34 protein-coding genes and 1 pseudogene are annotated in these 40947 nt (G+C 71.7%); 10 read left to right on the top strand and 25 right to left on the bottom strand.

The window, feature by feature from the left end; all coding sequences use genetic code 11:
* Together ACFTZL_RS04465 and ACFTZL_RS04460 are read right to left on the bottom strand one after the other, a co-directional pair.
* Nucleotides 1-435: hypothetical protein (locus ACFTZL_RS04465; protein WP_382578147.1), on the bottom strand; the 435-nt coding region annotated here is incomplete at its 3' end.
* 25 nt (nucleotides 436-460) lie between these two features.
* On the bottom strand, nucleotides 461-901 hold the full coding sequence (locus ACFTZL_RS04460; RefSeq protein ID WP_382578144.1) for an SHOCT domain-containing protein: 441 nt from the start codon (nucleotides 899-901) through the stop codon (nucleotides 461-463).
* Between the two features lie 330 nt (nucleotides 902-1231).
* On the opposite strand from ACFTZL_RS04460, the gene ACFTZL_RS04455 reads away from it, so the two are divergent.
* Together ACFTZL_RS04455 and ACFTZL_RS04450 are read left to right on the top strand one after the other, a co-directional pair.
* Nucleotides 1232-1849 (top strand): potassium channel family protein, encoded by a 618-nt coding sequence (locus ACFTZL_RS04455; RefSeq protein ID WP_382578141.1) that lies wholly within the window; start codon nucleotides 1232-1234, stop codon nucleotides 1847-1849.
* Between the two features lie 3 nt (nucleotides 1850-1852).
* On the top strand, nucleotides 1853-3259 hold the full coding sequence (locus ACFTZL_RS04450; protein WP_382578138.1) for a DUF2252 domain-containing protein: 1407 nt from the start codon (nucleotides 1853-1855) through the stop codon (nucleotides 3257-3259).
* 21 nt (nucleotides 3260-3280) lie between these two features.
* On the opposite strand, the gene ACFTZL_RS04445 is transcribed toward ACFTZL_RS04450, so the two are convergent.
* The 3 genes from ACFTZL_RS04445 to ACFTZL_RS04435 all read right to left on the bottom strand — a co-directional run bounded on the left by ACFTZL_RS04445 (nucleotide 3281) and on the right by ACFTZL_RS04435 (nucleotide 6767).
* On the bottom strand, nucleotides 3281-3478 hold the full coding sequence (locus ACFTZL_RS04445) for a hypothetical protein (protein ID WP_382578135.1): 198 nt from the start codon (nucleotides 3476-3478) through the stop codon (nucleotides 3281-3283).
* A 113-nt stretch (nucleotides 3479-3591) separates the two neighbouring features.
* Complete coding sequence (locus tag ACFTZL_RS04440) at nucleotides 3592-4098, bottom strand: hypothetical protein (RefSeq protein ID WP_382578132.1); 507 nt, start codon at nucleotides 4096-4098, stop codon at nucleotides 3592-3594.
* Nucleotides 4095-6767, bottom strand: coding sequence for a LuxR C-terminal-related transcriptional regulator (locus tag ACFTZL_RS04435; RefSeq protein ID WP_382578130.1), 2673 nt, complete (start codon nucleotides 6765-6767; stop codon nucleotides 4095-4097). Before ACFTZL_RS04435 ends, ACFTZL_RS04440 begins: the two co-directional genes overlap by 4 nt.
* 239 nt (nucleotides 6768-7006) lie before the next feature.
* On the opposite strand from ACFTZL_RS04435, the gene ACFTZL_RS04430 reads away from it, so the two are divergent.
* Entirely contained in the window at nucleotides 7007-7840 is an 834-nt protein-coding gene (locus tag ACFTZL_RS04430; RefSeq protein ID WP_382578127.1) for a class II glutamine amidotransferase, read from the top strand.
* Between the two features lie 13 nt (nucleotides 7841-7853).
* Here the strand turns inward: ACFTZL_RS04430 and ACFTZL_RS04425 are convergent, their stop codons facing one another.
* The 4 genes from ACFTZL_RS04425 to ACFTZL_RS04410 all read right to left on the bottom strand — a co-directional run bounded on the left by ACFTZL_RS04425 (nucleotide 7854) and on the right by ACFTZL_RS04410 (nucleotide 12739).
* Complete coding sequence (locus ACFTZL_RS04425; RefSeq protein ID WP_382578125.1) at nucleotides 7854-8363, bottom strand: O-acetyl-ADP-ribose deacetylase; 510 nt, start codon at nucleotides 8361-8363, stop codon at nucleotides 7854-7856.
* Nucleotides 8360-9769 carry a phytoene desaturase family protein gene (locus ACFTZL_RS04420; RefSeq protein WP_382578124.1) on the bottom strand — a complete coding sequence of 470 codons (1410 nt, stop codon included), beginning with the start codon at nucleotides 9767-9769 and terminating at the stop codon, nucleotides 8360-8362. The genes ACFTZL_RS04425 and ACFTZL_RS04420 overlap by 4 nt, the downstream gene beginning before the upstream one ends.
* Before the next feature lie 182 nt (nucleotides 9770-9951).
* On the bottom strand, nucleotides 9952-10797 hold the full coding sequence (locus ACFTZL_RS04415; protein WP_382578122.1) for an inositol monophosphatase family protein: 846 nt from the start codon (nucleotides 10795-10797) through the stop codon (nucleotides 9952-9954).
* A gap of 115 nt (nucleotides 10798-10912) precedes the next feature.
* Entirely contained in the window at nucleotides 10913-12739 is a 1827-nt protein-coding gene (locus ACFTZL_RS04410; protein WP_382578120.1) for a gamma-glutamyltransferase family protein, read from the bottom strand.
* Between the two features lie 302 nt (nucleotides 12740-13041).
* On the opposite strand from ACFTZL_RS04410, the gene ACFTZL_RS04405 reads away from it, so the two are divergent.
* Nucleotides 13042-13953: an alpha/beta fold hydrolase gene (locus ACFTZL_RS04405; RefSeq protein WP_382578118.1), complete on the top strand. Its 912-nt coding sequence runs from the start codon at nucleotides 13042-13044 to the stop codon at nucleotides 13951-13953.
* 147 nt (nucleotides 13954-14100) lie between these two features.
* On the opposite strand, the pseudogene ACFTZL_RS04400 reads toward ACFTZL_RS04405, so the two are convergent.
* Nucleotides 14101-14331, bottom strand: a pseudogene (locus tag ACFTZL_RS04400) (VOC family protein); the annotation flags it as partial.
* Between the two features lie 254 nt (nucleotides 14332-14585).
* Between ACFTZL_RS04400 and ACFTZL_RS04395 the strand changes: the two are divergent.
* Entirely contained in the window at nucleotides 14586-15260 is a 675-nt protein-coding gene (locus ACFTZL_RS04395; RefSeq protein ID WP_382578116.1) for a hypothetical protein, read from the top strand.
* A 25-nt stretch (nucleotides 15261-15285) separates the two neighbouring features.
* Here ACFTZL_RS04395 and ACFTZL_RS04390 read toward each other — a convergent pair whose 3' ends face one another.
* The 9 genes from ACFTZL_RS04390 to ACFTZL_RS04350 form a co-directional block, all read right to left on the bottom strand.
* A complete protein-coding gene (locus ACFTZL_RS04390; protein WP_382578113.1) occupies nucleotides 15286-16812 on the bottom strand; it encodes an NCS1 family nucleobase:cation symporter-1 in 1527 nt (508 codons plus the stop codon).
* A 143-nt stretch (nucleotides 16813-16955) separates the two neighbouring features.
* On the bottom strand, nucleotides 16956-17975 hold the full coding sequence (locus ACFTZL_RS04385) for a TIGR03842 family LLM class F420-dependent oxidoreductase (protein ID WP_382578112.1): 1020 nt from the start codon (nucleotides 17973-17975) through the stop codon (nucleotides 16956-16958).
* A gap of 11 nt (nucleotides 17976-17986) precedes the next feature.
* Nucleotides 17987-19387: a dihydropyrimidinase gene (gene hydA / locus ACFTZL_RS04380; RefSeq protein WP_382578109.1), complete on the bottom strand. Its 1401-nt coding sequence runs from the start codon at nucleotides 19385-19387 to the stop codon at nucleotides 17987-17989.
* Between the two features lie 64 nt (nucleotides 19388-19451).
* A complete protein-coding gene (locus ACFTZL_RS04375) occupies nucleotides 19452-20294 on the bottom strand; it encodes a nitrilase-related carbon-nitrogen hydrolase (protein WP_382578106.1) in 843 nt (280 codons plus the stop codon).
* Nucleotides 20295-20449: 155 nt separating this feature from the next.
* Nucleotides 20450-22015 carry a PucR family transcriptional regulator gene (locus ACFTZL_RS04370; protein ID WP_382578103.1) on the bottom strand — a complete coding sequence of 522 codons (1566 nt, stop codon included), beginning with the start codon at nucleotides 22013-22015 and terminating at the stop codon, nucleotides 20450-20452.
* A gap of 27 nt (nucleotides 22016-22042) precedes the next feature.
* Complete coding sequence (locus ACFTZL_RS04365) at nucleotides 22043-23329, bottom strand: aspartate aminotransferase family protein (protein WP_382578101.1); 1287 nt, start codon at nucleotides 23327-23329, stop codon at nucleotides 22043-22045.
* Nucleotides 23326-24168, bottom strand: coding sequence for a nitrilase-related carbon-nitrogen hydrolase (locus ACFTZL_RS04360; RefSeq protein WP_382578098.1), 843 nt, complete (start codon nucleotides 24166-24168; stop codon nucleotides 23326-23328). Before ACFTZL_RS04360 ends, ACFTZL_RS04365 begins: the two co-directional genes overlap by 4 nt.
* A gap of 170 nt (nucleotides 24169-24338) precedes the next feature.
* The gene (locus ACFTZL_RS04355) at nucleotides 24339-26192 is read right to left on the bottom strand and encodes a hypothetical protein (protein WP_382578096.1); all 1854 of its coding nucleotides are present in this window, start codon (nucleotides 26190-26192) and stop codon (nucleotides 24339-24341) included.
* 110 nt (nucleotides 26193-26302) lie between these two features.
* Entirely contained in the window at nucleotides 26303-26554 is a 252-nt protein-coding gene (locus ACFTZL_RS04350; protein WP_382578093.1) for a helix-turn-helix domain-containing protein, read from the bottom strand.
* Between the two features lie 32 nt (nucleotides 26555-26586).
* Between ACFTZL_RS04350 and map the strand changes: the two genes are divergently transcribed.
* Both map and ACFTZL_RS04340 read left to right on the top strand, forming a co-directional pair.
* Nucleotides 26587-27354 carry a type I methionyl aminopeptidase gene (map, locus tag ACFTZL_RS04345; protein WP_382578091.1) on the top strand — a complete coding sequence of 256 codons (768 nt, stop codon included), beginning with the start codon at nucleotides 26587-26589 and terminating at the stop codon, nucleotides 27352-27354.
* Nucleotides 27355-27542: 188 nt separating this feature from the next.
* Nucleotides 27543-30080, top strand: coding sequence for an ATP-dependent Clp protease ATP-binding subunit (locus ACFTZL_RS04340; protein WP_382578089.1), 2538 nt, complete (start codon nucleotides 27543-27545; stop codon nucleotides 30078-30080).
* A 51-nt stretch (nucleotides 30081-30131) separates the two neighbouring features.
* On the opposite strand, the gene ggt is transcribed toward ACFTZL_RS04340, so the two are convergent.
* Nucleotides 30132-31937 carry a gamma-glutamyltransferase gene (ggt, locus tag ACFTZL_RS04335; protein ID WP_382578086.1) on the bottom strand — a complete coding sequence of 602 codons (1806 nt, stop codon included), beginning with the start codon at nucleotides 31935-31937 and terminating at the stop codon, nucleotides 30132-30134.
* 103 nt (nucleotides 31938-32040) lie between these two features.
* Between ggt and ACFTZL_RS04330 the strand changes: the two genes are divergently transcribed.
* A complete protein-coding gene (locus ACFTZL_RS04330; protein ID WP_382578084.1) occupies nucleotides 32041-32796 on the top strand; it encodes a hypothetical protein in 756 nt (251 codons plus the stop codon).
* A 116-nt stretch (nucleotides 32797-32912) separates the two neighbouring features.
* The gene (locus ACFTZL_RS04325) at nucleotides 32913-34481 is read left to right on the top strand and encodes a CocE/NonD family hydrolase (protein WP_382578081.1); all 1569 of its coding nucleotides are present in this window, start codon (nucleotides 32913-32915) and stop codon (nucleotides 34479-34481) included.
* A gap of 223 nt (nucleotides 34482-34704) precedes the next feature.
* Here the strand turns inward: ACFTZL_RS04325 and ACFTZL_RS04320 are convergent, their stop codons facing one another.
* Nucleotides 34705-35448 carry an amino acid ABC transporter ATP-binding protein gene (locus ACFTZL_RS04320; protein ID WP_382578079.1) on the bottom strand — a complete coding sequence of 248 codons (744 nt, stop codon included), beginning with the start codon at nucleotides 35446-35448 and terminating at the stop codon, nucleotides 34705-34707.
* A 140-nt stretch (nucleotides 35449-35588) separates the two neighbouring features.
* Nucleotides 35589-35996, bottom strand: a complete 408-nt coding sequence (locus tag ACFTZL_RS04315) for a DUF6278 family protein (protein ID WP_184588678.1) — start codon at nucleotides 35994-35996, stop codon at nucleotides 35589-35591.
* A gap of 219 nt (nucleotides 35997-36215) precedes the next feature.
* Here ACFTZL_RS04315 and ACFTZL_RS04310 point away from each other — a divergent pair, with 219 nt between their 5' ends.
* Entirely contained in the window at nucleotides 36216-37976 is a 1761-nt protein-coding gene (locus ACFTZL_RS04310) for an SGNH/GDSL hydrolase family protein (protein WP_382578077.1), read from the top strand.
* A gap of 25 nt (nucleotides 37977-38001) precedes the next feature.
* Here ACFTZL_RS04310 and ACFTZL_RS04305 read toward each other — a convergent pair whose 3' ends face one another.
* From ACFTZL_RS04305 to pcaC, 3 genes are read right to left on the bottom strand one after another with little or no spacing between them, the layout of a single operon-like run.
* Nucleotides 38002-38781 (bottom strand): exodeoxyribonuclease III, encoded by a 780-nt coding sequence (locus tag ACFTZL_RS04305; protein WP_382578074.1) that lies wholly within the window; start codon nucleotides 38779-38781, stop codon nucleotides 38002-38004.
* A 52-nt stretch (nucleotides 38782-38833) separates the two neighbouring features.
* On the bottom strand, nucleotides 38834-39469 hold the full coding sequence (locus ACFTZL_RS04300) for an MBL fold metallo-hydrolase (protein WP_382578072.1): 636 nt from the start codon (nucleotides 39467-39469) through the stop codon (nucleotides 38834-38836).
* 34 nt (nucleotides 39470-39503) lie between these two features.
* On the bottom strand, nucleotides 39504-40808 hold the full coding sequence (pcaC, locus tag ACFTZL_RS04295; protein WP_382578070.1) for a 4-carboxymuconolactone decarboxylase: 1305 nt from the start codon (nucleotides 40806-40808) through the stop codon (nucleotides 39504-39506).
* Nucleotides 40809-40947 lie beyond the last annotated feature (139 nt).

Below are 40947 nucleotides of genomic sequence, written 5' to 3'. Positions count from 1 at the left end.
GGTCTGTTCGAACGGCTCCCAGGCGTTGTCCTTCTTCACCGTGCACAGGGCCCAGATGATGAACCCGGAGATCGCGATCATCACGACCGACCAGACCGGGTAGGACGGCAGGGAGAGGAAGTTGGCGATGATGATGAGTGCGGCGATGCCCACGCCGGCGACGCGTGCCCATGTCGACGCCTGGAACAGCCCCATGCTGACGAGCACGGCGACCGCGCCCAGGACCAGGTGGATCCAGCCCCAGCTCGTGAGGTCGAACGCGAAGACGTAGTTGGGGGTCGAGAGGAACACCTCGTCCTCGGCGATCGCCGCGATGCCACGCATGATGCCCAGGATCCCACCGATCATGAGCATGACGGCGGCGAAGACCATCAGACCGACGGCCCATTCGCGTTTCGCCGTCGAGTGCGCGTGCGTAGGGTGTGTGGCGGTCATCCTGCTGCCTCGTTTCTGTCGGGGGCTAGGGTTCCGACGGGCCGGAGCCGCTCAGGACCAGCTCCTTCGCCCTGCGGAACTCGTCGTCCGTGATGTCGCCGCGGGCGCGGATCTCGGACAGCCTGGCGAGTTCGTCGACGCTGCTCCCCCGTCCTTCGCCGCCCTTGGCTGTCTCTCGTATGTAGCTGTCGAGGGCCTCCTGCTGCGCGCGGGCCTGGGACACTTCCCGGCGGCCCATGTTCTTGCCCCGCGCGACGACGTAGACGAACACGCCGAGGAAGGGCAGGACGATGCAGAACACCAGCCAGCCGGTCTTGGCCCAACCGCCCAGATCGTCGTCACGGAAGATGTCCAGGACGACCCGGAAGAGCAGCACGAACCACATGATCCACAGGAAGAACCACAGCATCGTCCAGAAGGCGCTCAACAACGGAAAGTCGTACGCCAGGTAGGTCTGCGCACTCATCTCACTCCTCCGTCCCGGGCGCAAGCCGCCCGGCAAGCCGTTCCGTGCCGTTCTCAGCGTGCCCATGTCCGGCACGGGACTGCCTCACCCGGGACGGGTGAGCGTGCTGGTTCCGCGAAGCGCCCCCCGCCGGGCGAAGGCGAGCCGGGCCTCGGCCGGCCCGAGCAGGACGAGCCACAGGCCGAGCAGCCGGGTCAGCGCAGGGGCCGGCTCCGTCCCGGGCGGCCAGGGCCGTGCAGAGGGTGCCGGGTCACCCGCGACGGGTGATCCGTTCCCGGCGCCGTGGCGATGAGGTGGAGACCGCACCCCCACAGGACCGAGAGAGACGAGATGAACGATCCAGCGGCCGCCCGGACCGAGCCCGCCCGGCCCCGGCAGGAGCGGGAGCGGCACCCGCGACAAGAGGGACCGAGGCGGCGCGCGAGGATCGCCGTCCTGGTGCGCGCGGCGCTCATCGCGATCGGGCTCGTCACCGTCTACTACGTGCTGCCCCTGGACGGTCGCAGTACAAGCAGCGGCACCACGGTGCTGCTCGCCTGCGGCCTGCTGCTGGTCGTCCTGGTCTTCTGGTGGGAGGTGCAGGCCATCGCCCACTCGCCCTTCCCCCGGCTGAAGGCCGTCGAGGCCCTGGCCGCCACGCTCGTCCTGTACCTCCTGCTCTTCGCGGGCACCTACTTCCTGCTGGAGCACTCCACTCCGGGTTCCTTCAGCGAGCCGCTGACCAAGACGGACTCCCTGTACTTCACGCTGACCACGTTCACCACCGTCGGGTACGGCGACATCGTCGCCCGTTCCCAGACGGGGCGGGTACTGACGATGCTTCAGATGGTCGGCGGGCTGCTGCTGGTGGGCGTGGCGGCACGGATCCTCGCCGGCGCGGTGCAGGCCGGGTTGCGCAGGCGGGGCCATGAGCCGTCGGAGGACTTCTCCTCCCGGCGGGAGGGCTGAGCCATGACCGTACCGAGTCCCTTCACGACGTTCCTGTCCCCTGCCGAGCGGGCGGAGTCGGGCCGGGGCGCCCGGCGGCGGGTGCCGCGTTCGTCCCACAGCCGGTTCGAGGCGGGGCCGGAGCGGCCCGACCCGGTCGAGGTGGTGGAGCGCCAGTCGGCCACCCGCGTACAGGAGTTGGTGCCGGTCCGCTACGGCCGCATGCTCGAGTCCCCGTTCCGCTTCTACCGGGGCGCCGCGGCGATCATGGCCGCCGATCTCGGGGCCGCCGCGGACACCGGGCTGTGGGTGCAGCTCTGCGGGGACGCTCATCTGCTGAACTTCCGGCTGCTGGCTTCCCCGGAGCGCCATCTGGTCTTCGACATCAACGACTTCGACGAGACCCTGGCCGGGCCGTTCGAGTGGGACGTCAAGCGGCTGGCGGCCAGTTTCGCCATCGCGGGCCGGGCCAACGGCTTCGGCACCGCGGAGCAGAACGGCGCGGTGGAGACATGCGTACGCGCCTACCGGCAGCGGATACGGGAGTTCGCCGGCATGCGCACGCTGGACGTCTGGTACGCGCAGGACGACGCCGACCACATGCGGGAGCTGATGGCCGCGTCGATGACCAAGGAGGCCAGGCGCCGCACCGCCGAGGCCACGGCGAAGGCCCGCACCCGCACCCACCTCCAGGCCTTCGCGAAGCTCACCGGGACCACGGCCGAGGGGCGGCGGATCACACCGGACCCACCGCTGATCACCCCGCTGCGGGACCTGGTGACCGACTCCTCGCCCGGGCAGGAGAAGGAACTGCTCACCGTCCTGGAGGGGTATGCGGACAGTCTGTCGTCCGAGCGCCGGCACCTGTTGCGCCGCTACCGCCTGGTGGACATCGCCCGCAAGGTGGTGGGGGTCGGCAGTGTCGGCACCCGCTGCTGGATCGTGCTGCTGCTCGGCCGGGACGACGATGATCCCCTGCTGCTCCAGGCCAAGGAGGCACAGCATTCGGTGCTCGCCGCCCACACCGGCGGGGACAGCTACGACAACCAGGGCCGTCGCGTGGTGGCGGGACAGCGGCTGATCCAGACGACCAGTGACATCCTCCTGGGCTGGACGCACGCCATCGGCCTCGACGGACACGAACGGGACTTCTACGTACGCCAGTTGCGGGACTGGAAGGGCATCGCGCGTGCGGACACCATGGACCCGGCCATGCTCCGCCTGTTCGCGCGGCTGTGCGGGGCGAGCCTGGCACGGGCCCACGCCCGCTCGGGAGACGCCGTCGCCATCGCGGCGTACCTGGGCGGCGGCGACCGGTTCGACCGCGCGCTCGCGACCTTCGCCCAGGCCTACGCCGATCAGAACGAGCGCGACTTCGCGGCACTGGGCGCGGCCGCCCGCTCCGGCAGGATCACCACGGCGACCCTGTGACCCCCGCTCGCTCCGGCACGCTCACTCCGGGAGCTGGCGCATCTCCACGACCCTGAGACCCAGCGACTGGAAGCGGGTGAGCAGCCCGTACAGGTGGGCCTCGTCGATGACGGAGCCGAACAGGACCGTCTGACCGGACATCACCACGTGATCCAGCTCCGGGAAGACCTTGGCCAGCGTCTCCGACATGTGTCCGTCGACGCGGATCTCGTAGCGCATGAGCTGCTCTCCCGCGGGCGGCGTGGGGCGGGACGTGCACGCCCTTCCCTTGCGATGGTCCGCCCTGGCGCGCCGTCCGCCCTCACCCGGCGCAGGTGAACCTGCGTCGCGTCTCATTCCTTCAGGACGATCTTGAGGATGATGATCAGCAGACCGAGCAGCAGGTTCACCGCGGCGGAGACGGCCATCTGCCTCCCGGAGGCGCCGGCCCGGGCCGCCGCGGCCATCGACCAGCCGACCTGCCCCGCCACCGCCACGGAGAGCGCCAGCCACAGGGTGCCCGGCATGTCCAGGGGCAGCAGCGGGCTGATCGCCACGGCGGCGGCGGACGGGACGGCGGCCTCCAGGATCGGCCACTCCTCGCGGCACACCTGCAGCACGGCCCGGCGGCCCACGGCCCCCTCCGCCAGGCGCGCCCCGAAGAGCTGGGCGTGCACGTGCGCGAGCCAGAACACCGCACCGGTCAGCAGCAGGAGCGCCACGAGTTCCACCCGGGGCAGCGAACCCAGGGTTCCGACGCCGATCACCACGGAGGCGGCGAGCATGGAGCCGTAGACGCCGCCGGTGTAGTCGGCCCGGGACCGCCGTGAGCCAGGCGTGGTGGCCGTGGTTCCGCTCACAGGAGCCGCCGTTCGCGCGCCCGGCGGACGGCGTCGCCGCGGCGGGTGACGGCGAGCTTGCGGTAGATGCTCTTGAGGTGGGTCTTCACGGTGTTCACGGACACGTGGAGGTCGGCGGCGATCTCCTCCGTCGACATCATCTCGGCCACGCGCCGCAGCACATCACGCTCGCGGGCGCTCAGCTCCTCGACGGCGAGCTCCGGGGGCCTGTCGGGTGCGGCGAGCCCGGGGGCGCGGTACCGGCCGGGGCCCGGGAGGAGCCAGCCGGCGGCCAGTTCCCGTGGCCGGCCGGTGCTCAGCAGCGGCCGGATCCAGGGGCCGGCTTCCAGGAACGGGCGGCGCAGCTGCTCGCGCCTGCCGTCCAGGAGTGCCCGGGCGACCAGGCGACGGGCGGTGGTGGGGTCCCCGGTGTCGAGGGCTGCGCGGGCGCGTACCAGTGTGGCGCGGACGGTCACCGCCGGGCCGGGCCTGTCGTTCTCCGGCAGGCCGTCGAGCAGGTCGAGCGCGCCTTCGGGCCGGCCCGCGGCGAGCCGGGCGCGGGCCGCCTCGACCGCGCACGCCCTCCGGTGGTGCGCCACCTTCTCCACGGCCTGCCGGGCCGGCTCGGGATGCCCCTGGGCCAGATGGGCGGCGGACGCGAGCAGGGCGGCGTGGTCCTCCGCCCAGGGTGAGCTCACGGCCGCCGGGACGGTCGCGTCCGCCGCTGCCAGCGCGGCCCGGGCGTCGCCCCGGGCCAGGAACAGCCGCCCTCGGGTGAGGGTCAGGCCGGCCCGCACCACCGGGTCCTCGGCGAGCGGGTGGGAGACGGCCGCTTCGTCGAGGAGCGCCTGCGCCTCGTCGAGTTCGTCGCGGTCGATGAGGACGGCGGCCAGGACCAGTGGGCCGATGCCGGACCGGGAGCGCCGCGGGAGGCTGTACCGCTCGGCCTGGGCGGCCGCCGCGAGGGCCTTGTGCTCGGCCGGGCCGAGCCAGCCGTTGAGGTAGTCGATCAGCGCCAGGTGGCCGAGGGCCTCCCAGCGGGGCAGTGCCGTGGCCGCTCCGTCCGGGGATCCGGCCACCGCCGACAGAGCGGCCCGGGCGTCGTCGAAGCGCCCGGCCCACAGGCGGGCTGAGCCCAGGTGGGTGAGCAGGAGGGCGGTGAGTTCCGGGTGCTCGTCGAGGAGCTGCCCGGGGACCTCCCGCTGGAGGAGCCTCGCCTGCTCGGCGGCCCGCTCCGCTCGGCCCGGAGAGCCGGTCAGCCGGGCCGCCAGGGCTTCCAGGAGGGCACAGCTCAGCCGCACCGGTGCCGGAGCGGAGCCGTCCCGGCCCAGTTCCTCCTCGGCTTGGCGCAGATGGGCCAGGCCGTGTTCGAGATCGCGCCGGCCCAGCTCGCGGGCGGCACGCACGAGGTCGGGCGCCGGGCCCGTGGCCTCGGGGCTCATCCGTGCGAACAGGGCGGACAGCTCCTCGGAGCGCAGCCCGGTGAAGAGCTGCCCGATCGCGAGATCGTCGACCACGACGCGGGCGGTGAACTCCCAGTCGTCCGCCGCGGCCCCCTGGACGAGCGCGTCGGGCAGGGCTCCGGAACGTCGCAGCCACTGCGCGGCCCGGCTGCGCAGCTCCTGCTCCAGGCCGGGGAAGCGCTCCCTCAGGTGGGCGCGGAGGATCTCCGCGAACAGGGGGTGCAGGCTGTACCAGGAGTGTCCGAGGTAGTGGACGAACGCGTTCTCGCGCTGCAGCGCGGCCAGGATCGGCTCCGCGTCGGTGCGCAGCGTCAGCGCGTTCACCAGGTCGGGGCAGCAGCGGTCCAGGACGCTGATGCGCAGCAGCAGGTCCTGGGTGCCGGGTGTCTGCCGGTCTAGCACCTCTGCCAGCAGGAAGTCGGCCACCGCGCTGTGGTCGGTTTCGAACTGTTTCAGGTAGGCGTGGGGGTCCGTGCTCTGGCCGGCGGCCAGGGCGCACAGCCGCAGTCCCGCGGCCCAGCCCTGGGTCCGCTCCACCAGGGCCCGTACGGCGCCGGCCGGCAGGTGCAGTCCGTGCCGCGACAGCAGTTCATGGGCCTCCTCGGAGGTGAAGGCCAGCTCGGCGTTCCGGATCTCCGTGATCTCGCCCGACGCCCGGTAGCGGTGCAGCGGCAGCAGGGGTTCCGTGCGGGAGACGAGGACCAGGCGCATACCCCGTCCGGCGTGGTGCAGGACGAACTGCAACTGCTCCGCGATCTCGGGGGAGGTCACCCGGTCGAACTCGTCGAGTACGACGACGGTGGTGTGGTCCCGGCGCTCCAGGTCGGCGGCCAGCCGGGTCAGCGTCCGCCGGTCCACATGGGCCGCCTCCGCCGGGCAGCCGACATCGCCCGTCACCGGCACGCCCGCGGCGCGCAGTGCCTCCAGCAGATAGGCCCAGAAGATCCCCGGAGCCTGGTCGGCGGTGTCGTTCGTGAGCCAGGCGACCGGTTCCGTGAGGCCGGCGGCCCAGTCGGCGACCAGGAGGGTCTTGCCGGCGCCGGCCGCCCCGTTGACCATCGTCAGCGGCGTGCCGAGAGCCTGGTCGAGGTGCCGGACCAGGCGGGCCCGGCGCAGGAACGTGGCGGGCCGCTTCGGCAGGGCGAACCGGCTGCGCAGCAGCGGGTCGCCCGTGGGGTCGACGCTCGCGGACGCCGGTTCGGCACCGGTCTCCTCGGTCACGGCCATGGGGCCCACCCCTGTTTGCCGTCCGACGGATCACGAGCAACGCTCGTTCCACCCAGGATCTCAAGCTTCACTCCCCTGCGCACGCCCACGGCCGGGCCCCCACGGCCTCGAAGGCCGCCGCGCAACCACCCGCGACGGGGGATGCGCCCGTGGGACGAGCGGGGTTCGCTGAGGTCCACGCGCACCACCTACGCAGCCGTGCGGTACGGCCCGGGCGGCTCGGAACGGGGGTACCGACCATGTGCCGCTGGCTCGCCTACTCGGGCACCCCCGTGCTGCTCGACGACGTCCTCTACCGGCCGCAGCACTCGCTGATCGACCAGAGCCTGCACGCGCGGATGGGCGTCGAGACCACCAACGGCGACGGCTTCGGGGTCGGCTGGTACGCGTGGCATCTGCGGACCCCCGCCGTCATCCGCGACACGGGTCCGGCCTGGAGCAACCGCAATCTGCGGGAGATCGCCGACCACGTCCGCTCGTCGCTGTTCTTCGCCCATGTGCGCGCCTCCACCGGGACGACCGTGCAGCAGACCAACTGCCATCCCTTCCGCCACGGACGCTGGCTGTGGATGCACAACGGGGCGATCTCCGGGTTCCACGACCTGCGCCGGGACCTCATGCTGACCGTGGACCCGGCGCTGTTCCCGGCGCTGGAGGGCACCACGGACTCCGAGGTGATGTTCCACGTGGCCCTCACGTTCGGGCTCGACGACGATCCGCCGGGCGCGGTGGCCCGGATGGCGGGGCTCGTCGAGCGGCTGGGGCACGAGCACGGGGTGCCGCAGCCGCTGCAGATGACGGTGGCGGTGACCGACGGCGAACGGGTGTGGTTCTTCCGGTACTCCAGCGGCGGGGACTCGCGGTCGCTGTACTACAGCAGCCGGGTGGACGACGTACGAGCCCTCCACCCCGACCTCGCGTTCCTGAGGCACGTCTCCGAGGAGACCCGGCTGGTCGTGTCGGAGCCGCTGGGTGACCTGCCCGGTGTCTGGAACGCCGTACCGGAGAGCAGCTACGGCGTCGTCCAGCCGGGCCGGGACCTGCTGCGGCACTTCGAACCCGAGCCGGTCTGAGTGCGCAGGTGCCTCAGCGGAGCTGGGAGGCGAACACCTCGTACGTCGGGGCGTCGAAGAGGACGAACCGGACCTCCTCGACGTCGGTCCGCGCCGTGCGCACCGTGTCCACCGCGATACGGGCGGCGTCCTCCACCGGATAGCGGTAGACGCCGGTGGAGATCGCCGGGAAGGCGACGGTGCGGGCGCCGAGTTCGTCGGCGACGCGGAGGGACTCGCGGTAGCAGGAGGCGAGCAGCCCCGAACGGTCCTCGGTCGCGCTGAACACGGGGCCGACCGTGTGGATCACCCAGCGGGCGTCCAGGTCGCCCGCGGTGGTGGCGACGGCCTGCCCGGTCCGCAGGCCCTTGCCGTAGTGGGAGGCGCGGAGCTTGCGGCAGTCCTCGAGGATCGCGGGGCCGCCGCGCCGGTGGATCGCCCCGTCGACCCCTCCCCCGCCCAGCAGGGAGGAGTTGGCCGCGTTGACGATGGCGTCGACGCTCTCGCGGGTGATGTCGCCCTGGACCAGTTCGATGGTGGTCATGACTGCCTCAGCCGCCTCCATACGGCCTTCGCCGCGTTGTGTCCCGACATGCCGTGCACCCCAGGGCCGGGCGGGGTGGCCGACGAGCAGAGGAAGACGGCCGGGTGGGGCGTGTGGTACGGGAACGGGGTCACTTTGGGGCGCAGCAGGAGCTGGAGTCCGGAGACCGCGCCGGAGGCGATGTCGCCGCCGACGTAGTTGGCGTTGCGGGCGGCGAGCTCGGGCGGGCCGGCGGTGGCCCGGGCCAGGACACGGTCGCGGAACCCCGGGGCGAAGCGCTCCAGTTGGCGCTCGATGGCGTCGGTGAGGTCGCCGGTCCAGCCGTGCGGGACGTGGCCGTAGGCCCAGAAGACGTGCTTGCCCGCCGGGGCCCGGGTGGGGTCGACGACGCTCGGCTGGACCGTGATCAGAAACGGTTTGTCGGGGGCCCGGCCCTCCCGGGACGCCGCGCGCAGTGCTGTGCCGATCTCCGCGCTGTTCGCGCCGATCTGGACCGTGCCGGCGACGCGGGCCTCCTTGGCGGTCCATGGCACGGGCCCGTCCAGCGCGTAGTCGATCTTGAAGACGCCTGGGCCGTAACGGTAGTTGGCGTAGTGGTCGCCGAAGCCGGCGATGCGGGCCAGGGCGGTGGGTGAGGTGTCGAAGACGTACGCCCGGGCCGGCGGCAGGTCGTCGAGGCGCTTGACCTCGTAGTCGGTGTGGACGCTGCCGCCGAGGTCCCGCAAGTAGGCGGCGAGGGCGTCGGAGAGGCTCTGGGAGCCGCCGCGGGCGACGGGCCAGCCGCGGGCGTGCGCCGCGAGGGCGAAGACCAGGCCGATGGCGCCGGTGGCGAAGCCGCCGAGGGGCGCCATGACATGCGCGACGAGACCGGCGAACAGCGTCCTGGCCGGTTCGTCGCGGAAGCGGCGCGTCAGCAGGGTCGAGGGGGGCAGGCCGACGAGGCCGAAGCGGGCGAGGGTGACCGGGTCGCGGGGCAGCGCGGTGAGCGGCAGGGACATGAAGTCCCGGGCCAGGGTGTCCCACTTGGACAGGAAGGGCTCGACGAGCCTGCGGTACGCCCCGGCGTCGCGCGGCCCGAAGGAGGCGGCCGTCTCGCCCACCGACCGGGACAGCACGGCCGCCGTGCCGTCCGGGAAGGGGTGCGCCATGGGCAGCTCGGCGTGCAGCCACTCCAAGCCGTACCTCTCGAGCGGCAGGGCCCGGAACGCCGGTGAGTTGATGCCCAGCGGGTGCGCCGCGGAGCACGGGTCGTGCCGGAAGCCGGGCAGGGTGAGCTCCTCGGTGCGGGCTCCGCCGCCCACGGTGCCCCGGGCCTCGAAGACGGCGACGGAGAAGCCGCGGCGGGCCAGCTCCACGGCCGCGGTCAGCCCGTTCGGCCCCGCACCCACTACGACGGCATCGAGCATCGACGGCACCTCTGACCCCTTCGTCAGCCGACGGCCACTGAGGATCAGGATATGCCCGGGGACTGACAGTCACCGGCCGCGGGTGATTTCTGGCCCGGACGACGCCTGGACCAGGCCTGGTCCAGGCCTGGACTACGCCTGGAGCGCCGTTCGAGCGACGAGGCGTGTACGGTCGGTGACCGTCATGCTCCGCCCGACAGCAGTCCCACCACGTGGCGGGCCGTGGCCGCGTCGCGGGCCGCGGTGAAGGGGAGGTCGTTGCCGCCCGTGATGCGGAACGGCTCGCCCGTGCGGGTCAGGTGGGTGCCGCCCGCCTCCTCGACCAGGAGCAGCCCGGCGGCGTGGTCCCATGCGGCTTCCCAGGAGAAAGCAGTGGCGTCCGACTCGCCCCGGGCGATGGCCAGATACTCCAGTCCGGCCGAGCCGCACGGGCGCGGCGCCACACCGTCGGTGCGCAGGCCGATCAGGGCGTGCTTCTGTTCGTCCGTCGTGTAGTCCGGGTGGGAGGTGGCCACGCGGAGGTCACGGCCGGGCTCCGGCACGCCGGCGAACAGCCGCTCACCGTCGAGGTAGGCGCCCTTGCCGCGCCGGGCGGTGGCGAACTGCTCGCGGGCGGGGGCGTAGGTCCAGGAGGCGAGCAGGGCCCCGCCGTGCGCCAGCGCGACCAGGGTGCAGAACCCGGTGTCGCCGTGCACGAACTGCCGTGTCCCGTCGACCGGGTCGACGATCCAGACCGGGGCGTCGCCGCATATCGCCTCGTACGACGCCGGGTTGGCGTGGACCGCCTCCTCGCCGACCACGACCGAGCCGGGCAGCAGGTCGATCAGAACGTCGGTCAGATACAGCTCTGCCTTGCGGTCGGCGTCCGTCACCAGGTCGTGCGGGCCGTTCTTCTCGTCGACCTCGTGCGCGGCGAGGCGGCGCCAGCGCGGCATGATCTCGGTGGCGGCGGCCTTGCGGATCGCCTCCTCGACGTCGGAGGCGTGCTGTGCGAGAAACTCTTCGATGGTTTCGTTACTGTCGATCACCCCTCCATGACAACACGCGCCACTGACAATCCCCACCCTCCGGGTGCACTGCGGATGGCATCACGATGAACAGCGACGTGTCCGGGCGGGCCGGACAGGGGCGGGCCCCGCGGGATCACCGGCCGACGGCGTACCCCTGCATGCCGCGCGGATTCGCCGCCGCCGACAGGACGCCCGTCTCCGGGTCCCGCGCGACCGCGCACAGCCGGCCCTCCGACCAGGGGCCACCGACGGTCACCTCGTGGCCGCGCCGCCGCAGCTCCGCGACGACCTCCGGGTCGGTGCGGGACTCCACGGTGACGCTCCCCGGGCGCATGCCGCGCGGGTAGAAGGAGCCGGGGAAGCTGTCGTTGTGCCAGTTCGGGGCGTCGATCGCGCCCTGCAGGTCGGGGCCGCCGCGGACCTGGGCGCGCAGCGCGACCGCGAGGAAGAAGTGGAGCTGCCACTGGTCCTGCTGATCCCCGCCCGGGGTGCCGAACGCCATGACGGGCACGCCCTCGCGCAGGGCGATCGAGGGCGTCAGCGTGGTACGGGGGCGGCGGCCGGGGGTGAGGGAGTTGGGCAGGCCCTCCTCGAGCCAGGCCATCTGGAGCCGGGTGCCGAGCGGGAAGCCCAGTTCGGGCACGACCGGGTTGGACTGGAGCCAGCCGCCGCTGGGCGTGGCCGAGACCATGTTGCCCCAGCGGTCGACGATGTCGAGGTGGCAGGTGTCGCCCCGGGTGGTCCCGTCGGCGAGGACCTCCGGTTCGCCCGGCACGGGGGACGCCGGGCTCTTGGCGACGGTCGGTTCGCCGACGCCCAGGGCGTCGAAGCCCTCCTGTGCGGCGGCCGCCACGCGCGCGTGCGCGCACAGCCGCGGGGTGCGTCCGCCGGGGCTGCCGGGCCGCAGGTCGTGGTCGGACCGCTCGCCGACGAGGGCACGCCGGGCCGTGTTGTACCCGTCGGACAGCAGGTCGTCGAGCGGCACGTCGGCGGCGTCCCCGTACCAGGCCTCCCGGTCGGCCATGGCGAGTTTGCAGCCCTCGACCAGGAGGTGTACGTAGTCGGCCGAGCCGTATCGGGGCAGCTCGGGCGGGAGCAGGGCGAGCTGCTGGAGGAGGACCGGGCCCTGGCTCCAGGGGCCGGGCTTGCACACGGTCCAGCCGTTCCAGTCGTACGACGCTGGCGTCTCGTAGGTCGCGGACCAGGAGGCGAGGTCGGCGGCCGTGAGGGTGCCGGTGTGGTGGGTTCCGCTGGTGTCCAGGGTGGGGCGCGCGGCCTGGCGTACGAGGGCCTCGGCGATGAATCCGGTGCGCCACACCTGCCGCGCGGCCTCGATCCGGGCCTCCCGGTCGCCGGCCCCGACGGTCTCGGCGAGCAGGCGCTTCCAGGTGGCGGCGAGCACGGGGTTGCCGAAGAGCTCGCCGGGGCGCGGCGCCTTCCCACCGGGCAGGTACACGTCGGCCGAGGAGGTCCACTCCGTCTCGAACAGCTCGCGCACGGTCTCGACGGTCTCCCCGACGCGCTCCACGGGCGCGTGCCCGTGCTCGGCGTACCCGATGGCGTACTTCAGGACGTCGGCGAGGGACTTGGTGCCGTGGTCGCGCAGCAGCAGCATCCAGGCGTCGAACGCGCCCGGCACGGCGGCGGCGAGCGGCCCGGTGCCGGGGACGAGGTCCAGGCCGAGGCCCTGGTAGTGCGCGACCGTCGCCCCGGCAGGTGCGACGCCCTGCCCGCACAGCACCCGCACCTCGCCGCCGGCCGGGGCCAGCAGGATCGGCACCTCGCCGGCCGGACCGTTGAGGTGCGGCTCCACGACATGCAGCACGAACGCGCCCGCCACGGCCGCGTCGTAGGCGTTGCCGCCGTCCTCCAGAACGGCCATCGCCGACTGCGAGGCGAGCCAGTGGGTGGAGGACACCATGCCGAAGGTGCCCTGGAGGGTCGGGCGGGTTGTGAACATGTGGGCTCTCACCTCGCTGTTTGTGTGCGCCGGCCGTTCGGATCCGCGCTCAGGAGCGGCCGGCAGGCTATCGATCACCCTGCGCCCCTTCCTTCCCTGCCTCAGCACAGGGAACCCGTTCTTCGGTGCCGCTCGCTCATGCCAAGGCTTTGCCCCGCGACACGCTTGCGGGGGTTAGCCCCCGCGCGCACTCGCCTCAGCCGCACCACCGGCACACGGGCCAGCCGGATTCTGTGATGAACCAGTTCACCGAAGGATGGATATCGCAGTCTCAACGGCACCCGGAATCCAAGGGATCAGCCATGTCGCGCACCATGCCCAACCGCCGGTCCGCGAACCGGGCCTTATCGGTACTCGCCCTGCTGGGCGTGACGGCTGGCGCCGTCACGGCCTGCAGCGGCCAGGGCTCCGCTTCCCAGCACTCGGCCTCGCCGGAGACCGGCCAGGCGGGCGAAGCGAAGCTGCACATGATCGACAATGGCGGTCACCGTCTGGCCTTCCACGTCACGCAGGGCCACGGCTCCACCGTCGTCCTGGACTCGGGCGGCGGCGAGGACTCCTCCTACTGGAAGGACCTCGTCCCCAGGCTTCACGCGGCCACCGGCGCCACCGTCATCACCTACGACCGGGCCGGACTCGGCAAGAGCGATGTGGTGCCCGGTCCGTGGAAGGTCGAGAGCGCCGTCAGTGACCTCAAGTCGGGGCTCCGGCAGCTGGGCGTCACCAAGAACGTGACCCTGGTGTCCCACTCCCAGGCCGGCGCGATCGCGACCTACTTCGCCAGGGGCAACCCGACGATGCTCTCCGGTGCGGTCCTGGTCGACGCCAACCTGCCCCCGTTCTTCACGGACGAGGAGATCGCCCGCCTCGTAGCCCTGAGCCGGCCCCAGGTCGACGCGGCGAAGAAGGACCCGGACAGGCCGCGGAACCGCCAGCTCATCTCCACCGCGCAGAGCTTCGTCTCGACGAACAAGGCCTACCACAAGCTCACATGGCCGGACGCGGTACCGGCAACGGTCGTCGTCTCGGAGAAAACCCCGTTCGACGGATCCCCCGAGGACGCGCAGCGCTGGCGGGACGCCGCCGCCTCATTCGTTCAGGACGGGCCCCACCGAAAGCTCGTCACCGCCAAGGGCACCTCCCACGACGTCCCGAAGGACCGCCCCGACCTCATACTCAAGGAGATCGAAAACATGGTCGCCACACAGCACTGACCCCACCCCTCCCCGCGACCCTGCGGTCCCGGAGAAGAAGTCGGCACCCTGGACGTACGCCATCGCCTCGGCCCACTTCGGGTCGCCGAGACGGCGTTCCATCTCCTCCGGGCTGACGTCCTCCACGCGGGTCTGGAGCCACCACACATTGCCCAGCGGGTCGCGTACCCGTCCGACCCGGTCGCCGAAGAAGAGGTGTGTCACCTCGGTCACGGACGTCCCGCCGGCCGCGACGGCCCTGCGGTGAGAGGCGTCGGCGTCGTCCACGTAGAGGCGCAGGAAGGCAGGCGTCGGCGGCCAGTCCGGCGGCGCGTCGAACGGCATGACGATCGAGTCGCCGATCCGTACCTCCGCGTGCCCGATCCGGCCGTCCAGCACGCTGCACCGAAGCCGAGGAGGCCACTCCGCCAGATGGTGGAGACACGTCCCTCCCCCTACGTGCTCGCACAGCCAGGGCAAATCACCCACCCGACGTCGAACCAACCGAAACTCCGACGGCAAACAGTGAGGCACCGTCACCACGCAAGCACGGAGCGAGTTCGCACTTCCGCCCCACAGGGAGTCGTGTGACACTGTCGTCCGTCCGCCGTGCGGGCCCGCTCCGCACCGTCTGTCCCCCACAGAAGGGCGCCGTGCGTTCTCTACCTCTGCCCCTGGCCCTGACCGCACGCCTGTCCCCGGTGGTCGTGCTCGCGACCATGGGCTGGGCGCTGTCGTCCGGTCCGCTCGCCGCGCCGCAGGCCGCCGACCACACATCGGCCGAAGAGAAGACCGAGACCCAGTCCGCGTCCGGCCCGTCGACGGAGACGGTGTCGAAGGCGTACTCGGCGGCGCCGGCGCCGTGCGAGAGCGTCGCCAAGAAGACGCTCGAGTCGCTGGTGCCGGGCGCCAAGACGGCCGGCAAGGAGATCCCGTCCACGGACTCGGACCTGCGCCGCACCTGCTCCTGGAACGCGCTCGAGGGGTACGACTACCGCTGGCTCGACGTGTCCTACGAGGTCATGGAGTCGGACGAGGCGGCGCAGAAGGCCTACAAGAAACACACGGCGGAGAAGAGCGGCGGAGGGCCCGTCCCCGGCCTGGGCGACACCGCGTACTCCATCGTCAACCTCACCACCGAGGACAAGCAGGAGACCCGCGAGGGCCAGGTGTTCGTCAGCGCGTCCAACGCCCTGGTGACCATCACGTACAACGGCAGTGACTTCGAGTCGAAGAAGGCGCCCAGTACGGACACGATCAACAAGGGCGCCATCAAGGCCGCCAAGGAGGCGGTGGCCGCGCTGGAGGCCGAAGGCGGCAAGGGCTGATCGCCCTCCAGCGCACCCACCCGTGTCAGACCGTGGTGCGGTGCCGGCCCCGCAGCGCCATCAGCACCAGGTACAGCACCATCGACGTGCCCAGGCCCACCGCCCAGCCGTAGTCGGCCAGGTCGGCCAGCGCCGGGATCGGGCGGCCGTCGATCAGCGGCTTGAAGCTCGCGCCGCCGACGGCGAGGATGCCGCCGACAGCGAAGGCGACGACGGCCCGCCAGTTCCAGCCGCCCTCGTACCAGTAGCGGCCGCCCGTGCGGTACAGGTCGGCCAGGTCCAGCCGGGCGCGGCGCAGGATCCAGTAGTCGGCGATGAGGATGCCCGCGACGGTGCCGAGCAGTCCGCCGACCAGGCCGAGCCAGGTGAAGATGTAGCCCTGCGGGTCGGAGTACAGCTTCCACGGGAAGATCAGCACACCGAGGACACAGGTGGCGAGGGCCCCGGCCCGGAAACTGATCCTGCGGGGCGCGATGTTGGAGAAGTCGAAGGCCGGTGAGACCAGGTTGGCCGCGACGTTGACCGACAGTGTCGCCACCAGGACCGTGACCAGCGCGAAGAGCAGGCCCACCGTGCTGTCCGTCTTGGCCGCGAGCTGTACCGGGTCCCAGATCGCCTCGCCGTAGACGGCCTGCGAGCCCGAGGTGACCATCACGGACAGGAAGGCGAAGAGCGTCATGGTCGTCGGCAGACCGAGCGCCTGGCCCCGGGTCTGCGCCTTCTGGCTCTTGCCGTAGCGGGTGAAGTCGGGGATGTTCAGCGACAGCGTGGACCAGAAGCCGATCATGCCCATCAGGGCGGGTGCGAACAGCTTCCAGAAGTCGGCGCCCCAGCCGAGCTTCGACGGCTGGTCGAACAGCGGGCCGAAACCGCCCGCCTTGTCGCTCATCCACCACAGCATCACGAACGCGCCGACGAGCACGAAGGGCGCCGCCCAGTTCTCGAAGCGGCGGATCGTCTCCATGCCCCGGTAGATGATGACGACCTGCAGCGCCCAGAAGATCGCGAACGACAGCCACATGGTCCAGGCGTAGCCGCCGACCTTCGCGGCGTCCGTCCAGCCGCTCCCGATGAGCTTGCCGGCCAGGAAGTAGATGGCCTCGCCGCCGATCCAGGTCTGGATGCCGAACCAGCCGCACGCGACCAACGCCCGTACGACAGCGGGCAGGTTGGCCCCGCGGATGCCGAAGGAGGCACGGGCGAAGACCGGGAAGGGTATGCCGTACTTCGGTCCGGCGTGCCCGGTGAGCAGCATCGGTATCAGCACGATGACGTTGGCCAGGGCGATGGTGAGCACCGCCTGCTTCCAGTCCATGCCGACGGCTATGAGCCCGGAGGCCAGGGTCCAGGAGGCCGTGTTGTGGGCCATGCCGACCCACAGCGCGGAGAAGTTGTACGTGGTCCAGGTGCGCTTCTCGACGGGGACCGGCAGCAGGTCCTCGTTGGCGTAGGGACCGGTCGGTGCGGGGGCGCCCGGGGCGATCTCCACCCGGCCGTCGGCGAGGGTGACTTGGGAGGTCGGCGGTGTGGCCGTGGGAGCGGTATCGGTCATGTGCCAGGCCAATCAGGGGAGGTGGGACGGGAAAGGCCATGCGGGTGACGGCGATGGGGGGTGCGCTCGGGAGCGTCCTCGGCCCCCTTCCCGGGCCGCCGGGAAGGGGGAGTTCGAAGGGGTGGTGTTGCCGGGCGGGTACGTCAGCCGACGACAGCCGGGATGACCCGCGTCCCGTACGCGTCGATCACGGCCTCCTGCGCGTCGTGCATGTCGTAGACGGCGAACTGGTCCACGCCGAGCGCGCGCAGCGCGTCGAGCTTCTCGATGTGCCGCTCGACCGGGCCGATCAGGCAGAACCGGTCGACGATCTCGTCGGGCACGAACTGGGCGTCGGGGTTCCCGCTGCGCCCGTGGTGGGAGTAGTCGTAGCCCTCTCGGGCCTTGATGTAGTCGGTGAGTTCGTCGGGAACCTGGGCGGAGTGCTCGCCGTACTTGGAGACCAGGTCGGCGACGTGGTTGCCGACCATGCCGCCGAACCACCGGCACTGCTCACGCGCGTGGGCGAGCGCCTCGGGCGAGTCGTCCTCGGTGACATAGGCCGGGGCGGCCACGCAGATGGTCACCTCGGCGGGGTCCCGGCCGGCGGCGACGGCCGCGTCCTTCACGGCCTTGACCATGTACTCGGTCAGATAGAGGTCGGCCAGCTGGAGGATGAACCCGTCCGCCTCCTCCCCGGCCATCTTCAGGGCCTTGGGGCCGTACGCGGCCATCCACACGGGCAGTTCGGCGCCCTCACCGATCCACGGGAACCGGACGACGGTGCCGCCGAGGTCGGCCTCCCGGCCGCTGCCGAGCTCCCGGATGACCTTCATGGCCTCGCTGATCCGGGCCAGGGTGTTGGGCTTGCGGCCGGCCACGCGCATCGCGGAGTCGCCGCGGCCGATGCCGCAGACCGTGCGATTGCCGAACATGTCGTTGAGGGTGGCGAAGGTGGAGGCGGTGACCTCCCAGGTACGGGTGCCCGGGTTGGTCACCATCGGCCCGACCTTCAGTTTCGTCGTGTTGGCCAGGATCTGGCTGTAGATCACGAACGGTTCCTGCCACAGCACGGTGGAGTCGAAGGTCCAGCCGTACGAGAAGCCGTTCCGTTCCGCGCGCTTCATCAGGCTGATCACCCGCGAGGCCGGCGGGTCCGCCTGCAGGACGAGTCCGAAGTCCATCCGCACCACTCCTAGTTGAGGTACTGACAGGTGGAACGCGGGGTGAAGACGCCGTGCCCGGCGTGTCCGGTGTACTCCCGCTCGGTGATGACGAGTTCGCCGCGCGAGAGGACCGTCTCGACCCGGCCGGTGGTGCGTTTGCCCTCGTACGCCGAGTAGTCGACGTTCATGTGGTGCGTCTGGGCCGACATGACCTGCTCGGCGTGCGGGTCGTAGATGACGACGTCGGCGTCGGCGCCCGGCGCGATGGTGCCCTTCTTCGGGTACAGGCCGAACATCCGGGCCGGGGAGGCGCAGGCGATCTCGATCCAGCGGCGGCGGGAGATGTGCCCGTCGAGGACCGCCTGGTGGAGCAGGTCCATACGGTTCTCGACGCCCGGGAGGCCGTTGGGGATCTTGGAGAAGTCGCCGCGGCCGAGGTCCTTCTGGCCCGTGAAGCAGAAGGGGCAGTGGTCGGTGGAGACGACCTGGAGGTCGTTCGTGCGCAGGCCCCGCCACAGCGCGGCCTGGTGTTCCCGGGGCCTGAGCGGTGTGCTGCACACGTACTTGGCGCCCTCGAAGTCCGGCTCGGTGAGGTTGTCGGTGGAGAGGAACAGGTACTGCGGGCAGGTCTCGCCGAAGACGTTCAGCCCCTCGTCGCGGGCCCGGGCCAGCTCGGCGACCGCCTCCGTCGCCGAGACGTGCACGACGTACAGGGGCGCACCGGCCACCTGCGCGAGCTTGATGGCACGGTGGGTGGCCTCGGCCTCCAGCAGGGCCTTGCGGACCTCACCGTGGTAGCGCGGGTCGGTCTCGCCGCGGGCCAGCGCCTGTTCCACCAGGACGTCGATCGCGATGCCGTTCTCGGCGTGCATCATGATCAGGCCGCCGTTGTCGGCGGAGCGCTGCATGGCGCGCAGGATCTGGCCGTCGTCGCTGTAGAAGACGCCCGGGTAGGCCATGAACTGCTTGAAGGAGGTGATGCCCTCCTCCACCAGGTGGTCCATCTCCTTGAGCGTGTGCTCGTTGACGTCGGAGACGATCATGTGGAAGCCGTAGTCGATGGCGCAGTTGCCGTCGGCCTTGGCGTGCCAGGCGTCCAGGCCCTCGCGGAGGCTGTGCCCGACGCTCTGCACGGCGAAGTCGACGATCGTCGTCGTGCCGCCCCAGGCGGCGGCGCGGGTGCCGGTCTCGAAGGTGTCGGAGGCGAAGGTGCCGCCGAAGGGCAGTTCCATGTGGGTGTGGGCGTCGACGCCGCCGGGGATGACGTACTTTCCGGTGGCGTCGATCGTGCGGTCCGCTGTGAAGGTCTCAGCCGCGGCGGTGCTGGAGGCCGCGAGGGCGGCGATGCGGCCGTCCTCGATCAGGACGTCGGCGTGGATCTCGTCGGATGCGGTGACTACTAGGCCGCCGCGAATGACTGTACGGCTCATCGGTCGCTCCTCGCGGTGTGCACGTGACGGTTGTTCGTGGCTGGTCGCGCAGTTCCCCGCGCCCCTAGAGGGCCGTCAGCGGACCGTACGTTCCAGGTGCGCGGTCCCGGTAGAACTGCCAGCGGTCGCGGACCTCTCGGAGTTTGGCCATGTCCAGGTCGCGGACGACCAGTTCGGGCTCCTTGTCGCTCGCCACCTCGCCGACGAACTGGGCCTCCGGGTCCACGAAGTACGACGTTCCGTAGAAGTCGTTGTCGCCGTACTCCTCGACGCCCACCCGGTTGATCGCGCCGATGAAGTACTCGTTGGCGACGGCCGCCGCCGGCTGTTCGAGCTGCCACAGGTAGGCCGACAGGCCGCGCGAGGTGGCCGAGGGGTTGAAGACGAGCTCGGCGCCGGCGAGGCCGAGTGCCCGCCAGCCCTCCGGGAAGTGGCGGTCGTAGCAGATGTAGACGCCGACCTTGCCCACGGCCGTCTCGAAGACCGGCCAGCCGGTGTTGCCGGGGCGGAAGTAGAACTTCTCCCAGAAGCCGCGCACCTGGGGGATGTGGGTCTTGCGGTACTTGCCGAGGTAGGAGCCGTCCGCGTCGATCACGGCCGCGGTGTTGTAGAGGACGCCGGGCTGCTCCTCCTCGTACATCGGCAGCACCAGGACGATGCCCAGTTCCTTCGCGAGTGCCTGGAAGCGCCGGACGATGGGGCCCTCGGGGATCTGCTCGGCGTACTCGTAGAAGGCCGGGTCCTGGACCTGGCAGAAGTACGGTCCGTAGAACAGCTCCTGGAAGCACAGGACTTGAGCACCCTGCGCGGCCGCGTCGCGGGCCGCCTGCTCGTGGACCTGGATCATCGATTCCTTGTCGCCCGTCCAGGCGGTCTGGAAGACGGCGGCACGGATCACTCTGCTCATCGGGACCTCCGGTCGCTCGGTGTGCCGTGAGCCTAGGAAGTCTCGAAAGAGTCTTTGAGTTGCACCGTGTCACGTCTGAGGGCGTGCGGCGTGCCACCGTGTCACCCTGCCGTGGGTCCATGTTTCACCGCCGTTTTCCCAGGTGGTCACGTAGGTCACTGCTGTTGCGCGTCGTGCGCGAGGAGTGCGATGTGCACGGAGGCGGCCTGCTCGAAGTCGTCGAGGTCCACCCCGAGGCGGACCTGTATGGCCTCCAGGCGGCGGTAGAGGGCCGGCCGGGAGACGTGGTGGAGCTGGGCCGTGCGGGACTTGTTGCGGCCGGTGGCGAGGTAGGTGCGCAGGACGGACAGCAGGTCCTCGTCGGTCTCGCACAGCAGCCCGTCCAGCTCCCGCTCCGCGAAGGACTGCACCTGCGGATCGTCCCGCAGGAGACGGATCAGACCGCGCAGGTGGACGTCCTTCAGGCGGACGACCGGTGGGAGATCGAGGGCCGCCGCAGAGTCGGCGACCGCGTCCGCCACGTGCTGGGCCTCGCGCAGTCCCGCGGGTACGTCGTCCCAGTCGGCCCGGGGGTCGGCAGCGGCGACGATCGTGCGGGCCGAACCGGACTCGGTCCGCAGCCGGGTCGCGAAGTGCGCGGCGAGGGCACCGGCGTCCTGGTCGCGGGCGAGGCTGAGGAGTACGGCGGTGGCGCCGTCGGCCAGTTCGGCGACCAGTCCGGGCAGGCCCAGCAGCCGCAGCAGCCGGTCGAGCCGGCCGGTGTCGCCGTCACGGACGACCAGCGGAACGAAGGTCCGCCGGTTGACGGGCAGCCCGGCGGCGCGGGCCCGGGGCAGCAGTTGCCGGGCCGGTACGACACCGCTGACCAGGTCGGTCAGCAGGCTCTGCGCGGACTGCTCCTCCCACGAGCAGGCCGCGGTGCCGCCGAGCATGCGGTGCAGGACGAGGGCCTCGGCGGCGCGGTCGGCCAGCAGCCGCCCGGTGGCGGTGTCGCCGCGGTAGCCGCACAGCACGATGCGGCCCCAGCGCTCCCCTCGTCCGCCCAGTTCGGCCCGGATCCAGCCGTCGCCCTCGGTGCCTCCGGCCTGGCGGGCGATGCGTTCCCAGTCGCGCAGGACGTCGTCCACCGCGGGCCGCTCCCCCGCCGTGCCGAGGACGCGGTGGGCGAGGTTGGTGACGACGACCGGGCAGGCGCTGTGCCGGGCGACCTCGTCGAGCAGGCGTTGCAGCGGGGCGCCCGCGGTGATGAGGGCGGTGAGTTCGGTGCGGACGGCCTCGGAGAGGCTGACGGCGGCGAACTTGCGCCGCACGAGCCGTGACTGGACCTCCTCGGTCAGGTCGGCGAAGGGGAAGGGCCGGTGCAGGACGACCATCGGCAGCCCGCACCGCTCGGCCGCCCGGCGCATCACGTCCGGGGCGGCGGGGAAGGCCCGGCCGAGTCCGAGGACGACGGCGGCGGCCTCGGCGCGGTACAGCGACCGGACGTACTCGGCCTGCTTGTCCTCGTCGCCGGCGAGCAGCACTCCGGTGGTGAGGACCATCTCGCCGCCGCTGAGCATCACGCCGACGTCGGCGGCCTCGGCGACGTGCACCCAGCGCACCGGCCGGTCCAGGTGGCTCGCTCCGGCCACCACCTCGGGCTCCCCGGCGAGCACCCGCTCCAGGGTGAGGATCTGCCGGACCGACAGAGCGGGTTCCCAGGTGTCCGGGGTGGTGGCCATGGCGACTTCCCTTGCCTCAGTGCGCTGCTACCGGATGCTCCTCAGAGCGTTCTCGAGGATCGCGGCGCCCTCCTCGGCCTCCGCGACGTTGAGGGACAGCGGTGGGGCGACGCGCAGACAACTGGTGTTGTGGCCGCCGCCCTTGCCGAGCAGCAGGCCGCCCTCGCGGGCCGCCTCCAGGACGGCCGCGGCGGCCTTCGGGTCGGCCTCGTCGGTGCCGGGCCTGGTCACCTCGATGCCGATCATCAGCCCGCGCCCGCGGACCTCCCGTACGGCCGGCACCTGCGCGGCGGCGGACCGCAGCCGCTCGATGAGCAGGCCGCCGACCCGGCGGGAGTTGCCCTGGAGGTCGTGTTCCACCAGGTAGTTGAGGTTGGCGAGGCCCGCCGCCATGGTGATCTGGGTGCCGCCGAACGTGGAGATGCTGTTGGAGTCCAGGCAGTTCATGATCTCGGAGCGGGCGACGACACCGCCGATGGACATGCCGTTGCCGATGCCCTTGGCGAAGGTCATGATGTCCGGCGGCCCGTTCCGCCCGTGAGCCTGCCAGCCCCAGAAGTGCTCGCCGGTGCGGCCCCAGCCGGTCTGCACCTCGTCGGCGATCCACAGGATGCCGCGCTCGTTCAGCACCTCGCGGAAGGCGGCGTACAGCCCGTCCGGCGGTGAGGTGAAGCCGCCGACGCCCTGGATGGGCTCGGCGATCAGCGCGGCCGGCGGGCGGGTGTGGCCGAGCATGTCCTCCAGGTCCTCGACACAGGCCGCGATGAACTCGCTGTCGCTCAGGGCCGCGTAGGGGCCGCGGGTGCGCACGCCGCCGTGGACGTACAGCGTCTGCAGCGGGGACAGCGAGGTCGGGGACCAGCCGCTGTTGCCGGTGATGCCGACCGAGCTGAAGGAACGGCCGTGGTAGCTGTTGCGCATCGCCAGGACCGTGTTGCTGCTCCGGTACGTCGTGGCCAGCAGCAGGGCGGTGTCGTTGGCCTCGGTGCCGGAGGTGGTGAAGAAGACCCGGGCGTCCGGGATGCCGCTCAACTGGGCGACGCGCTCGGCGAGTTCGACCATCGGCCGGTTCAGGTACAGGGTCGAGGAGTGGATGATCCGCCCGGCCTGCTCGCTCACCGCCTTGGCGATCTCGGGCAGCGCGTGGGCGGTCATCGTGGTGAGGATGCCGCCGAAGAAGTCGAGATACCGGTTGCCGTCGGCGTCCCAGACGTGGCGGCCTTCGCCGTGGGTGATCTCGAGGGGCTCCTCGTAGTAGAGGGCGAGCCAGTCGGGGAGCACGGCCCGGTGGCGGCCCAGCAGGTCGTCGGTCACGGCCGCACCAGCCCTTCGTAGGCGTCGGGGCGGCGGTCGCGATAGAAGGCCCACTGCTGCCGCACGTCCTCGACGAGGTCGAGGTCCAGGTCGCGGACGACGAGCTCCTCCTTGCTGTCGCTGGCGACGTCGCCGACGAACTGTCCGCGCGGGTCGACGAAGTACGACGTCCCGTAGAAGTCGTTGTCCCCGTACTCCTCCTGGCCCACGCGGTTGATCGCGGCGACGAAGTACTCGTTGGCGACGGCCGCGGCGGGCTGCTCCAGCCGCCACAGGTGGGACGACAGGCCCCGGTGGGTCGCGGACGGGTTGTAGACGAGCTGGGCACCCCTCAGGCCGAGCTCACGCCAGCCCTCCGGGAAGTGGCGGTCGTAGCAGATGTAGACGCCGACCTTGCCGACGGCGGTGTCGAAGACGGGCCAGCCGAGGTTGCCGGGTTTGAAGTAGTACTTCTCCCAGAAGCCCTTGACCTGCGGGATGTGGTGCTTGCGGTACTTGCCGAGGTAGCTGCCGTCGGAGTCGATCACGGCCGCGGTGTTGTAGTAGAAGCCGGACTGCTCGACCTCGAACACCGGCACGACGATCACCATGCCGGTCTCGCGCGCGAGCGCCCGCATACGCCGCACGGTCGGGCCGTCCGGGACGGGCTCGGCCCAGCGGTAGTGCTCGGGCTCCTGGACCTGACAGAAGTAGGGACTGTTGAAGACTTCCTGGAAGCCGATGATCTTCGCGCCCCGGCGAGCCGCCTCGCGGGCGTGCTCCTCGTGTTTCGCCACCATGGACTCGGTGTCGCCGGTCCAGGTGGCCTGGACCAGAGCGGCACGTACGACGTTGGCCATGAGCTGCTCCTTCGACGCGACGTCTGCGTCTCTACGCCCGTAGAAGCGGGCCATAGAGCCACGAACGTAAGCCTCCGGCACGGGCTTGCCAAGACCATCGTCGCCAACCCGCGGGGCAGAGCGCGATTCGCACTCCTGTGGGTGAGTCGCCCGGGGCACGGCGGCGCCGGTCAGGCGGCGAACCCGGCGACCCGGAGCGCGTGCACGAGATCCCAGCGGCGCTCGTCCGACACGCCCTGGGCGGCCTCCAGCAGGAGCGGTACGAGGCGCTGCGGATCGGGCTCGGCGCTGCGGGCGGCCTCCTCGGGGGTGCGGGCTCTCACATACGCGTCGAGCAGCGCGCGCACCTCGCGGTGACGGCCCTCGGCGGCCAGCCCGAGGACGGCCTCACCGACCTCGGCGGGCGGCCGGGCGACGCCCTGCCGCAGGATCTGCTGCCCGTCCCCCACGCGCCCGGCCGCGCCCAGCGCGTCCGCCGCGGCGACCAGCCGCCCTGCGGGCAGCGAGGCGGCCTCCCAGAGCAGGGTCTGCCAGTCCGCGCCCAGCCCGGCCCGTTCCAGTTCGCCCGCGAGCAGCGGGAACCGGGCGGCGGCCGAGGAGGTGAGCTCGACCAGCAGGGCGTGGGCCTCCCCGCTGCGCCCCTCGGCACGCAGCCGCGCCAGCGCCTCGACGGTCCGCGAGACCTCCGTCCGGTCCGCCGCGCCGCCCGCCTCGCCCTGCGGCTCCACGTGCTGGACCGCGGCTTCTTCGGCGGCCCCGGCGAAACGGGCGCCACGCCGGGTGCGGCCGGTGACGGGGGCGGGTTCGGGAAGCGTCGGTACGGCGGCGGGCGGCGCGACCACGGGCGCGGCCTCCTCCTCGTCCATCCCGGCGAAGCGGGCACTGCCCCGACGGCGTTTGCGCTGCTTGGGGGTGGGCTGTCGGGGGGCCGGGGGCTCGGGGGCTGGAAACGTGCTGGGGGCGCCGCCGGCTTCCGGCGGAACGGCCCGGCCCGCCGGATGTTCCTGGGCGTCGCGCTCCGGCTCCGGGCCGGCCGCCGCATGCCGGGTGTCGTGCCGCCCGGCGCCACCGGCCGTGCCGGACGCCGGCTGCGGGGCGGGGTCCCATGGCGTGGCGGGCGTGGCGGCCGTCCCGGGGTCGTACGGTCCGCCCGGTCCGCCCGGTCCGCCCGGTCCGCCCGGGGCACGCTGAGCCCGGGGAGACGCCCCGCCCGCCGGCCTTCCGTCGCCGTACGCACGGACACCACCTTCGGCTGCGTCGCCGCGGTACGCGCGAGGACCACCCTCGGCCGCCTCTCCGCCGAACGCACGGAAACCACCCTCGGCCGAGCCGCCACCGGACCCACGGGCTCCGTCCGCGGCCGCACCAGCCCCGAACTCGGGTGCGCCTTCCGCCGGCCTCGCGCCGCCGGGCCCCGTCGTGGCAGCCCCTGGCGCCCCCTCACTCCTCGCGCCCTGGACACCCCCCGGCCCGGCCGTGACACCCCTCCCCCCGAAAAAGGCGGCTTCGCCGTGGTCGCGGTGGTCCAGGCGGGTCATCCGCTCGCGCAGCTCCGCGCAGCGTGCCGTCGCGCGTTCGTGGTCGTCATGGGCCCAGGCGAGGTCGAGGCGGAGGGCGTCGGCCTGCTCCCGGGTGGCGGCGGAGGCGAGGAGGCGGCTCAGGTCGGCCTGGCGTTCGGCGGCGTATCTCTGCTCGCGGAGCATGACGTCCAGCCGGTCCCCGAGGGCGTCACGGGCGCCCGGCCGGGCATCGTACGCGGTGAGCGCGACGGTATGCAGGGACCGGGCGCGTTCCGCCTCCGGGCCCGCGCCCCCGGGGCCGTACTGCCCGGCGAGGTCCTGCAGCAGTGCCTCCACCACGTCCCAGGGCGGCATCTCATGCCCGTCGAGACAGGCTCGCATGCCCTCCGGGTCGCGCTGCCAGAACACCGCGCACCAGCCGCCGGACGGGTCCAGACGTGCCAGCAGGCCGTCCAGGTAGTTCGCGAACTCCCGGACTCTGCCCGGGAGTTGATCCGCTGCCATCGCTCAACTCCCGCCAGACGGAGCGCTCCGCCCAGTAGGCAACACCAGTCGTGTTACAGGAGTGCTACGGGGAGTTTTCGCGCGCGACGCGGGAGCCTCATGCCAGGACATCAGACCGGTGCAGGTACGCACCGCGCCGCCACTTCATCCATGGACAGTCCGAGCACGCCGGCCAGCGCGGCCACCGTGAAGAAGGCCGGGGTGGGGGCCCGCCCGGTCTCGATCTTCCGGAGGGTCTCGGCGGAGATGCCCGCTTTCGCGGCGATCTCCGTCATGCTCCGGTCGCCACGCGCCTGACGCAGCAGCCGGCCCAGCCGCTCGCCGCGTTCGCGCTCTTCGGGGGTGAGAGGGGTGCGCACCATGCCCCCATTCTAATACCGGTATAGTAATTGGCATGGTGGAACTCAAGACCGACACATCGATCGATGCCATGTACGAAGCGGGCCAGGTCGTCGGCCGCGCCCTGACGGCCGCACGCAAGGCCGCCGACGTGGGCGTCTCCCTGCTGGAACTGGACGAGGTGGCGCACGACGTGCTGCGCGAGGCGGGCGCGACCTCGCCGTTCCTGGGGTACCGGCCCTCCTTCGCCCCGACCCCCTTCCCCGCCGTTCTCTGCGCCTCGGTCAACGACGCGATCGTGCACGGCGTCCCGGGCCCCTATCGCCTGCGCGACGGCGACCTCGTGTCCCTCGACTTCGGCGCCGAACTGGGCGGCTGGGTCGGCGACTCGGCCCTCAGCTTCGTCGTCGGCACCCCGCGCAAGGGCGATCTGCGCCTGGTCGAGACCGCCGAGCGGGCCCTCGCGGCGGGCATCGAGGCAGCCGTCGTGGGCAACCGCATCGGCGACATCGCCCACGCGATCGGCACGGTCTGCCGCGGCGCCGGCTACGGCATCCCGGACGGCTTCGGCGGCCACGGCATCGGCCGCCGGATGCACGAGGACCCCGGGGTGCCGAACGAGGGCCGGCCGGGACGGGGCATGCGCCTGCGACACGGCATGGTGCTGGCGATCGAGCCCATGGTCGTCGGAGGCGGTACGGACGCCTACCACGCGGCTCCCGACGGCTGGACCTTGAAGACGAACGACGGCTCCCGAGCGGCCCACGCGGAGCACACGGTGGCGATCACGGATTCCGGACCGAGGATCCTGACGGCGCGCTGAACCACACCGGCCTCTCCGAATCCTCCGGAAATGTGCCGAAGGTGCCCGCTGCCGACGATCGTGCGAAGGTGTTCTACGAGCGCGCCCCAGGTGTAACCGGCTGCCACCCGGGTTACCCGACCCCGGCACGTCGACCAGCGAGGGCGTCCCCCCGCGCGGGCGCCGGGGACGCCGGGAACGGAAGGCCCATGAGCAGCGGCTTCACCAGCCCGGAGGGCGGCTACGGCTCGGACCCCTTCGGAGAATTCCTCGCACGCTTCTTCGGCGGACCGCGTCCTGGTCCCCGGCAGATCGACCTCGGACGGCTGCTCAGCCAGCCGGCCCGGGAGCTCGTCCGCGGGGCCGCCCAGTACGCCGCCGAGCACGGCAGCCGGGACCTCGACACGGAGCATCTGCTGCGGGCGGCGCTCGGCACCGAGCCCACCCGGACCCTGCTCAGCAAGGCCGGGGCCGATCCCGACTCGCTGGCGTCGGAGATCGACGACCGGTCGGGTCCGGCCCAGCACGGCCCGCAGGACGCGCCGCCGCCGACCACACTGTCCCTCACCCCGGCCGCCAAACGGGCCCTGCTGGACGCGCACGACATGGCCCGGGCCCGCGGCTACGGCTACATCGGCCCGGAGCACGTGCTCAGCGCCCTGGCCTCGAACCCCGACTCGGCCGCCGGGCACATCCTGAACGCGGCCCGCTTCGCACCCTCCACCCCGCCCGAGGCGCCGGAGGTCCCCCAGGCCGAGCGGCCGCGCCCGACGAACACACCGACCCTGGACAAGTACGGCCGCGATCTCACCGAACTGGCCCGGCAGGGGCGTATCGACCCGGTGATCGGCCGGGACCAGGAGATCGAGCAGACCGTCGAGGTCCTCTCCCGCCGCGGCAAGAACAACCCGGTGCTGATCGGTGACGCGGGCGTCGGCAAGACCGCCATCGTGGAGGGGCTGGCGCAGCGCATCTCCGAAGGGGACGTGCCCGACATCCTGATCGGGCGCCGCGTGGTCGCCCTGGACCTGACGGCCGTGGTCGCGGGCACCCGCTACCGGGGTGACTTCGAGGAGCGGATGAACAACATCGTCAGCGAGATCCGCGCCCACTCCGAGCAGTTGATCATCTTCATCGACGAGCTGCACACGGTCGTGGGCGCCGGTTCCGGTGGCGGCGACGGGAGTTCGATGGACGCCGGCAACATCCTCAAGCCGGCCCTCGCCCGCGGCGAGCTGCACATCGTGGGCGCCACCACGCTGGAGGAGTACCGCCGGATCGAGAAGGACGCGGCGCTGGCCCGCCGCTTCCAGCCGATCATGGTCCCGGAGCCGACCGCCGCGGACGCGATCGAGATCCTGCGCGGCCTGCGGGACCGCTACGAGGCCCACCACCAGGTCCGCTACACCGACGAGGCGCTGGTGGCGGCCGTGGAGCTGTCGGACCGCTATCTCACCGACCGCCGCCTGCCGGACAAGGCCATCGACCTGATCGACCAGGCCGGTGCCCGGGTGCGGCTGCGGGCCCGGACCAAGGGCACCGACGTACGGGCCCTGGAGCGGGAGCTGGAGCAGCTGACTCTGGACAAGGACCAAGCGGTCGCGGAGGAGCAGTACGAGCAGGCCACCCAGTTGCGCGACCGGATCCTGGACGTGAAGCAGCGGATCGCCCAGGCCGGCGGCGACAGCGAGATCGACGAGGGCCAGGACCTCGTCGTCGAGGCCGAGTCGATCGCCGAGGTGGTGTCCCGCCAGACCGGCATCCCGGTCAGCAGCCTCACCCAGGAGGAGAAGGACCGGCTGCTGGGCCTGGAAGAGCATCTGCACCAGCGGGTGGTCGGCCAGGACGAGGCCGTGCGGGTCGTCTCCGACGCGGTGCTGCGCTCCCGGGCCGGTCTGGCCAGTCCGGACCGGCCGATCGGCAGCTTCCTCTTCCTCGGCCCGACCGGGGTCGGCAAGACCGAACTGGCCCGGGCGCTCGCCGAGGCGCTGTTCGGCAGCGAGGACCGCATGGTCCGCCTCGACATGAGCGAGTACCAGGAGCGGCACACCGTCAGCCGCCTGATCGGCGCCCCGCCCGGCTACGTCGGCCACGAGGAGGCCGGCCAGCTCACCGAGGTCGTCCGCCGCCACCCGTACTCGCTCCTGCTGCTGGACGAGGTGGAGAAGGCGCACCCGGACGTCTTCAACATCCTGCTCCAGGTCCTCGACGACGGCCGGCTGACCGACTCCCAGGGCCGCACGGTGGACTTCACCAACACCGTCATCACGATGACCAGCAACCTCGGCTCCGAGGCGATCACCCGCCGCGGTGCCACGATGGGCTTCGCGTCAGGCGGCGACGACGCGGACGAGGAGGCCCGGCGCGAGCAGATCCTGCGCCCGCTGCGCGAGCACTTCCGCCCCGAGTTCCTCAACCGCATCGACGAGATCGTCGTCTTCCGCCAGCTCACCACGGACCAGCTTCGCCGGATCACCAACCTGCTGCTGGACCGCACCCGTTCCCTCGTGCACGACAAGGGCATCACGGTGACCTTCACGGACCGAGCGGTGGAGTGGCTGGCCGACCACGGCTACCAGCCGGAGTACGGCGCCCGCCCGCTCCGCCGCACGATCCAACGCGAGGTGGACAACGAACTGTCCCGACTGCTGCTGGACGGCAGGGTGCCCGAGGGCGGCCAGGTCACGGTGGACACCGAGGACAATCACCTGACGTTCCAAACGCAGAGTTCGACAGCGCCCTCTTAGGGGGCGCGGGGAACTGCGCGACCAGCCCCCACGCGCCCGCGGACGAAACCCTCAGCGAACCGGCCGCACCACCATCGCCGATCCTCCACCGCGCCGTACCTTCTCAGCGGCTGCCAGCCACTTCCCACCTGGCAGCCGCTGAACACCCGTAGCCGCACCGATCTCCGGGTTGACCTTGAAGGAATGCCCGATCGCCTCGAGCTGCTTCCTCAACTCGGCGTTGTCGTACAACCCCGGTTCCAGCTCGGTCTGCGCGGCATTCCGCTGACTCGCCCGAGGCGCGGCAATCGCATCGACCAGCGGCAACCCCCGGTCGACAAACCCGGTCAGCGTCTGCAAGACGGTCGTGATGATCGTCGCCCCACCCGGCGACCCCAGCGCCACCACGGGCTTGTCATGCCGGTCGAGCACGATCGTCGGCGAGATGGAAGACCGCGGCCGCTTCCCCGGCCCCGGCAGATTCGGGTCGTGCACCGCGGGGTTCGCCGGCGTGAAGGAGAAGTCCGTCAGCTCGTTGTTGAGGATGAACCCCCGCCCCGGCACGGTGATCCCGCTGCCGCCGGTCTGCTCGATGGTGAGCGTGTAGGCGACGACGTTCCCCCACTTGTCGGCCGCCGTCAGATGCGTGGTGCTGTCACCCTCGTACGTCGTCGGAGCGGCCTTGCCACCGGAGCCGCACTTCTGAGGACGACGCGGATCGCCGGGCGGCACCGGGCTGGACAGCACGGCGTCGTCCTTGATCAGGCACTCGCGCGAGTCGGCGAACCTCTGCGACAACAGTTCCTTCGTCGGCACGTCCTCGAACGCGGGGTCGCCCACCCACCGGCCCCGGTCCGCGAACGCGATCCGGCTCGCCTCGATGAAGCGGTGCAGGTACCGCGCCTTGCTCGCCTTCGACAGGTCGGTCCGTTCCAGGATGTTGAGCGCCTCGCCGACCGTCGTACCGCCGGAGGACGACGGCGCCATGGAGTAGACGCCGAGGCCGCGGTAGGAGGTCTTGGTGGGTGCCTGGAGCTTGGTGCGGTAGGCGGCCAGGTCCTTCGCGGACAGGTCGCCGGGGCGGGCGTTCCAGCCGGAGGCCGGGTCGACGGGCGGCTTGTTGACCGTGTCGACGATCTCCCGGCCGAGGCCGCCGCGGTAGATCGCGCCGACGCCCTTGTGCCCGAGCTCCGCGTAGGTGCGGGCGAGGTCGGGGTTCTTGAAGGTGGAGCCGACGACGGGGAGCCGGCCGCCCGGCAGGAACAGCTCGGCGGTGTCCGGGAAGTAGCGGAAGCGGGTCTCGTTGGACGCCGTCTGCGAACGGAAGGTCTCGTCGACCTCGAAACCGTCGCGCGCCAGCCGCTCGGCCGGCTTCAGGACGCTCGCGAGCCGCTTGCTGCCCCACTGGTCCAGCGCCGTCTGCCAGGTGGCGGGGGTGCCGGGCGTGCCGACGCTCAGGCCGCTGCTGACGGCGTCGGCGAACGGGATGGGCTTGCCGTTCTCGGTGAACAGGTTCTTGTCGGCGGACAGCGGAGCGGTCTCGCGGCCGTCGATGGTGCGCACCGTACGGGACTTGGCGTCGTAGTAGACGAAGTAGCCGCCCCCGCCGATACCGGCGGAGTAGGGCTCGGTGACGCCGAGCGCGGCGGCCGTGGCGACGGCCGCGTCGACGGCGTTGCCGCCCTTGCGCAGGACCTCGATCCCGGCGGCCGAGGCGTCCGGGTCGACGCTGGAGACGGCTCCGCCGTAGCCGACGGCCAGGGGAGTCTTCTCACCGCCGGTGGTCTGCGCGGCGGGTGGCGCCGCCGCCCCCAACGACACCACCACGGCGGCCGAAACCGCCAGGACCGTCAGATTCCGTGCGACAGGGCGACGCATCCGCACCTCCAGTAAAGGCCGTCCGCGCAGCTTAATTCATCGTCCTGGTCGCGTCAGGCACGCGTCGAACACCGGTGCGTCGGGCCCGCTACCATGCGCGCCCATGAACGACGACGTGCGCAACATAGTCCTGGGTGTGGCCGCGGCGGGCATCAGCGCCGCGCTGGGCTGGCTCGCCCGTACGTTTCTGTGGAAGCGGAAACTCCGGCGCAAGCAGGCCTTCTTCGGGCTGCCCGAGAACTCCGAGTCGCTGCTGGTCGTCAACCGTGATCCGGCCGCCACCGAGCCGGCGGTGCACCGCTTCGACGTGTACGCGCTCCTGGAACTCTCCGCACTGATCAAGAGCTGCGGGGCGCACCTCCACGTGGTCACCCAGGACTCGGCTCATCAGGGGTTCGGCGAGCGTACCGAGTTCTGCGTCGGCGGCCCGGGGTCCAACCGGCGCATGATGGCGCATATGGCGGCCATGCTGCCCGGCGTGCGCGTCAACATCGACGCCGAACCGGGGCCGGACCGGGGCGCCTTCCAGATCGGCGACGAGCGCTACCGCATGGATCCGGGCATCACGGAGTACGTCCTGCTGGCCCGACTCACCGCCGGCGACCGCCGCGAAGCGCGTCCCGTGTTCCTCTTCTGCGGCCAGCGCGCCATCACCAACCAGGCCGCCACCCGCTATCTCGCCCGCAACCACGAGCGGCTGGCGCGCAAGCACGGCGATTCCTTCGTACTGCTGCTGAAGGTGATCAACTCGCAGGCGTACGGCCCGGACGTCGTCGAACTGGTGGAGGACGTGACGCGAGCGGCACAGGCCCCGCTGCCCGCCCCCGCCGCTCCACGCAACAACCACCGGGCCTCCTGAAGTCCTCCACTTCTCAACAATCGTTACTGGCACGTAACTTACCGACGGGTTACCACTGGTAAGCGGGCGAGGTTACCGTCTGGTCACTTTGCACTTACACGAGTGAGGAGTGACCCGTGGGACTCCACCGCAAGGCCCTGCGCACCACCGCCGTAGGCGCCGTCTCGGCGACCCTGGTCGCCGGTACAGCCCTCGGACTCGCCCCCACCGCACAGGCGGCGCCGAACCCCGTCCGCTTCGTCGACATCACCGGCGACGGCGGCACCGTCCTCAAGGCCAACGTCGTCACCCCGGCCGGGGCCGACGGCACGCACCGCTACCCGCTGCTCGTCATGCCCACGAGCTGGGGCCTGCCCCAAGTCGAATATCTGGCCCAGGCACAGAAACTCGCCGACTCCGGGTACGTCGTGGTCACGTACAACGTGCGCGGCTTCTGGCAGTCGGGCGGCGAGATAGAAGTAGCGGGCCCACCCGACATCGCCGACGCGTCGAAGGTCATCGACTGGGCGCTCGCGAACACCCCCTCGGACTCCGGGCACATCGGCATGGCGGGCGTCTCCTACGGCGCCGGCATCAGCCTGCTCACCGCCGCGCAGGACAAGCGGGTCAAGGCGGTCGCCTCACTGAGCGGCTGGGCGGACCTGATCGGCTCCATCTACGGCGGGCGCACCCAGCACCTCCAGGCGGCCGCCCTGCTGGACGGCGCGAGCATCGTCACGGGCCGGCAGAGCGCCGAACTCCGGCAGACCTTCGACGACTTCTACAGCTCCAACCTGGCGAAGGAGCCGGAGCTCATCGCCTGGGGGAAGAAACGTTCCGCTGCTACCTACGTCGACCAGATCAACAAGAACGGCGCGGCGATCATGCTCGCCAACGCCTGGGGCGACACGATCTTCCCGCCCAACCAGTACGCCGACTTCTACGAGAAGCTGACCGGCCCGAAGCGGCTGGAAATGCGGCCCGGAGACCACGCCACGGCCGAGCTGACCGGCCTGTTCGGGCTGCCCAACGACGTGTGGAAGGACACCACGCGCTGGTTCGACCACTACCTCAGGGGCGAGGACAACGGCATCGACCGTGAGCAGCCCGTCCAGCTCAAGTCCCGTTCCTCGGGCGGCTACGAGGGCTACCCGGACTGGAAGTCGGTCGCCGCGACCGACCGGAAGATCGCCCTCGCGGGCACGACCACGATCCGCGCGAACGTGAACTCGGGGGCGGACGGCGGAGTCGTCTTCCTGTCCAGCATCCTCGACCAGGTCGCCCAACTGCCCCCGATGGCCTCGATCCCGCTGCTCCCCCGCCGCTGGGCCGCCGTGTGGCAGTCGGAGAAGTACGCGGCGGCCCAACAGGTACGCGGTACCGCGAAGTTGCACACGACCCTCACCCCGACCAAGGAGAGCGGCACCCTCGTCGCCTACCTCTACGACGTGGGGCCGCTCGGCCTCGGCAAGCTGGTCTCCAACGCGCCGTACACCTTCCACGGGCGCACCCCCGGAAAGCCGTTCGGCTTCGACCTGGAGCTGTACTCCACGGCCTACGACGTCCCGGCCGGGCATCGCCTCGCCCTGGTCGTCGACACGGTCGACCCGCTCTACATCGAGCACAACCCGTCCGGCGCGCAGCTGACCTTCTCCTCGCCTGCGAACGACCCGTCGTACGTGTCGGTCCCGCTGCGCGAGCAGTGATCTCCGGCTGCCGCCGGACGGGCCTGGCCGATGTGAACCGCCGTCCCCGTGGCCACAAGGGCCGTGGGGGCCACACCCGGCGGGAACGCCCCGCGGACCGGGCCGGCGGTCTGTTCACCCCCGGCGGGATCGGCGGGCTTCGGCGAAGTCCCCCTCTCCGACAGGGATGAAGGGCACATCGTAGTCGAGGTCCGATCCGATGAGCCGTCCGGTGCCTGCCCGTTCAGTGCTTGAGGATCTTGGAGAGGAAGTCCTTGGCGCGGTCGCTGGTGGGGTTGGTGAAGAACTCGTCAGGGGTGCGGTCCTCGACGATTCCGCCGTCGGACATGAAGACGACGCGGTTGGCGGCCGAGCGGGCGAAGCCCATCTCGTGCGTGACGACGATCATGGTCATGCCGTCGCGGGCCAGTTGCTTCATGACCTCCAGCACCTCGTTGATCATCTCCGGGTCGAGGGCCGAGGTCGGCTCGTCGAAGAGCATCGCCTTGGGCTCCATGGCCAGGGCACGGGCGATGGCCACGCGCTGCTGCTGACCGCCGGAGAGCTGCGCCGGGTACTTGTCCGCCTGGTCGGCGACTCCGACCCGGTCGAGGAGTTCACGGGAGCGCTTGTCGGCGTCCTCCTTCTTGCGCCCGCGCACCTTGACCTGCCCCAGGGAGAGGTTCTGCAGGACGGTCTTGTGGGCGAAGAGGTTGAAGGCCTGGAAGACCATGCCGACGTCGGCGCGCAGCCGGGCCAGGGGCTTGCCCTCCTCGGGCAGTGGCTGTCCGTCGAGGACGATCGTCCCCGACTCGATGGTCTCCAGCCGGTTGATCGCCCGGCACAGTGTCGACTTTCCCGACCCCGAGGGGCCGATGACCACGACCACCTCCCCCTTGCCGACGGTGAGGTTGATGTCCCGCAGGACATGCAGCTCCCCGAAGTGCTTGTTGACGTCACGCAGCTCGATCAGCGGATCTACGGCCATACTCAGCCCTACTCACTCTCAGCTGTGTGGTGGTTGCCGCAACGTATCCAGGCAAGATCGGACTTGTCGGGCGACACGCACTTTTCGATCATTAGCCGTATTTACATCGCACTTTGGGTCAAAGGGTACGCTCATGGGCCTCACGCCTCCGCGACTTCCGCGTAGAGCTGCGACAGCTCGGGCACGCCGTACGCGGCCCACTCGTGCCCGGAGTCCACGACGTCGAACTCCCTGCCGGAGGTGAGCCGCACGACGGGCTGCCCGTCGGACCGGATCTCCCAGGCGGCTCCCGGGACGGTGCGCACGATGACGGTGCCCAGGTAGAGCCCGGCGTCGTTGCCGAGCCAGGCCAGGGTCTCCTCGTCGTCCCGCCAGCGCGGCAGTAGCTGGTCCAGCGCCTCCAGCGAGGCCGCCGAGTCGTCCAGCCGGACCCCCGCCCGGGACGCCTGGGAGCGGAGCAGTTCGCACTCGGCGAGCAGGTCCGCGATGCCCGCGGGGTCGGGGAACCCGACCTTCTGGCGCCGGTTGCCCAGGAAAGGGATGTTCATACGCCCAGCGTGTCATTCGTACCCCCGTACGCACCACAGGCGCGCGGGCCGTGGATGACGGTCGAGTTCACGCCGAGTTCGCGCATGGCGCGTTGACGAGTCCCTGTTGTCTCCCTAGCTTCACCGTGCGTCTTGCGTCTCGGGTTTCGTGGTGTCTTCTGTTCCGTCCCTGCGTTTGGTGTTGTCGCGTCGTGTGTCGATGAGCGGGAGGAGTCGGCCGTGCGCCGATGTGTCCGGGGGGTCCTGGTCGTCCTGACCCTGTGCGGGTCCTTGTTGTCGGCGGTGTCGGCCCAGGCCGTCGAGGAGAGACGGGCCGGGCCGGTGCCGCTTGAGCGGCTGTTCGACAACATCGCCGTCAGCGACGACAGCCGGCCCGCGGCGGCCGACTTCGACGGCGCCGGCGCCTCCCTGTCGGCGCGGGACCTCACGGCAGCGGGCTGGGCACCCGGCCGCGTCCTGACCGTCCAGGGGGCCCGGCTGACCTGGCCGCGGCGGCAGCCGGGCGAGCCGGACAACGTCCGCGCCGCCGGGCAGGACGTCCGCGTCACGGGGCGTGGCGACGCCCTCGCCTTCCTGGTGGCGGGCACGGCCGGCACGGAGGCGGGCGGCCCGGGCACGCTCACGTACGCGAACGGCACCCGCTCCGGTTACCGGCTGACCGCGCCCGACTGGCGCACCGGGCCGCTCGCCACGAAGGCGGTGGCCCTGCCCCACATCAACACGCCCGGCGGGCAACTCGCCGAGCAGGCCCGCCTGTACGTCGTGACGGTGCCGCTGGCGCCGGGGCGCGAGCTCGCCTCGGTCCGGCTGCCGCGCGCCGCCGGACTGCATGTCTTCGCGGTGTCGGTACGGACCGCCACGCAGGGCTGGACGGGGAGCTGGACGACGTCGACCGGCGGCTACGCGGCCGTGGGGCCCTGGACGGACCGGACGCTGCGGCTGGTGGTGCGCACCTCGGCGGGCGGGCCCCGGGTGCGGATGCGGTTCGACAACACCTTCGCCGCGGCTCCGGTGCGGATCGGCGGCGCGACGGTGGCCGTACAGGCAACGGGCGCGGCGGCACGCGGGACGCCGGTGCCGTTGTCCTTCGGCGGTGAGGAAGGCGTGCAGATCCCGGCGGGGGCCCAGGCGTACAGCGATCCGCTGGGCTTCGCGGTGCCGGCGGACGCCAACCTGCTGGTCAGCTTCCATCTGCCCGGCCCGGTGCCGGCGGCGCCCCTGCACCGGCTCGCGCAGCAGCGGTCGTACGTCAGCGAGCCCGGCGACCACGCGGCGGACGGTAGCGCCGGGGCGTACACCTCGGTGATCACCAGTTGGCCGCTGCTCGCCGGGGTCGACGTGAGCGGCGGGCCCGGGTCCGTGGTGCTGCTCGGGGACTCGATCACCGACGGCGACAAGTCCACCGTGGACGCGAACCGGCGGTGGCCGAACGTGCTGGCCGGCCGGCTGCTGGGGCAGAGCGCCGTGCCGCGCTACGGGGTGCTGAACCAGGGCGTCTCGGGCAACCGCGTCGTCACCGACCGGTATCCCGGCGACGGGGTGTCCACGGACACGGCCGGGGTGAGTGCCCTGCACCGGTTCGACCGGGACGTCCTCGCCCAGCCGTCGGCCCGTACGGCGATCGTCTTCGAGGGCGTCAACGACGTGCGCTGGGGCACCTCGGCGGAGCAGGTGATCGCGGGGCTGCGGGAGCTGGCGGCGCGCGGGCAGGCCCGGGGGCTCAGGATGCTCGGGGCGACGATCCTGCCGTGCGAGGGCGAGACGCGCTGCACGGCGGCCGTCGACGCCGAGCGGGTCGCGGTGAACGAGTGGATCCGCGAGGGTGGTGTCTTCGACGGGGTGCTCGACTTCGACGCCGTCGTACGCGACCCGGCCGACCCCGCGCGGATGCTGCCCGCGTACGACAGCGGCGACCACCTGCATCCCGGGGACGCGGGGCTGGCGGCGCTGGCGGACTCGGTCGACCTGCGGCTGCTGTGAGCGGTCGGTTCGCGGCCGCTGTGAGCTACACGTCCAGGTCGACCACGACCGGCGCGTGGTCCGAGGCGCCCTTGCCCTTGCGCTCCTCGCGGTCCACGTAGGCGTCCTTGACCGCCTGGGTGAACGGCGCGTTGGCGTACACCAGGTCGATGCGCATGCCGCGGTTCTTCGGGAAGCAGAGCTGGCGGTAGTCCCAGTACGTGAAGGGGTGGTCGTACTTCAGGGGCCGCGGGACCACGTCCGACAGGCCCGCCTCGCGCAGGGAGGCCAGGGCCGCGCGCTCGGCGGCGGTGACGTGGGTCGCGCCCTCGAAGGCCGCGCGGTCGTAGACGTCGTCGTCCGTCGGCGCCACGTTGTAGTCGCCCATCACCGCGAAGGGGCGGCTGCCGGCCGCGTCGCCCGCGACGGCGGCCTTGAGGGCCTCGAACCACTGGAGCTTGTAGGCGTAGTGCGGGTGGTCCACCTCGCGGCCGTTCGGCACGTACACCGACCAGACGCGGAGCGGGCCGCAGGTCGCCGAGATGGCGCGGGGCTCCACCGAGCCGTCGAACCCGGGGTCGCCGGGCAGGCCCTTGACCACGTCCTCGATGCCGACGCGGGAGAGCACCGCCACGCCGTTCCACCGGCCGGTCGCGTGGACCGCCGACTCGTAGCCCAGCTCGCGCAACTGCTCCGTGGGGAACTGCTCCTCGGCGACCTTGGCCTCCTGGAGGCACAGCACGTCCGTGCCGCTGCTCTCCAGCCAGGCCAGGAGCCTCGGCAGGCGAGCGGTGATCGAGTTCACGTTCCAGGTCGCGATGCGCATGTCCCACAACCTACCCGGAGGGTCTGACAACGCCGCCCGGGCCCAGGGAGCCCTAGAGGTCGGCCGACGCCCCGGGGGTGAGCCGCAGGTGCTCCGCCCCGGCCAGGTTGCCGATCTGACGGTCGTAGATCGGGCGCGCGAGGTCGGTGAGGAGGGCGTCGTGGATGTCGTAGGCGCGCTGCGGCCGCACCTCGCGGACGTAGTCGATGACCTCGGAGATCTTGCTCCACGGGGCCATGACCGGGAGCATCAGCGTCTCCACCGGGTGGTCGGGGACGGTGAGGGCGTCGCCGGGGTGGAAGACCTTGCCGCCGTCGACGAGGTAGCCGACGTTGGTGATGCGCGGGATGTCCGGGTGGATCACCGCGTGGAGTGCGCCGTGGACCTGGACGTCGAAGCCGGCGGCGGTGAAGCTGTCGCCGTGGCCGACGGTGTGCACGCGGCCCGGGAACGCCGAGGAGATCTTCTCGGCGACGGACCTGAGGGTCCAGATCCGCGCGGCCGGGTTGTTCTCCATGGCGGCTCGCAGCCGGAACTCGTCGAAGTGGTCGGGGTGCTCGTGGGTGACGAGGATCGCGTCCGCGCCGAGCGCGGCGTCCTCCTCGCTGAACCCGCCGGGGTCGAGGACGAGGGTCCGGCCGTCCTTCTCGAGACGGACGCAAGCGTGCGACATCTTCGTGAGCTTCATGAGTCCATCCTGCCTTCCGGGGTTCCGCGCGGGATCACTCGTGGGGCGTCGTCTCCTCGCGGATGACCTGCTGGGCGACCTTGAACGCGCTGTTCGCCGCCGGGACGCCGCAGTAGACGGCCGCCTGGAGGAGCACCTCCTTGATCTCGCCCGGGGTGAGGCCGTTGCGCAGGGCGGCCCGGGTGTGGAAGGCCAGCTCGTCCAGGTGGCCGCCGGCGACCAGGGCGGTGAGGGTGACGCAGCTACGGGTGCGCCGGTCGAGCCCGGGGCGGTCCCAGATCTCGCCCCAGGCGTAGCGGGTGATGAACTCCTGGAAGTCCCCGGAGAAGTCGTCGGCCTGCGCCAGCGCCCGGTCGACGTGCGCGTCGCCCAGCACCTCGCGGCGGACCTTGATCCCGGCGTCGTACGGGTCGGGCCGCCCCTGCGCCTGGGGGGCCACGATCGGGGCGATCTCGGCGACGGGCCCGGACTGCAGGGGCTGCGGCGGTGCCGGGGACAGGACCGGCTTGAGGGCGGCCGCGGGCAGGGCCGTCTGGCCGGTGGAGGTGTCGAAGCCGGGCTGCCAGGCGGTGGAGAAGTGCCGCACCAGGAGGTCGGTGACCGCGGCGGGCTGCTCCACCGGCACCAGGTGGGAGGCGCCGGGGACGACGGCGAGGCGGGCGTCCGGGATGCCGGCGACCAGGGTGCGGGCCTCGGCGGGGCCGGTGACCTGGTCGTCCGAGCCGACGAGGACCAGGGTCGGCACGCCGACGCGGCCGAGTTCGCCCCGGATGTCGAACGAGGCGAGCGCCTCGCAGGCGGCGATGTAGCAGCCGGGGTCGGTGGTGCGGACCATCTGCACGGCCCACTCGGTGATCGCGGGCTGCGCGGCGGCGAACCCGCCGGTGAACCAGCGCTCGGGCGAGGTACGGGCGATGGGGTCGAGGCCGTTCGTGCGGACGATCACGCCTCTCTGGCGGAACTCGTCGGCCGTGCCGAAGCGGGGCGAGGTCGCGATCAGCGCCAGGGAGGCGAGCCGCTCGGGGTGGCGCAGGGCCAGCTCGATGCCGACCGCACCGCCGAGCGCGCAGCCCGCGTAGCCGAAGCGCTGCACGCCGAGCCCCTCGAGGGTGGTCAGCAGGCGTGTGGTGAGGTCGCTGACCGAGCCCGCCGGGTACGCGGGAGCGCCACCGTGTCCGGGCAGGTCGAACCGGAAGACGCGCCAGTGCTTGATCAGCTCGGGGATCTGGCGGTCCCACATGTGCCAGGTGGTGCCGAGCGAGGGGCCGAGGATGAGGACCGGGGCGTCTTCCGGGCCGTCGAAGCGGTACTGGAGGGCAGGGGTCGTGGTCTCACTCACCGCTCCACGCTAACCGCCCTTTCCGGCTTCGCCGACCCGGGTCCCCGGATACTTACACCTGGCTCCCGTATATCACCGGCTAACTCTCACACCGCCTTCACGTACGGCGTCCCCCTGACCTGCGGGACCGCGGGTCAGG

It is taken from the genome of Streptomyces sp. NPDC056948 (genome assembly GCF_042674225.1).
GTDB lineage: Bacteria > Actinomycetota > Actinomycetes > Streptomycetales > Streptomycetaceae > Streptomyces > Streptomyces purpurascens.
This window is presented reverse-complemented; position numbering and strand designations above follow the sequence as displayed.

Coding starts and splice junctions, on each gene's coding strand:
- ACFTZL_RS04460 (WP_382578144.1), bottom strand. CDS start 901: ATGAGTGCGCAGACCTACCTGGCGTACGACTTTCCGTTGTTGAGCGCC.
- ACFTZL_RS04455 (WP_382578141.1), top strand. CDS start 1,232: ATGAACGATCCAGCGGCCGCCCGGACCGAGCCCGCCCGGCCCCGGCAG.
- ACFTZL_RS04450 (WP_382578138.1), top strand. CDS start 1,853: ATGACCGTACCGAGTCCCTTCACGACGTTCCTGTCCCCTGCCGAGCGG.
- ACFTZL_RS04445 (WP_382578135.1), bottom strand. CDS start 3,478: ATGCGCTACGAGATCCGCGTCGACGGACACATGTCGGAGACGCTGGCC.
- ACFTZL_RS04435 (WP_382578130.1), bottom strand. CDS start 6,767: ATGGCCGTGACCGAGGAGACCGGTGCCGAACCGGCGTCCGCGAGCGTC.
- ACFTZL_RS04430 (WP_382578127.1), top strand. CDS start 7,007: ATGTGCCGCTGGCTCGCCTACTCGGGCACCCCCGTGCTGCTCGACGAC.
- ACFTZL_RS04425 (WP_382578125.1), bottom strand. CDS start 8,363: ATGACCACCATCGAACTGGTCCAGGGCGACATCACCCGCGAGAGCGTC.
- ACFTZL_RS04420 (WP_382578124.1), bottom strand. CDS start 9,769: ATGCTCGATGCCGTCGTAGTGGGTGCGGGGCCGAACGGGCTGACCGCG.
- ACFTZL_RS04410 (WP_382578120.1), bottom strand. CDS start 12,739: ATGTTCACAACCCGCCCGACCCTCCAGGGCACCTTCGGCATGGTGTCC.
- ACFTZL_RS04405 (WP_382578118.1), top strand. CDS start 13,042: ATGTCGCGCACCATGCCCAACCGCCGGTCCGCGAACCGGGCCTTATCG.
- ACFTZL_RS04390 (WP_382578113.1), bottom strand. CDS start 16,812: ATGACCGATACCGCTCCCACGGCCACACCGCCGACCTCCCAAGTCACC.
- ACFTZL_RS04385 (WP_382578112.1), bottom strand. CDS start 17,975: ATGGACTTCGGACTCGTCCTGCAGGCGGACCCGCCGGCCTCGCGGGTG.
- hydA (WP_382578109.1), bottom strand. CDS start 19,387: ATGAGCCGTACAGTCATTCGCGGCGGCCTAGTAGTCACCGCATCCGAC.
- ACFTZL_RS04375 (WP_382578106.1), bottom strand. CDS start 20,294: ATGAGCAGAGTGATCCGTGCCGCCGTCTTCCAGACCGCCTGGACGGGC.
- ACFTZL_RS04370 (WP_382578103.1), bottom strand. CDS start 22,015: ATGGCCACCACCCCGGACACCTGGGAACCCGCTCTGTCGGTCCGGCAG.
- ACFTZL_RS04360 (WP_382578098.1), bottom strand. CDS start 24,168: ATGGCCAACGTCGTACGTGCCGCTCTGGTCCAGGCCACCTGGACCGGC.
- ACFTZL_RS04355 (WP_382578096.1), bottom strand. CDS start 26,192: ATGGCAGCGGATCAACTCCCGGGCAGAGTCCGGGAGTTCGCGAACTAC.
- ACFTZL_RS04350 (WP_382578093.1), bottom strand. CDS start 26,554: ATGGTGCGCACCCCTCTCACCCCCGAAGAGCGCGAACGCGGCGAGCGG.
- map (WP_382578091.1), top strand. CDS start 26,587: ATGGTGGAACTCAAGACCGACACATCGATCGATGCCATGTACGAAGCG.
- ACFTZL_RS04340 (WP_382578089.1), top strand. CDS start 27,543: ATGAGCAGCGGCTTCACCAGCCCGGAGGGCGGCTACGGCTCGGACCCC.
- ggt (WP_382578086.1), bottom strand. CDS start 31,937: ATGCGTCGCCCTGTCGCACGGAATCTGACGGTCCTGGCGGTTTCGGCC.
- ACFTZL_RS04330 (WP_382578084.1), top strand. CDS start 32,041: ATGAACGACGACGTGCGCAACATAGTCCTGGGTGTGGCCGCGGCGGGC.
- ACFTZL_RS04320 (WP_382578079.1), bottom strand. CDS start 35,448: ATGGCCGTAGATCCGCTGATCGAGCTGCGTGACGTCAACAAGCACTTC.
- ACFTZL_RS04315 (WP_184588678.1), bottom strand. CDS start 35,996: ATGAACATCCCTTTCCTGGGCAACCGGCGCCAGAAGGTCGGGTTCCCC.
- ACFTZL_RS04305 (WP_382578074.1), bottom strand. CDS start 38,781: ATGCGCATCGCGACCTGGAACGTGAACTCGATCACCGCTCGCCTGCCG.
- ACFTZL_RS04300 (WP_382578072.1), bottom strand. CDS start 39,469: ATGAAGCTCACGAAGATGTCGCACGCTTGCGTCCGTCTCGAGAAGGAC.